Annotated in this window: 41 protein-coding genes and 1 pseudogene (1 of these 42 only partly in view); 21 read left to right on the forward strand and 21 right to left on the reverse strand. The window is 45.4% G+C overall.

Annotation, left to right across the window (positions count from 1 at the left end):
* The first annotated feature begins 154 nt into the window (after positions 1 to 154).
* Positions 155 to 412, forward strand: coding sequence for a hypothetical protein (locus AC6I8Y_RS24130; protein WP_498022038.1), 258 nt, complete (start codon positions 155 to 157; stop codon positions 410 to 412).
* Positions 413 to 484: 72 nt separating this feature from the next.
* On the opposite strand, the gene AC6I8Y_RS24135 is transcribed toward AC6I8Y_RS24130, so the two are convergent.
* A complete protein-coding gene (locus tag AC6I8Y_RS24135; protein WP_498022039.1) occupies positions 485 to 1,981 on the reverse strand; it encodes a BNR-4 repeat-containing protein in 1,497 nt (498 codons plus the stop codon).
* Positions 1,982 to 2,700: 719 nt separating this feature from the next.
* Between AC6I8Y_RS24135 and rhaB the strand changes: the two genes are divergently transcribed.
* From rhaB to tnpA, 6 genes are all read left to right on the forward strand, one after another.
* Complete coding sequence (gene rhaB, locus AC6I8Y_RS24140; RefSeq protein ID WP_498022041.1) at positions 2,701 to 4,074, forward strand: rhamnulokinase; 1,374 nt, start codon at positions 2,701 to 2,703, stop codon at positions 4,072 to 4,074.
* Positions 4,075 to 4,086: 12 nt separating this feature from the next.
* Positions 4,087 to 5,352: an L-rhamnose isomerase gene (locus AC6I8Y_RS24145; protein ID WP_498022043.1), complete on the forward strand. Its 1,266-nt coding sequence runs from the start codon at positions 4,087 to 4,089 to the stop codon at positions 5,350 to 5,352.
* A complete protein-coding gene (gene rhaD, locus AC6I8Y_RS24150) occupies positions 5,352 to 6,164 on the forward strand; it encodes a rhamnulose-1-phosphate aldolase (protein WP_277824254.1) in 813 nt (270 codons plus the stop codon). The genes AC6I8Y_RS24145 and rhaD overlap by 1 nt, the downstream gene beginning before the upstream one ends.
* Before the next feature lie 11 nt (positions 6,165 to 6,175).
* Entirely contained in the window at positions 6,176 to 6,490 is a 315-nt protein-coding gene (rhaM, locus tag AC6I8Y_RS24155; protein WP_277824256.1) for an L-rhamnose mutarotase, read from the forward strand.
* Between the two features lie 47 nt (positions 6,491 to 6,537).
* Entirely contained in the window at positions 6,538 to 7,911 is a 1,374-nt protein-coding gene (locus AC6I8Y_RS24160) for a sulfatase family protein (protein WP_498022044.1), read from the forward strand.
* A gap of 233 nt (positions 7,912 to 8,144) precedes the next feature.
* Entirely contained in the window at positions 8,145 to 8,591 is a 447-nt protein-coding gene (gene tnpA, locus AC6I8Y_RS24165) for an IS200/IS605 family transposase (protein WP_498022045.1), read from the forward strand.
* A 128-nt stretch (positions 8,592 to 8,719) separates the two neighbouring features.
* Here the strand turns inward: tnpA and AC6I8Y_RS24170 are convergent, their stop codons facing one another.
* The 4 genes from AC6I8Y_RS24170 to AC6I8Y_RS24185 all read right to left on the reverse strand — a co-directional run bounded on the left by AC6I8Y_RS24170 (position 8,720) and on the right by AC6I8Y_RS24185 (position 11,272).
* The gene (locus tag AC6I8Y_RS24170) at positions 8,720 to 10,006 is read right to left on the reverse strand and encodes an anaerobic sulfatase maturase (RefSeq protein ID WP_498022046.1); all 1,287 of its coding nucleotides are present in this window, start codon (positions 10,004 to 10,006) and stop codon (positions 8,720 to 8,722) included.
* On the reverse strand, positions 10,003 to 10,284 hold the full coding sequence (locus AC6I8Y_RS24175; RefSeq protein ID WP_498022047.1) for a DUF202 domain-containing protein: 282 nt from the start codon (positions 10,282 to 10,284) through the stop codon (positions 10,003 to 10,005). The genes AC6I8Y_RS24170 and AC6I8Y_RS24175 overlap by 4 nt, the downstream gene beginning before the upstream one ends.
* Complete coding sequence (locus AC6I8Y_RS24180) at positions 10,281 to 10,646, reverse strand: YidH family protein (protein WP_498022048.1); 366 nt, start codon at positions 10,644 to 10,646, stop codon at positions 10,281 to 10,283. Before AC6I8Y_RS24180 ends, AC6I8Y_RS24175 begins: the two co-directional genes overlap by 4 nt.
* Positions 10,647 to 10,834: 188 nt before the next feature.
* A complete protein-coding gene (locus AC6I8Y_RS24185) occupies positions 10,835 to 11,272 on the reverse strand; it encodes a Crp/Fnr family transcriptional regulator (protein WP_498022049.1) in 438 nt (145 codons plus the stop codon).
* A 150-nt stretch (positions 11,273 to 11,422) separates the two neighbouring features.
* Between AC6I8Y_RS24185 and AC6I8Y_RS24190 the strand changes: the two genes are divergently transcribed.
* The 4 genes from AC6I8Y_RS24190 (at position 11,423) to AC6I8Y_RS24205 (ending at position 17,218) form a co-directional block, all read left to right on the forward strand.
* Positions 11,423 to 12,241 carry a sulfite exporter TauE/SafE family protein gene (locus AC6I8Y_RS24190; protein WP_498022050.1) on the forward strand — a complete coding sequence of 273 codons (819 nt, stop codon included), beginning with the start codon at positions 11,423 to 11,425 and terminating at the stop codon, positions 12,239 to 12,241.
* A gap of 130 nt (positions 12,242 to 12,371) precedes the next feature.
* Positions 12,372 to 13,523 (forward strand): iron-containing alcohol dehydrogenase, encoded by a 1,152-nt coding sequence (locus AC6I8Y_RS24195; RefSeq protein WP_498012451.1) that lies wholly within the window; start codon positions 12,372 to 12,374, stop codon positions 13,521 to 13,523.
* A 435-nt stretch (positions 13,524 to 13,958) separates the two neighbouring features.
* Positions 13,959 to 15,743 carry a sodium:solute symporter family transporter gene (locus AC6I8Y_RS24200; protein WP_498022051.1) on the forward strand — a complete coding sequence of 595 codons (1,785 nt, stop codon included), beginning with the start codon at positions 13,959 to 13,961 and terminating at the stop codon, positions 15,741 to 15,743.
* Positions 15,744 to 16,003: 260 nt separating this feature from the next.
* Positions 16,004 to 17,218, forward strand: coding sequence for a right-handed parallel beta-helix repeat-containing protein (locus AC6I8Y_RS24205; protein ID WP_498022052.1), 1,215 nt, complete (start codon positions 16,004 to 16,006; stop codon positions 17,216 to 17,218).
* Positions 17,219 to 17,289: 71 nt separating this feature from the next.
* Here AC6I8Y_RS24205 and kdgR read toward each other — a convergent pair whose 3' ends face one another.
* From kdgR to AC6I8Y_RS24220, 3 genes are all read right to left on the reverse strand, one after another.
* A complete protein-coding gene (kdgR, locus tag AC6I8Y_RS24210; protein ID WP_498022053.1) occupies positions 17,290 to 18,072 on the reverse strand; it encodes a DNA-binding transcriptional regulator KdgR in 783 nt (260 codons plus the stop codon).
* A 444-nt stretch (positions 18,073 to 18,516) separates the two neighbouring features.
* Positions 18,517 to 19,398: a DMT family transporter gene (locus AC6I8Y_RS24215; protein WP_498022054.1), complete on the reverse strand. Its 882-nt coding sequence runs from the start codon at positions 19,396 to 19,398 to the stop codon at positions 18,517 to 18,519.
* A 194-nt stretch (positions 19,399 to 19,592) separates the two neighbouring features.
* Positions 19,593 to 20,333, reverse strand: a complete 741-nt coding sequence (locus tag AC6I8Y_RS24220) for a hypothetical protein (protein ID WP_498022055.1) — start codon at positions 20,331 to 20,333, stop codon at positions 19,593 to 19,595.
* Positions 20,334 to 21,059: 726 nt separating this feature from the next.
* On the opposite strand from AC6I8Y_RS24220, the pseudogene AC6I8Y_RS24225 reads away from it, so the two are divergent.
* The 3 genes and pseudogenes from AC6I8Y_RS24225 to AC6I8Y_RS24235 form a co-directional block, all read left to right on the forward strand.
* A pseudogene (locus AC6I8Y_RS24225) lies at positions 21,060 to 23,090 on the forward strand (VCBS domain-containing protein); the annotation flags it as partial.
* Between the two features lie 238 nt (positions 23,091 to 23,328).
* Positions 23,329 to 28,527 carry a VCBS domain-containing protein gene (locus AC6I8Y_RS24230; protein ID WP_498022056.1) on the forward strand — a complete coding sequence of 1,733 codons (5,199 nt, stop codon included), beginning with the start codon at positions 23,329 to 23,331 and terminating at the stop codon, positions 28,525 to 28,527.
* Positions 28,528 to 28,537: 10 nt separating this feature from the next.
* Complete coding sequence (locus AC6I8Y_RS24235) at positions 28,538 to 33,223, forward strand: cadherin-like domain-containing protein (protein WP_498022057.1); 4,686 nt, start codon at positions 28,538 to 28,540, stop codon at positions 33,221 to 33,223.
* A 62-nt stretch (positions 33,224 to 33,285) separates the two neighbouring features.
* Here AC6I8Y_RS24235 and AC6I8Y_RS24240 read toward each other — a convergent pair whose 3' ends face one another.
* From AC6I8Y_RS24240 to AC6I8Y_RS24250, 3 genes are read right to left on the reverse strand one after another with little or no spacing between them, the layout of a single operon-like run.
* Positions 33,286 to 34,581: an HlyD family type I secretion periplasmic adaptor subunit gene (locus AC6I8Y_RS24240; protein ID WP_498022058.1), complete on the reverse strand. Its 1,296-nt coding sequence runs from the start codon at positions 34,579 to 34,581 to the stop codon at positions 33,286 to 33,288.
* Positions 34,574 to 36,613: an ABC transporter transmembrane domain-containing protein gene (locus tag AC6I8Y_RS24245; protein WP_498022059.1), complete on the reverse strand. Its 2,040-nt coding sequence runs from the start codon at positions 36,611 to 36,613 to the stop codon at positions 34,574 to 34,576. Before AC6I8Y_RS24245 ends, AC6I8Y_RS24240 begins: the two co-directional genes overlap by 8 nt.
* A complete protein-coding gene (locus AC6I8Y_RS24250) occupies positions 36,606 to 38,228 on the reverse strand; it encodes an ABC transporter transmembrane domain-containing protein (protein WP_498022060.1) in 1,623 nt (540 codons plus the stop codon). The genes AC6I8Y_RS24245 and AC6I8Y_RS24250 overlap by 8 nt, the downstream gene beginning before the upstream one ends.
* Positions 38,229 to 38,428: 200 nt before the next feature.
* Between AC6I8Y_RS24250 and AC6I8Y_RS24255 the strand changes: the two genes are divergently transcribed.
* The 3 genes from AC6I8Y_RS24255 (at position 38,429) to AC6I8Y_RS24265 (ending at position 44,266) form a co-directional block, all read left to right on the forward strand.
* Positions 38,429 to 41,263, forward strand: coding sequence for an HD domain-containing phosphohydrolase (locus AC6I8Y_RS24255; protein ID WP_498022061.1), 2,835 nt, complete (start codon positions 38,429 to 38,431; stop codon positions 41,261 to 41,263).
* A 161-nt stretch (positions 41,264 to 41,424) separates the two neighbouring features.
* Positions 41,425 to 43,302 (forward strand): beta-N-acetylhexosaminidase, encoded by a 1,878-nt coding sequence (locus AC6I8Y_RS24260; RefSeq protein ID WP_498022062.1) that lies wholly within the window; start codon positions 41,425 to 41,427, stop codon positions 43,300 to 43,302.
* Between the two features lie 169 nt (positions 43,303 to 43,471).
* A complete protein-coding gene (locus AC6I8Y_RS24265; protein WP_498022063.1) occupies positions 43,472 to 44,266 on the forward strand; it encodes an oxalate:formate antiporter in 795 nt (264 codons plus the stop codon).
* Positions 44,267 to 44,322: 56 nt separating this feature from the next.
* Here the strand turns inward: AC6I8Y_RS24265 and AC6I8Y_RS24270 are convergent, their stop codons facing one another.
* Entirely contained in the window at positions 44,323 to 44,664 is a 342-nt protein-coding gene (locus AC6I8Y_RS24270; protein WP_498022064.1) for a DMT family transporter, read from the reverse strand.
* Between the two features lie 228 nt (positions 44,665 to 44,892).
* On the opposite strand from AC6I8Y_RS24270, the gene AC6I8Y_RS24275 reads away from it, so the two are divergent.
* Entirely contained in the window at positions 44,893 to 45,378 is a 486-nt protein-coding gene (locus AC6I8Y_RS24275; protein WP_042477932.1) for a VOC family protein, read from the forward strand.
* A gap of 326 nt (positions 45,379 to 45,704) precedes the next feature.
* Complete coding sequence (locus AC6I8Y_RS24280) at positions 45,705 to 45,995, forward strand: hypothetical protein (protein ID WP_498022065.1); 291 nt, start codon at positions 45,705 to 45,707, stop codon at positions 45,993 to 45,995.
* Between the two features lie 75 nt (positions 45,996 to 46,070).
* On the opposite strand, the gene AC6I8Y_RS24285 is transcribed toward AC6I8Y_RS24280, so the two are convergent.
* Both AC6I8Y_RS24285 and AC6I8Y_RS24290 read right to left on the reverse strand, forming a co-directional pair.
* Positions 46,071 to 46,649, reverse strand: a complete 579-nt coding sequence (locus tag AC6I8Y_RS24285) for a hypothetical protein (protein WP_394150063.1) — start codon at positions 46,647 to 46,649, stop codon at positions 46,071 to 46,073.
* 196 nt (positions 46,650 to 46,845) lie between these two features.
* Positions 46,846 to 48,444: an isocitrate lyase gene (locus AC6I8Y_RS24290; RefSeq protein WP_042470702.1), complete on the reverse strand. Its 1,599-nt coding sequence runs from the start codon at positions 48,442 to 48,444 to the stop codon at positions 46,846 to 46,848.
* 133 nt (positions 48,445 to 48,577) lie between these two features.
* On the opposite strand from AC6I8Y_RS24290, the gene AC6I8Y_RS24295 reads away from it, so the two are divergent.
* Both AC6I8Y_RS24295 and AC6I8Y_RS24300 read left to right on the forward strand, forming a co-directional pair.
* Positions 48,578 to 49,531 (forward strand): LysR family transcriptional regulator, encoded by a 954-nt coding sequence (locus AC6I8Y_RS24295; RefSeq protein WP_042494951.1) that lies wholly within the window; start codon positions 48,578 to 48,580, stop codon positions 49,529 to 49,531.
* A 127-nt stretch (positions 49,532 to 49,658) separates the two neighbouring features.
* Positions 49,659 to 51,845, forward strand: a complete 2,187-nt coding sequence (locus AC6I8Y_RS24300) for a malate synthase G (RefSeq protein ID WP_498022068.1) — start codon at positions 49,659 to 49,661, stop codon at positions 51,843 to 51,845.
* 243 nt (positions 51,846 to 52,088) lie between these two features.
* On the opposite strand, the gene AC6I8Y_RS24305 is transcribed toward AC6I8Y_RS24300, so the two are convergent.
* From AC6I8Y_RS24305 to AC6I8Y_RS24335, 7 genes are all read right to left on the reverse strand, one after another.
* Positions 52,089 to 52,655 (reverse strand): glucose-6-phosphate isomerase family protein, encoded by a 567-nt coding sequence (locus tag AC6I8Y_RS24305; protein ID WP_498022069.1) that lies wholly within the window; start codon positions 52,653 to 52,655, stop codon positions 52,089 to 52,091.
* Position 52,656: 1 nt separating this feature from the next.
* Positions 52,657 to 53,784: an AGE family epimerase/isomerase gene (locus AC6I8Y_RS24310; protein WP_498022071.1), complete on the reverse strand. Its 1,128-nt coding sequence runs from the start codon at positions 53,782 to 53,784 to the stop codon at positions 52,657 to 52,659.
* Positions 53,785 to 53,835: 51 nt separating this feature from the next.
* Positions 53,836 to 54,684, reverse strand: coding sequence for a PTS system mannose/fructose/sorbose family transporter subunit IID (locus AC6I8Y_RS24315; protein WP_498022072.1), 849 nt, complete (start codon positions 54,682 to 54,684; stop codon positions 53,836 to 53,838).
* The gene (locus tag AC6I8Y_RS24320; protein ID WP_498022074.1) at positions 54,684 to 55,487 is read right to left on the reverse strand and encodes a PTS mannose/fructose/sorbose/N-acetylgalactosamine transporter subunit IIC; all 804 of its coding nucleotides are present in this window, start codon (positions 55,485 to 55,487) and stop codon (positions 54,684 to 54,686) included. The genes AC6I8Y_RS24315 and AC6I8Y_RS24320 overlap by 1 nt, the downstream gene beginning before the upstream one ends.
* A gap of 79 nt (positions 55,488 to 55,566) precedes the next feature.
* On the reverse strand, positions 55,567 to 56,061 hold the full coding sequence (locus AC6I8Y_RS24325; protein ID WP_006069164.1) for a PTS sugar transporter subunit IIB: 495 nt from the start codon (positions 56,059 to 56,061) through the stop codon (positions 55,567 to 55,569).
* A gap of 11 nt (positions 56,062 to 56,072) precedes the next feature.
* Positions 56,073 to 56,501, reverse strand: a complete 429-nt coding sequence (locus AC6I8Y_RS24330) for a PTS sugar transporter subunit IIA (RefSeq protein ID WP_006069163.1) — start codon at positions 56,499 to 56,501, stop codon at positions 56,073 to 56,075.
* 2 nt (positions 56,502 to 56,503) lie between these two features.
* Positions 56,504 to 57,671 carry the 3' portion of a class I mannose-6-phosphate isomerase gene (locus tag AC6I8Y_RS24335; protein ID WP_498022077.1) on the reverse strand. 593 nt of this gene lie beyond the right edge of the window, so the window shows 1,168 of its 1,761 coding nt (coding positions 594–1,761); its start codon lies off the right edge, out of view; it ends in the stop codon at positions 56,504 to 56,506.

Below are 57,671 nucleotides of genomic sequence, written 5' to 3' on the forward strand. Positions count from 1 at the left end.
TATTTCCTAACATTTCTATAATGCTTAGTTATTATTAGTTCTATAAAGTGTTTATTTTTGCCATATTTGATGGAATCTAAAAATATCTTTTGCTTAAAGTGTGACTTGTTCTATGTTTATTTGTGAGACCAGTCATTGAAATGAGGAGAAAACCATGAAAGTTATTGTTGCAGTAGTTTCAGTTTGTATGTCATTAAGTGTCTATGCAATGACAGATCAAGATGTCTGTGAGGCATATGGTGTTGCTATAGCGTCGAATAGCACGCAAGACCAAGTACAGTTCCTTGATGAAATGCGAGCCAGAATAGAGAATAAATCTTGGAGCCTGAGTTCAGCAGAATGTAATAACCTGAGTTTAGAAGCAAAATATGACTACGATTTAGATTTGATCATAGATATGGGTACGGATTAATGTCTAGATTGCCAGGGGCAAAAAGACCTCAACTCTCCTTAGTTAAGGGAGTTGAGGTCTTATTTATCGCTTTTATTCAGTTCGGGTATTCGCTGCGTTCAGTGATCTTTTAACTGGACCGTTATCTCCAAGGAGGTACATTTTACGCCACTGTTTCTCTCCCTTGGCTTTTTCGGCGACAAACAGTCGAGCATCAGGGTGAGCATTGCTAATCATGGCGGACATTGCCCAACCAGACTTCGCTCTGCGCAATAGTTCTGTGCTCTTTTCAAATGTTTGGCCGCCATCTTCAGAAGTAAAGTAGGCAACGACACCATCTCCTTTCTCTTTATAGCCCAGCGCAAATGTTACTTTCTCTGGTGATGAAATAAAGAAATCACCGCGAGTATCAACGCCCCAGTTCACCGCAGCAGGGTTGACTGGATTGCCGCCTACCCATTCTTCACCCGTCCAGCGAATGTGAGACGTCTGTTTTGGTCCACCCGTCTTTTTAACACCTAAATCAACACCAATATTTGTTCCAATGTGTGGGTGGCCATCTTGGTCTAAATGAACAGAACCATTGAACGTCCATTTATCTTCGGTATCTAAAGCGAGTGTCTTTTCATCGGCGAGTTCACGAGTTACCGGCAGTTCAAATGTTTCACCTTTGACGTTGCGCCATGTCCCTTCTTTGGTATTGAAAACCATGTAGTAGGTATTGTGGCGTTCAGTCGTGTGTCCTCTGCCATTGTTGGCATGAGTTTTCCAACAAAGGTGATAGTCATAAGTAATAACGATATCATCTCCTTGTCCTTTTACTGCCCATGCATACCAACTATCAACAGCATCAACGTCTTCACGTTCCTTATGTTTGAGAAATGATATAGGTTCTTCAAATGTGCGACCGTGGTCTGTTGATTTTTGATATACCCAGTCACTCTCGTGGGCACCATGACGATAGAAGAGGTAAATATCACCATTGTCCATTTTCACTGCTTGGTTGTAGTTGCCAAATGGAGGAATATTGTCAAGCTCTACCCATTCAGAAATGTCGTGGGGTTTCTTAGAAACAATGTGCTTGTTTCTGCCATCATGAACATCACCCAGCGGGTTTTCACCATGTCGAGCACTGCCACCATGTCCCCCAAAGAAAATGTGGATGTAGCCAAGATCATCGATAATCATAGTTGGTTTACCGTGATTATCGATAGCGCGCCCAGATGGTGCCCAATAGTTATCCTTACCTAACTCACTGAACCCTGCTTTGATAGGGCCTTGCCACTCTTTGGTCTTGTGATTGTAAGACACCACATAGGGATCTTCGAGGTCGCCTTGGTAAGTGAGATAGGTGACATCGTTCTCATGTATGCCAGCAGGAGCTTGGACGATTGCCAGAGAATTACCGAACCCATTGTTTGCAAAGTAGTCGACCATCTCTCCGTTATTTGGCGTGTTGTCTGCGAAAACGCTGAATGACGTTGTACCGAGGGATAATATCATTGCAGACAATAGCATCGGTTTCTTAAACTTAGGTAACTTGGCTGTAATAAGCTGCTTGGGTAATGAGCTGTCATTAGTAGGTTTCATCTAAAGTCCTTATATTATAATTATTGCAAGGTTAGCTATTTCATAGTTAGTAATCTAAAAAAGAATTGAAAAGCGATATGTATTTATAGTGGCAGAATACTTGTTGAGCTTAGGCGCTACTACTAGAATTTTCTACGCCTATCTTTGAGTTTTAAAAAAGGCAAAAATTGCACAGGTATAGCGTATTTAAATGAAGTTGTTTTTACGTGCTTTGGCAAAAATCAACCTTGAGATTGGCAAAAATATCTTACATTATGGCTGAATTTTGAAATACAATGGACAAACCAAATGGATTAATGTGTTTATTATCTTAATTAGGTGTTGATTGAACTCCCTCGTTTACGTTGACTCTAGTACACCAGTTACCAATTTTGGTAGCTGGTTTTTTTTAATTTCCAATCTATCAATCACATTAACCTGCTTTTCTCTGAGTTCTCATTTCATTTTTCCATCGATATGCCTCTAAATCATGAGCGAAAACCAGCCCTTAACCATCAGGTTTTAATTGAAATTTTATGTATTTATTTCTGTCCAGATTCAAGATTTAAATCGCATAGTGAGTATTAAATACAAACGCACTGAAGTCATTGAAAGCTTCCTGACTGGTCAGCAACAATACCAACTAGAGAGTTGCAAAAAATGACACCATTAAGGGCAATTTAGCGCATTTTGCTGGCCGTTGTTTCTTGTATGATTAATTTAAACACTGGGAGATAGTTATGAATTACTTTTTGGCAATCGATATAGGTGCTTCTAGTGGAAGGCACTTATTAGGTCATATTGAAAATGAACAAATAGTGCTTGAAGAAATATACCGTTTTGAGAACAAACTTGCATCTGTCGACAATCAGTTATGTTGGGAAGTCGATAAGCTATTTAGCCATATTATTAAGGGGCTAAAGCAATGTGTTTTTTTGGGGAAAATACCTAAAAGCATCGGTATTGATACCTGGGGTGTCGATTTTGTTCTTCTTGATAGTGATGATAACGTTATAGGTAACACAGTTTCTTATCGAGACAGTCGTACTAAAGGTGTTATGAATGACGTCTGCGATCAAGTTGGACATCGCGAAATATATCGTAAAACAGGCATTCAGTTTATGGAGTTTAACACTCTGTATCAGATGAGCTCTGTGAATTCAAAAAATAAGCAAGCAGCACGTTCTTTTTTGATGATCCCTGATTATATTAATTATCTCCTAACTGGTGTGAAAGCCAATGAGTATACCAATGCAACCACAACTCAAATGTTGAACGTTGATAGTGATGATTGGGATAGAGACTTGTTGGAAGTATGCGGTATTAGTAGAGATATTTTTTCTAAGCCTCAATATCCAGGTCATCGTCTTGGCAATCTGAAGTCAACAATACAAGAAGCGGTCGGATTTGACTGTGAAGTCGTGTTGCCAGCAACACACGATACCGCGTCTGCATTTATCGCGAGTGTTCTCGATCTAGATGATGATGGGGTGATTCTGAGTTCTGGAACCTGGTCACTATTAGGTACCGAGCTTGATAAGCCGATAGTCTCCGATATATCTCGTGAAAGTAATTTCACCAATGAAGGTGGATATAACAAGCGATATCGATTTTTGAAGAACATCATGGGACTTTGGATAGTTCAAGAAGTCTCAAGGATGCTGGATTACAAGTACTCCTACGCGGAGCTAGCTGATCTTGCTCGAGAGGCGAGTCATTTTAAATCCGTCATCGATGTAAACAATGAACGCTTTTTTGTCAGCGAAAATATGATTGAAGAAATTAGCGATTATTGTAAAGAAACAGGGCAGGACACCCCCCAAACAACGGGTGAAGTCTGCATGTGTGTTTATCGAAGTCTGGCTAGATCTTATAACCAGTATATTGAAGAACTTGTCAGTGTTACCGGTAAAAAGGTAGATAAAATTAATGTTATTGGCGGAGGTTGCAAGAACCTGTTGTTGAACGAGCTTATTGAACAGGAAACCAATAAAGAAATTATTGTCGGTCCAGTGGAGGCGACTGGAGTGGGAAATATCATTGTACAAATGTTATCCATGGGTGAAATTGCCCATTTAAAACAAGCAAAAAACTATATTAGAAACAGCATTTAATTAGGAATTATCATGGAACAGAGTTTAAAAGATAGATACGAACTGAGTAAATCACTTTACGCTAAATGGGGCATTGATGTAGATGCTGCGCTTGAGAAATTGAAGGACGTTAAAGTCTCTATTCACTGTTGGCAGGGCGACGATGTTACGGGTTTCGAGGAAGCGGCTCATGAACTGTCTGGTGGTATCTCCGCCACTGGTAGTTACCCAGGTAAAGCGACGAATGCTCAAGAGCTACGTGCAGATTTAGACAAGGCACTGAGCCTTATCCCTGGTAAGCATAAAATTAACCTCCATGCCTTATATGCAGAGACACATGGTGTGGCAGTTGATCGCGATGAGTTAAAGCCAGAGCACTTTGCAGGCTGGGTTGAATGGGCGAAAGAGCGCGACCTCGGCTTGGACTTTAACCCAAGCTTGTTCTCTCACCCAAATGCAAGTGAAGGTTTGACGTTGTCTCACCCTGATAAAGAGATCCGTGATTTTTGGATTAAGCACTGTATTGCTTCTCGTAAGATTGGCGAATACTTCGGTAAGGAATTAGAGCAAACTTGCCTAACAAATATTTGGATTCCAGACGGTTATAAAGATACCCCAAGTAATCGCTTTGAACCGCGCCAGCGCCTAAAAGAGTCACTCGATGAGATCTTCGCGGTAGACGTTGATGAGCAGTTTAACAAGGATTCGGTAGAGTCAAAGGTATTCGGTATTGGTGTTGAATCCTACACGGTTGGTTCGCATGAGTTTTATATGGGGTACGCGATTGCGAACAATAAACTTTGCTTGTTAGACAATGGCCACTACCACCCGACGGAGTCAGTTGCTGACAAGATTTCATCTATGTTGATTTATCAAGATGAGCTTGCTTTGCATGTGACTCGCCCTGTTCGTTGGGACAGTGATCATGTCGTAACGCTAAACGATGAAGTTAGAGAAATTGCAAAAGAGCTGGTTCGTACTGATAGCTTGGATAACGTTTACCTTGGCCTAGATTTCTTTGATGCCAGTATCAACCGCGTAGCCGCTTGGGTATTGGGCACACGCAATATGCAAAAAGCACTGCTTGAAGCCATGCTTATGCCGCATGACAAGTTGACTGAGTTGCAAAATGAAGGTGATTTCACTCAGCGCCTAGTTCTAATGGAAGAGCTAAAAACCTACCCAATGGGTGATATTTGGAACTACTTCTGTGAGTCAAACGATGTACCAGCAAATGAAGATTGGTTTAGAGCGGTCGAACTATACGAACAAGACGTTTTGTTTAAGCGAGGCAAATAATGGATAAGTTAGCATTTATACAAGAGTTTAAAAAAACGACCCAGGATGCCTGGCTAAAAGGGTGGCATGAGCGTAATGGTGGCAACTTGTCCTACCGTTTGACTGAATCCGAAGTCGAACAAGCTCGTCCATTTTTTGATGAGGCATCGCAATGGGCGGACATCGGCGTGACGGTCGCTAATCTGGCCAATGAATTCTTTATCGTTACAGGTAGCGGTAAGTACTTTCGAAACGTAGAAGTGTGTATTGAAGAGAATGCGGGAATCATTCAAGTATCAGAAGATGGTACTCAGTACAGAACTCTCTGGGGGCTTATTAATAACGCGAAGCCGACGAGTGAGCTACCAGCGCACCTTATGAACCACTCAGTTAAGTTTGACGTTACGGATGGTGCGCATCGAGTCGTTATGCATTCTCACACGACAAACTTAATCGCGCTTACTTTTGTCTTGCCACTTGAAGCTGAGATATTTACCCGTGAATTGTGGGAAATGGCGACCGAGTGTCCGGTGGTATTTCCTGCCGGTGTGGGTATTGTTCCGTGGATGGTACCTGGTGGCCGCGCTATCGCAGAGCACACGAGTGAGTTGATGAAAACGTATGATGTCGCTATTTGGGCTCATCATGGCACATTCTGTTCTGCAGAAGACCTAAGCCTAGCGTTTGGCCTGATGGATACGGCAGAGAAGGCAGCTGAGATACTCGTTAAAGTTCTTGCAATGGGTGGCAAGCGACAGACTATTCAACCGCAAGAATTTAAAGAACTAGAGTCTGCATTCAACGTTACGTTGAATGAAAAAGCACTGGCTTGAGGGGGCGTTAGGTGATTAGAAAAGCGTTTAAACTCAAAGTTAACCCCGGTCAGTTTGAAGAATACAAAAAGCGTCATGACAACGTTTTTCCTGATTTAGTTACGGTGCTTAAAGAAGCAGGTGCAAACAACTATTCCATTTTTCTAGATCAGGAGACCGGTTGTCTGTTTGGCTATGTCGAGTTAGAATCTATAGATAAATGGAACGACGTTTCAAAAACTGAAGCTTGTCAGAGATGGTGGCGTCATATGGAAGATATCATGGAGACGAATCCTGATAGCAGTCCAAAATCGACAGAGTTAACAGAGATGTTTTATCTAGCGTAATGACGATCAGCTAATGCTACGAAACAAATAAGTATCAAGAGGTAAATATGAACAAGCCGAACATCATTGTAATTTTTAGCGATCAACAGCGTTGGGATACGTTAGGTTGTTACGGTCAGGAACTGCCCGTGACCCCAAATCTCGATGAGCTTGCACGCGATGGTGTCATGTTCGAGAACGCATTTACAGTTAACCCTGTATGCGGCCCTACACGTTCGACAATGCAAACGGGGCTATATCCAACCGAAACAGGTTGCTTCCGAAATGACATCATCCTCCCTCAAGGTCAAAAAACCGTGGCTCACTTTCTTTCTGACGAGGGGTATAGCGTCGGTTACGTAGGTAAGTGGCACCTAGCCTCAAACAACACAGCTCATGAGGGCTTTGTTGTAGCGGCACCAACAGAGAGTTCAGGTGAAACGATCGACAACTGTTTCACAGCAATACCAAAACAATATCGCGGTGGTTATAAAGACTTCTGGGTTGCATCAGATATCCTAGAGGGTACCTCACATGGCTACGGTGGGCACATGTTTGACATCGATGGCAACAAGGTAAGCTGGGATGAAGATGTGTATCGTGCAGACTTTTTGACTGACTTAACTACCGATTACATCGGTAATTACCAGGATGAGAAGCCGTTCTTCTTGTTCTTGTCTTACCTAGAGCCGCATCATCAGAATGATCGTAAAACTTACGAAGGCCCACATGGCTCGCAAGAGAAATGGAGTAACTTCAAGGTGCCTGGAGATCTAGAACCATTTGTTGATGGTGATTGGGCTGAGGAGTACCCAGACTATCTAGGGTGTTGTCACAACCTAGACCAAAACGTGGGTAAAATCCGCCAAGCAGTGAAAGATAAAGGATTAGATGACAACACGGTCATCATCTATCTGAGTGATCACGGTTCTCACTTCAAGACACGTAACAGCGAATACAAGCGCTCATGCCACGATTCTTCGATCCGAATTCCATTTGTGATTTACGATCCACGAGCGAAAGCGGGTCAGGTAATTGACGATCACGCGAGTATTATCGATGTTGTTCCGACTCTGCTTAAGGCTGCTGGAATCAACGTACCGAGCTACATGCAAGGTCAACCGCTCCAAGATTTGTACATTGATAATGCCAAGAAAGACAATGTGAGCTTCATTCAGATCAGTGAGTCACAAATTGGCCGTGCCATTCGTACTGATACATGGACATACTCAGTATCGGCTCCGGACCAAAGTGGCTTGATTGAGAAAGAAAGTGCAGTTTATCAAGAAGAGTTCTTATATAACCTTGTAGACGATCCTAATCAGTTAGAAAACCTAATTGCTAACGAGGATTTGAAACCGGTTAAAGAGAAACTAAGACAACTTCTTCTTGACGAGATCTATCGCATTGAAGGAACGAAACCCGAAATTCTAGAAGCCTAATTTTTAGAGGCATAGTTTTTCGAAGCCTAGTTTTTAGAAACATAGTCATCGCGTAAATTATCGCTAGTATGCTAAAAGATAAAGTCCATAGTGTCGCCACTATGGACTTTTTTGTTTTCTAACCCTAAACCACCTTCTAGGAAGGTGGTGATCGTTCATTAGGGCTTTGCCCGAAGGACGCTCATGTTCAAGATATCCAAGTTTGTAACCAGCAAATCAAGGAGAAAAAGAACATGAGCAGATACGAATCCGCTTCGCACGTATATTACAGGTGCCAGTACCACATAGTTTGGACGCCGAAGTACCGACTCAAAATACTCAAGGGTAACTTGGGCAAAGAGCTGTACCGAAGTGTCTACATTTACAGCAACATGAAAAACTGCAAGGTTGTAGAGTTGAACGTTCAAGTAGATCACATCCACTTGGTTGTGAGGATGCCACCAAGTTTGAGTATTTCAAAGTATATGGGATTTGTTAAAGGACGGACAGCGATAAGGCTGTTCAACAAATTTCCGTATTTAAGAAAGCAAAAGTTATGGGGCAATAAGTTTTGGCAGCGTGGCTATTTTGTTGATTCGGTAGGAATGAACGAAGAAATAATCCGAAGATATGTCAGGCATCAAGATCGTGTGGGAAAGGAAGAAGAAGAGCGTCAGATGCATCTAGGGTTGAATAACTAAAAGTTAGCCCCCTTCTAGGGGGCCATTCAAAGCCACCTGCTCAGCAGGTGGATTTTTACTACCGAGCTTTTTAGTCTATTCGCCCGGTTACTTTGTCTTCTCAATAATTAACTATCACCCGACGTCATTTAAGCGCAACAGCGCTTAAATTTCTTACCACTGCCACATGGGCAGGCGTCATTTCTACCCACCCTCTCCGTCGGTTTATTTGAAAACTGCTCCATAATCTTGGCTGGTGATTGGCCACTTTTGATCAGCTTTGCCATGTAAGCCATCGCATGCTGAGAATGGTCGAAGAAGCTAAAGTATCCTTGACACAAATAGTTATGGTCGAGTTCACCTGTTGGTCCAGGCAAAAAGCGGTGTTTCGGGCAACCACCATGGCAGGCGAATCGGTATCGGCATGACAGACACTTACTATTCAGTTGTTTAGACTTATTGAGTCCGAAATTAATCGCTTCGTCGCTATTGTTCATCGACTGGATTGTACGGTCGTGGATATTGCCAAGTTTATACTCTGGGTAGACGTAGTGGTCACATTGAAATAGGTCACCATTCGCCTCGATAGCAAAGGCATGTCCACACCTTGGTGAAAACACGCATATAGGACTCGGTTGCCCTAGCCAGGTCGTTAAAGTGGTATCAAATTGCTGAACAAATACTCGTCCTACATCTTTGGTGACCCAGTAATCGAAGATAGTATTTAGGAACTGGCCGTACTCATCGGGTTGGACCGACCAAGGGGTGACCTTGCCATCTTTCTGATCTGGGTTAACCAACCAGGTATCGTTTGTTAGCAGGTCGGATTCTTGTCGCTCTACCAAAGGAATGAACTGAATGAAGTTCGAACCAATGCTTTTTAAGTACTGATATACCTTAAGAGGGTGTTTGACGTTCTTATCGTTGACGACGGTAAGAGTATTAAATTCGACACCATGTTTTTTTAATAACTCGATCGCATCAATAACTTTGCTATGGGTACCTCTGCCGCTCGTGTTGGTGCGATAGGCATCATGAAGATCCTCTGGCCCATCAATGGAAACACCAATCAAAAAGTCGTTTTGTTTGAACAGCTCACACCATTCGTCGTTAATCAAAATTCCATTAGTCTGAAAGCCGTGTGAGATCTTTTTGTTGCCCCGATAACGTTCGCACAACTCCACTACGGTGCGATAAAAGTCTACGCCGAGTAGTGTTGGCTCTCCTCCTTGCCAAGCAAATTGAACGGTATCGCCCTGCTGCGCATCGATGTATTGCTGAATAAATACCTCAAGCGTTTCCTCATTCATACGCCAGTTCTTTTGTCTATCTGGATAGAGTTTCTCTTTCTCTAGATAAAAGCAGTAGTCACAGTCGATATTACATACCGAGCCGGATGGCTTAGCCATAACATGACAGTTGGTAATTTGGTTCATTGTAGTTTTCCTATGAAGACTTCAGATAGCATGGTTAAGGCGTAGGCTGCTGCTAACAGCATTATTATTATTGAAGTAAAAAACTTGATCACTTTCCCGTGGGAGAGAGAACACATGACGGCAACCAGCATTGCCGTTGCACCACATAGATAAATGAGAGTGGTATCTTGAGTGATCGACACCTTTATTAATACTACACCGATGGCAAATAGGACTAACTCTGTCCGTAGCCAAGACAAGGCGGTACGTTCTAACTGCAGACCATTTACCGTACTCATAGAGTGATGGCCAACGCGATGATGAAGGTAAGCAACAAAATGGTGCCACTAATAATCTTCATGTTCGATGTGTATTGGAGCTCTTGGTTTAATCTCATCGCTTGCTCGTTGCGAGACCATCGTCGGTAAGCATAGATCCCAACAGCGCCTGAGCAGAGACACAGGAAACAAGACAGCAACAGTCGCACTAATGGGTTTGCAAGCTCTGGAGTCAGTTGGTCAAGAGCAATGGCGCCGGCTAACAAGGCGAGCGATGTTCTAATCCACGCCAGATAGGTTCTTTCGTTGGCAAGTGAAAAGCGATAATCCGGAGCGCTCCCTTCTTCACGCCATGGTGATTTCTTTGATCTAAGCTTTTTCATTTAACGCATTCCTGGACATCCAATGAGTGCTCGTCAGTTTTGATAGATCGAGCGGGTGGGGGTTGCGATGGTGTTTGCAAAGCACACCGGCTTGTTTGAGTGATTTACAAAAACGAATCACAGTCGTGATGTCGGTAGCACTGTATTCGCTAATTTCGCGATAGGTCCAAGGGTAGTGGGGGTAGTGCTTAAAGAAGTGCTGTATCGCATCGATGATCCTGTTTTTTAGCGTTGAAAGCACTAAATTGAACGAGACGTCGCTCGGCTTCGCCCAACTCTTGACATACCTCGGTTGTGAGGGCTTTGGTTAGTGAGGGGGACAGGTGTTGCAAGTCTTCAAAAGAGTGGACATTCACCCGACTGACAACACTGTCTTCCATTGCCCTTGCCGTTGCGGGATAGCGCTGACAGGTAAATAGAGAGCGATACCCAAAATACGAGCCCTTCCCATACAATCTTAGTAACGATTCTTTTCCGGTTTCTGCTACCTGGTAAAGGCCTATAAATCCACTTTCAACACGATAGAACCCAGATGCTTTGCCGTGGCTAAAGTAGACGGCCTCTCGCTTTCCAACGGTAAGTCTACTGGTCATTTCTTTCAGCGATGTTGGTATCGGTATTGTCATAGTGCCGTCATTGCGTGCTACTGGAAGGGTTAGTGTACTGCAAAAAAAACACACGAAATATGATCAGCGCCATAAATCAAACACTAATTGGTACGTTAGATTGAATTTATTAAAAAGGTGTTTTGTTTTACTCGCTTAAGGAGATGGTTTATGCCATTTTATGAGTTGTTGACGAACGTGTGGTCTGCTGATGCAGTGGTATTGAAGCTGATTTTGGGAAGCATATTTGGTTTGTGTTTGGGACTAACGGGCGTTGGCGGAGGCGTGCTGTTAATACCCATGTTGCAGTTATTTTGTGGTATGTCTCCGGTGTTGGCGGTAGGCACCGCAAGCATGATTTCAGCGATGGTAAAAATCAACGCTTCCCTAGTACACATAAAAGCTCGTAACGTATCTTGGAACAAGATAGCGCTACTTTTTGTTGGGGCGGTTCCGGTTACCTTGATGGTTACTCAGTTAGTCGTTTATTTCAGCACACATCCGTTTTACTCACAAAAGACAGAGCAGATGGTCGCTTGGCTGGTGACTACTGTGATGGTTGGTTCCTTGATTTCCGTGTTCTCTAAATACAGAAGCTCGTCTAAGGTCAGGCAGGGCATGACTTGTGAACCTAAAACGAACACTAAAAAGGCGATTGTCTCTGGTATGTTTTGTGGTTCCGTTTTGGGCTCAACAGGCGTTGGTGGGGGCGTTTTGCTTCTCCCTGTCCTCAACAATGTGCTGCATGTGGATATTAAGAAAGCTGTTGGCTCTTCCGTAGTGTTGGCATTGTGCCTATCTGCCATTGCTGCGGCAGGTTATGCGAAAGGTGGGCAGTCAGATATTCATACTGCAATCCTGTTTTTCATCGGCTCATTTCTTGGTGTTCCTGTGGCTGCTCATTTGATGAAACGCATGTCCGAACGCCACGTTTATTCAGCGACCATGATCGTTATTTTGGTCAGTTTGATTGCGTATCTCACGCTTTAGATATCGAGCCTAGAATTTGCTTTAAGTCTCTATCGCTGATGAATCAGCGCTCTAAAAGTTTGTGGTCGAGTTTCAATAATCAACCTGTGATTATTTGTAAATATATAGTTGTTAATTACAAGGAATAAATATGGCTTTTACTTTGGCACTACCAAAAATCAATATTTCAGGGGAACATGCGATCAATGAATTAGTTGGTCATTTAGTCTCGAAAGAGGTTGGAGACGGCTTCATTATCGCGGACAATGCGTTGAAGGAACTGGGTTTACTTGAGCCGCTGATTACTGCTCTTAAAGAGTCCAACTTATCGTTCACTTGCTTCACCGATACCGTTCCAAACCCTACAGTCGAAGTGGTTGATAAAGCGTATCAAGCCTACAAAAAGTCCGGTGCCAACTACATTATTGGTTTTGGCGGTGGTAGCGCTATTGATACCGCAAAGGCAGTAAAAATCCTGACCGCAAATCCACAACCCATCACTCTCTATACAGGGGTGAACAATGTAAAGAATCAAGGCGTACCGCTATTTGCTATCAATACTACGGCAGGCACAGCTGCAGAGGTGACCAGTAATGCTGTCATTACCGATGAAAAGAGTAAAGTGAAGTGCGTAATTATCGATAGTAATATTATTCCGGATATTTCGGTTAATGACCCTAGCATTATGGTTGGTTTACCCGCGAACGTCACAGCAGCAACGGGTATGGATGCTCTGACGCATGCGATTGAAGCGTACGTTTCAGTGGGTGCGCACACCTTAACTGATCACTCTGCGTTAGAGTCTGTTCGCGTGATCAGTCAATACTTACCTCATGCTGTCGAAGATGGTTCAAATATCGAAGCGCGAGAGAAAATGGCCTTAGGCCAGTTCCTTGCGGGTATGGCATTTAATAGCGCTGGATTGGGTATGGTTCACGCCATGGCCCACCCAGCTGGTGCACATAAAAACCTACCGCACGGAGTCTGCAACGCGATTCTCTTACCATTAGTGTGTGAGTTTAACCGGCCACATAAAATAGAGAAGTTTGCTAAGCTGGCTGTTGCTCTAGGGTCTAACACTGATGGGATGTCTGAAGAGCAGGCGAGTATTGAAGCTGTAAAGGCTATACGTGAACTCAGCTCGCGTGTTGGAATTCCCGCTGGATTTGGCCAGTTAGGTGTCACAGAAGAAGACGTAAAAGCCTGGGTGGATAGTGCATTGGCAGATCCATGCGCTGGAGGAAATCCCGTCAGCATGACACCTGACGATGTGCTTGCTTTGTACATCAAATCACTTGGGTAACTTAACACCATTCAGTTGATTATTTGAGCTCGTCATTCAAGATGAGCTCATTTGTTTACAACGTTTGGTAAGATCCTAGAGGAAATCATGTTCGTGATAACCACTGTTGAAGCGATGCGTATCTGTCAATTAGAAAGGTGAACCGCGCTTAGTTATTTGAACTCATACTCTATGCAAAATTTGCCCTCAAAATTACCAAAAATTATCATTTCACTTAGCAAGTATAGATTGTAACTTTACTATGTTGGTTTTAATTGATTGTGAAATTAGCTCTCAAATGAAAAATTGGTGACTCATGAACTACATAGAATAAGTTGATTTTTCTATGTTTATATGTCGCCGATTTATTGATTTGAGACTTTATGAATAATGTTCGAAAAAACGGACAAGTTAGAATAAATTACGTTGAAATAAAATAGATGAAAGGGAAGAAACATGATTGATATAGCAATCGTACTGGTTTACTTTGGCTTCCTTGTGGCAATTGGGGTCTTATTCAAATCCTTTAGTAACTCCACAAGTGATTATTTTCGTGGGGGCGGCAAAATGCTGTGGTGGATGGTGGGTTCCACATCGTTCATGACGGCTGTTAGTGCTATGACGTTCACTGGTCACATGGGCAAAGCGCTAACTGGAGGATTTGCAGTTGCAACAACCGTTTTTTATGCAAACGCTCTAGGTTATTTATGTAATTACCTGTTTTTTGCGGCAAAAGCGCGTCAAATGCGAGTAGACACCCCACTAGAAGGTGTGCGTATGCGATTGGGACCCGTTAATGAGCAGGTTTTCACATGGGCTAACGTACCTTTAAGCGTTCTTCAGGCTGCGATTTGGATTAACGCACTTGCAGTGTTTTGCAGCGCAGTAATTGGCCTTCCCCTAGAGTTGACCATAGTCGTAGCAGGTTCGGTTGTGTTGTTTATGTCTCTTGTTGGTGGTAGCTGGGCTGTTATCGCATCCGATTTCATGCAAATGATTATTCTAACCACAATGACCCTGGTGACAGGTGCTGTGGCGATTTGGAAATCTGGTGGTTTAACACCGTTGCTTGAGGCAGGTCTGCCTGAGCAGCCATTCATAGGTGACGGATACAACCATGCGTACTTGTTTGTTGGTTGGTTTATCTTCATGTTCATTAAACAGTTCTTTAGTACCAACAATATGGTGGATTCGTATCGATATATCGCGGCAAAAGATACCAAAAATGCTCGTAAAGCGGCAATTCTAGCGGGTACGCTAATGCTTATTGGTCCACTTTTATGGTTTGTACCTGCTTGGTATGTGGCAGCACATTATCCGGATACAAGCACTTGGGGCTTAGCTGGTTTGGGTAACAAAGTAGCCGATGCGACCTATTTCATGTTTGTAAGTCGTGAAATGCCAGTGGGCATGGTTGGCTTGATGCTTGCTGCTATGTTTGCTGCAACCATGTCTTCTATGGATTCAGCGTTAAACCGAAATGCAGGTATTATTCTCAAGAGTGTATATCAACCATACTTTTGCAAAAATCACTCAGAGTCGCACCTCATTTTTGTGAGTAAATTACTCACGGCTCTATTTGGTATCATCATCATTGTTTCAGCACTGTTCCTAACGTCATTGAAAGAGTTTGGTCTGTTTGACTTAACGATGTTAGTGAGCACACTAATTGGCTTCCCAATCCTTATTCCATCTATTATGTGCTTCTTTGTGAGAAAGACGCCAGACTGGGCAGGATGGGGTACAGTTATCGTGGGTATGTGTGTTTCAGGGTTTATTGCCTTTGTTCTTACACCCGAAGCTTTGCAATCGATTCTTGGTTTAGACCAACCACTTACGTCTCGTGAATACACAGAAATGAAGTCAGTAACGTTAGGTCTGATTGGACACATGTCGATTACATTACCGTTCTTTATTTGTTCTCAGTTCTTCTACAAGGGCTTACCCGCGAAACGAGAGGCTGAAGTTAAGCAATTCTTTACTAATGTGGATACCGAAGTTGTCGTTGAAGACACTATTGAAAGTGTTGCAATGGATAACAAACAGAACAATGTGCTAGGTAAGATGGTGCTTATTGCATCTGTGTTTATTGTATCTTTAGCATTAGTTCCCAACCCACTGTGGGGAAGAATGTTGTTTGTCATAATCGCAGCGATTCTAGCTCTAATTGGTACTTTGTTAGTTAAGTCTGAACGTAAACTAGATAGTACAAAAGTAACTAAAGCGTCAGCAATCGCCTAGATATAAAAGAATACTAAAACCCTTAATGAGCTAACTCTCGTTAAGGGTTTTTTAGTTTATGGTGAACCATAAATGACTTATAAATTATGAACTAAAATATCATAGGCAAATGATGACACTACTAGAGGCAATAAATAACCTTGTCGAATTACTATTTACTTCAAATGATTAATTAACTAGGAAAGGTGGACGCCTTCCTTTTTATAGCACCAATAGAAATATTCATATAAATAGTAACTGAAATAAGATGAGAGAAATTCATGAACCTCAATCATTTATCAAAAAAACTACCCTTTCTGATCCTTTCCTTAGTCTCTAGCGCCGCAATCGCCGAAGACTGTATTTCTGCTCCGATAAACCCCAAGGGTGATTCAAGCAAACTCCAAGCTGCGCTCCAACAAGCGACCAATACAGGCTCTGAACTGGTGCTTACGGGCACGTATTACATCAGTCAGGATACAAAAGTTTATTTGAGGAACGATCTTAAAGTAGATGCTAGTGAGGCTAGTTTTATTGCTACGGAGCAGTTGGATGGGGATATGTTTAGCTTCGATACGCATTCGTCAAAATCGGATGAGTGTGGCGGTGTGAGCGTACTAGCGAACTTCGATTGGACTGGTGGTACGTTCAATATGTCAAAAGCCAAGGTTTCTACTGTTGTTCCTCTTCGTCATAAGACCCCGGAAGGAAGAGAAGGAACAAAGCAGACAGCAGATGCGCTCTCAATTCGTGGTGCGACAAGCTCAGGTAAGAGCAAACTAAATGAACTACTCATAGAGAATATTGTTTTCATAGGCACTCAAAATGATACGGATCCTTACTACTTAGCGGGTGGAGATAGTGGAATTCTCATGACGGGAGCACTAAAGGCAATCATTAGAAACAACAGCTTCTTTGGCGTTCGTGATGCAGCAATCTATGTCTCTGCTGGGGGCGAGTCCGGAGAGTATGGAGACCACTTCACGCTCGTCAATAACTACGTAGAAAGAGCCTATGATGGCATAACTAGTAAACGAGGCGCTGATAATATCAAAATGCAAAACAATGTTATGAACGATGTCGTTGTAGGTCTGAGTATCAAAAGAGTGTATGACGGTTGGACTGCAACTAACGTGAATATCTCTGAAAATAGTGTGTCAAACTCAGTAAGACCCATCAGTGTCGAGCGTGCTAACGATGTGGTGATAGACAGTAATCGCATCGATAACCTTGGTTCGATTGTTGCCGACTCTCCTACGCCGACAAACAAGTATGGAAAACAATACGAAGGTATTGCGCTCAATGGGGTTCAGGGCAGTAATCGTGTGACAAAAAATATAATAAACGGAATCACGCAAGACGGTTCACGGGAGAAAGACACAACGACATGGGGTATCGTCCTTCGTCCGGAGGATGGTAGAGAAACGACGAATGTTGTTATCGAGGATAATAGCTATTCTAGACTCGATAAGTGGGTGAATAGAATATCGCTTTAGTTAGCATTTAGGAGAGCCTCTCTTTTTCGGAGTGGCTCTTCAAAATGTGTGATCATTATAAAGCTCAAACGCTATACAGGGTAATGATGATACCCGAGGTTCTTGGAAATGTTACGAGCAGCATGTTGTAATGAGTTGAGGTAATCGTGTTTTCTTTTTTCATCAAATCGATTAGTCGGAAAAGAGATTGAAATCGCTGCGACAGCTTCTCCAAATCGGTCAAACACAGGCACAGCGACGCATCGTAACCCCGGTTCTTGCTCCTCAATATCTTCCGCATAATGTTGATGCTTGACCCAATCTAGCTCAGCCAGGAGTTGCTCAACATTTTTAAGTGTTTTGTCTGTGTGAGCTTTGAATTCCACAGTAGCGAGAAGCCTCCTGATCTCGGGCTCAGATTGGTAGCTCATGAGAACCTTGCCAATTGCGGTGCTGTAGAGAGGGTTTCGTCGACCAATTCTTGAATGCATTCGAAAGCGATATTCTGAATCTATTTTGTGAAGGTAAATAATTGCGTCTTCATCAATGGCTCCCAAGTGAACAGTTTCATTAAAGGCACTGCATACAACTGTCATTTCCTTATTTGCAGCGTCGATTAAATCAACATGCTCAAGCGCTTTTGAACCAAGCTCAAATAGCTTCGATGTTAATAGGTACTTATCTTCCCCTCTTTTTTGATGCACAAATCCTAAACTTCTCATTGTTTGTAAAAAACGCAAGGTCGTCGCTTTCGACATTCTCAATTGTTTTGAGAGGTCAGTTAGACAGGTCTCTTTTTGGTCAGCCAAGGCAGAGACGATAGTGAACACCTTTAGTACTGAAGAGACAGCTCCAGGTTGGGTTGTTTTGTCCATTTCATGCCCTCTGTATTGGTTAACTCATAGAATAATCAAATATTGTCTTTCGAACTCTATAGTCTAATTTTGATGAACAATAGTTTTGAATTTAAGGCTGAGTTTTGCAGTCTTGACGGGCATATTTAGTACTGGTCTTTATGCGTTTGACCTAACTGGTGAATGCTCATAGGGGCGTTACGTTTGGATGTGTCTCTATGTGATCACTAAGCGACTTGGGTATAAATTTTTGATCAAACTTTATTGTCAAGCTATGACCTGTAGTTCGTGCAGTCTAATACAAAAATGATCAATCTATAGATATTAGTATCGTCATTGAAAGGCTAAAAGCTTAGTTTTTTGATCAGACTTTATTGTCCCCCGACAGAAAGGCAGCATAGAGAAATCTATGCTGCCTTTTTTGCTTGGAAGGCTATTTATGAGCTAGGTAAGCTAATATTTGGCTTACTGCCACATCACCAAAATCGCCGCAATAGACAGTAAAATCAGTGCGGTAATGTCCTTGCGAGCGACGCTTTGCCCCAGCCAAAAATAAGAAATCAAGATCATAAAAATGACTTCAACTTGTCCTAGGGTCTTTACGTAAGGAACTGCCTGCAATGACATTGCACTGAACCAACCGAGAGACCCAATAACGCTAGCGAGGCTTGTCAATATTACTAGCTTGGGCTTCTTGAACATCTGCACTAAGGTGTGACGCTCTCGCAGCAATAAGAAGCTGGTAATGATGATTGTCTGGAGCGAGATGACCAAAAACAGTACCCATGCAGCACTGTGGGGAAAGGGAAGTCCGATGCTCAAGCTTGCTTCTCGAACCCATAGTGACGTCAGTGCAAATGCGGTACTGCAGGACATACCCAAAAAGAAAATTTTTGGTGACAGGCTTCGCCAGCCCGATGAGCTACTCATAAGCAGAACACCCAGAGTGCCAATCAAAACGCCAATCCAACCGGTGACCGATAATACCGTTCCAAAAAAGAGGACACCGAGCACTGCCGATACAGGCGCCTCACACTTGGCCAATCCAGCCCCGACAGCATAGTTCTCCAACTTAAAAAGCAGCACCATTAATCCGGTGGCGAGTATTTGCATTAGTGCTGCAGCAATAATGTAAAACACGAACTCTCCCGAGAAAGTGGGAATAGCGACAGGCTGCCATTGATAAAGCGCAAAAAGATAAAGCAACGCGATTGGTCCTGCCCACAGAAAACGAGCAAGAGTCACACCAGCGACACTCATAGTGCCGCTGAGTTTGCTTTGAAAGGCGTTACGCCAAGACTGGCTAAATGCAGCAAGGAGAGTAAAGGCTATCCAACTGAAAGACATTATGGTTCCGGTGAATGTTTAAGCAGATGATTATGTTAGCAAATGCCAATGAGTTAAAGAACCAGTGAAAGACGGGGTATCAAAAGGATATGCTCCAGAGCTAGCGGAACATCAGTAATAGTGCTCTCCACGTTTAAGTGAAAAGCACTATTATCTTTAAGTCTCGGGACATTCAAATTAGCGCATGATATTCGTCATTTTTTGTAGATCTTGCCGTCATTGATTTCAGCGCGCTTTGCGTTGGCTCTCGTTCTCACCTCATAAAGCATGAAGGTGTTCCTATCGCGAGTCCATGGTTGTCCTGAATTCGCATCGTAATCGGAGGGCATTTCATAGCCAGCCGGAGCAAACGCCTCTAGCCCTGCCTCTCTTGCGGTATTGACCGCTCTCAAGTTGTGTTCGTAAAACGCTAGGACAATGGTTTTACCCATTTTTTCAAAACCGCCTGCTTGTTTAACTGCGTCAAGCGCTACTCCGGTTGTGTTCAAATAAATGAGCTCACCACCTTCGTTTACGGTGGGGTAGATTGGAAATAGTTTATCCTTTGCAACTCTATCTCCTATCTGCTGGGCGATTTCCCACTGTGCATAAACAGGCTTTCCTGTCTCCTTATGAAGCTCTACAGCAAGATCGGCCAATTGACCATTCATAGGCCCCGGAATCTGGTTGCCATTCTGGGCGTGTCGATTACCAAAAGCGAAAGCTAGAATGCTATCCGCTTCTTTTATATCGAGAGTTTCTGCGCGCCAAGTGAGCACATCCTCAATCAAAAATTCAGACAGCAATTTCGCAGCTTGTGGATCTTTGAGCTGCTCAACCAATCTAGCCTCCATCGCCATTTGTAATTGTTCATCGGTAAGTTGTGGTTCTGCTGCATTCGCGATAACAGATGCTGCCATTAGGCCTGCGAATAAGGTCGTTTTTATCATCTTCATAGAACTGCCTCCGATTTTTCGTGTTAGATATTTATGGTTCGGCTTAAGTGTAGATTCGTGAATCTGTGAGAACAAAAAAACACCAACTAAAAACCAAGATTAGTTAGCAAAACACCCTTCTATATCCTTAACTTTAAAAGAGGTTTGTGATTAAAGGCTGAGAGTATGACTGAGAAAAAGCGAAGCAGTGGAAATGAAACCAAAACTGAGTTATCGAAAAATGTATCAAAGCGTCCGAATGAAGCTAAGCCCAAGAAGAAGCAACGGGCAAAGCGTCGACTTTTTAATACGTTAAGATATCAGGTAGGCGTTCCGCCGACATTGGCTCTTATATTACCTTCTCTTGCTAAAGCCAGTGACGACATTGGAGATAACGGCGAGATTGTTGAAAATAGCGCTCTCACGCAAAAAAACACAGGGCCTCAAGAAGATACTAAGAACTCTGAGTCAGTTTTTAAGGCTACGTCTTCTCATGAGCATGAAGACATCGTCGCGGAAAGTCATAATAAAACAGATCAAACCCATCACGCTTTACCAAGTCGCCATCTAGCATTACACCACTACCCAATGCATGCATATACATCGCATCATATTTTGAATCAGTCAGGCATAAAGTCACAAGATAATACTCATCCTATCGGCGCAGCCCCATTTGTTGTCTCTAGCGAAAAAGTAGAACACTCTCATAAAACTAATAAACCGGATCACATTCATTCCGCACCCCAAATGTCAGGGCAATCGCAAAACGTAAAAGAGGATGGTGCTGTCTATCATGGGCATATGAAAGCGACCGATGTTGACCGCGATGCTTTAACTTATTCTATCTCCAATTCAATCGACGGCTTGTCGTTCAATTCCGATGGCAGTTATACCTTTGACCCGAGTCATGCCTCTTATCAGCATTTAGCAAAAGGGCAGACTGAGGTGGTTCAAACCACAGTGACTGTCACTGACAGTGCTCGGGGAACGCATAGTGAAACATTGCAGTTTCAAATCACGGGTACGAATGATGTAGCCAAAATAACTGGGCAATTCAGTGGCACCTTAACAGAAGATCACAATGTTGACAGTTCTGGTCTAATGCACGTCCATGGAAAGGTGGATGTGGTCGATGTCGATCAGGGAGAGTCTCATACAGTGCCTGAGGTCCTTCAGGGTAAATTTGGTGTACTAGATATAGATTCAGACGGGCATTGGCACTATCAAGTAGACAATTCTCTGCCTGCTATTCAACAGCTTGCTTCCGGCAATAGCATCACAGAGCAAATCGCAATCCACACGGTAGATGGAACCAGTCAGCTTATAGAGATTGTTATTGGAGGCACGTCAGATTCCGCGATCATTTCTGGTATAGACTCTGGTTCGGTGAAAGAAGACCTGAATGTCGTAAACGGGAGTGTTAAAACGTCTGGCGATTTATCTATATCAGATAGTGATCAAGGTCAGAATCATTTCCTATCACAAGCTTTGATAGGAAAATTTGGCACCTTGGCTATCGATGCCAATGGTCATTGGCAATATGAAGCCAATAATCAACAAACGGCACTGCAAGAATTAGCTAAAGGCTCTCGTCTACGTGAATCCTTTACTGTCTCTTCGGTAGATGGTACTCAGCATAATGTAGACATTCAGATAGATGGCACAAACGATTTGCCGGTGATGGCTGGCCAATCACAGTCAGTGAAAGAAGATGGCGCTGTCTTCCATGGTCAAATGGTGGGCACCGATGTTGACCATGACTTACTGACTTATTCTATCTCTAATCCAGTCGATGGCCTGACTTTTAATCCGGATGGCAGCTATTCGTTCGATCCAAGCCATGCGTCGTATCAGCATTTGGCAAAAGGTGACACCCAGGTTGTCACTACTATGGTTACCGTGACCGACACCGCTGGTGGTTCGCATCAAGAAGAACTCAAGTTCACCATTACAGGCACCAATGATTTGCCGGTGATGGCAGGCCAATTTCAGTCGGTGAAAGAAGATGGTGCGGTGTTCCAAGGTCAAATGGTGGGTACCGATGTTGACCAAGATTTACTGACATACTCGATCTCACATCCAGTTGATGGGCTGACGTTCAATCCAGATGGCAGCTATACATTCGATCCAAGTCACGCGTCGTATCAGCACTTGGCAAAAGGTGACACTCAAGCCGTGACTACAACGGTCACGGTAACCGATACAGCAGGTGGCACTCATAGTGAGGAGCTGAAGTTTACGATCGCAGGCACCAATGACTTGCCGGTGATGGCAGGCCAATCACAGTCAGTGAAAGAAGAGGGAGCCGTGTTCCACGGTCAAATGGTGGGCACCGATGTTGACCAAGACTTACTGACTTATTCTATCTCTAATCTAGTCGATGGCCTGACTTTTAATCCAGATGGCAGCTATTCGTTCGATCCAAGTCATGCGTCTTACCAGCAGTTGGCAAAAGGTGACACTCAAGTCGTGACCACCATGGTTACTGTGACCGACACCGCTGGCGGTTCGCACCGAGAAGAACTCAAGTTCACCATTACAGGCACCAATGATTTGCCGGTGATGGCAGGCCAATCGCAGTCGGTGAAAGAAGATGGCGCAGTCTTCCATGGCCAGATGGTAGCAACCGATGTTGACCAAGATTTACTGACGTACTCAGTCTCACATCCAATTGATGGCCTGACTTTCAATTCAGATGGCAGCTATACGTTTGACCCAAAACATTCGTCGTATCAGCATTTGGCAAAAGGTGATACTCAAGTCGTGACTACGACGGTGACGGTGACCGATACAGCCGGTGGTACTCACAGTGAGGAGCTGAAGTTTACGATTACAGGCACAAATGACATGCCTGTAATGGCAGGACAGTCTCAGTCTGTAAAAGAAGACGGAGCCGTGTTCCATGGTCAAATGGTGGGCACCGATGTTGACCATGATTTGCTCACCTACACCACTTCAAATCCAATTGATGGCCTGACGTTCAACCCAGATGGCAGCTATACGTTCGACCTAAGTCATGCGTCGTATCAGCATTTGGCAAAAAGGGAATACCCAAGTTGTCACCACCATGGTAACCGTAACCGATACGGCTGGTGGATCGCATCGAGAGCAGCTCAAATTCACCATCACAGGTACGAACGACTTGCCCGTGATGGCAGGTCAATCGCAGGCCGTGAAAGAGGATGGTGCGGTCTTCCACGGTCAAATGGTGGGTACCGATGTTGACCAAGACTTACTGACGTACTCTATCTCCAATCCAGTCGATGGCCTGTCATTCAACCCTGATGGCAGCTATACGTTCGATCCAAGTCATGCGTCGTATCAGCATTTGGCAAAAGGTGACACTCAAGTTGTGAGAACGACGGTTACGGTGACCGACACCGCTGGCGGTTCGCATCAAGAAGAGCTCAAAATCACCATCACAGGCACCAATGATTTGCCAAAGATGGCAGGCCAATCACAATCAGTCAAAGAAGATGGCGCAGTCTTCCACGGCCAGATGGTAGCAACCGATGTTGATCATGACTTACTGACGTACTCGATCTCAAATCCGATTGATGGCCTGACGTTCAATCCAGATGGCAGCTATACGTTCGATCCAAGTCATGCCTCCTACCAGCATTTGGCAAAAGATGACACCCAAGTTGTGACAACCATGGTGACGGTGACCGACAGCGCTGGTGGTTCGCACCGAGAAGAACTCAAGTTTACCATCACAGGCACCAATGATTTACCGGTGATGGCAGGCCAATCGCAGCCGGTGAAAGAAGATGGCGCAGTCTTCCATGGCCAAATGGTCTCAACTGATGTTGACCATGACTTACTGACGTACTCAATTTCTCATCCGATTGATGGTCTGACGTTCAATCCAGATGGAAGCTATACGTTCGATCCAAGCCATGCGTCTTATCAACATATTGGCTCTGGCGATAGTGAGGTGGTTAAGACTGTTGTGACAGTAACGGATTCTGCTGGAGGGCAAAGCCAGCAAGAGTTGTCATTTACAGTGCATGGAACCAATGATGCTCCGCATGTTTCCTCTAGTGTGACCCTACCAACGGGCGATGAAGATAAGCCGTATCTTATCCAAGCATCGAGTCTTCTTTCAAACGTTACGGATGTAGATACAAATGACTTAGCCAAATTGACGGTCGCTAATCTCGAAGCTCTTAAGCCTGACAGCACCCCTGCGGGAACCATTACAGATAATCACGACGGTACGTTTACCTTTACACCAGAGGCTAACTACAACGGCTCCGTTCACTTTTATTATCAAGTTAAAGACGCTCATGGTGGCGTGATGCTCGATCATGCGAGCACGTCTTTAAATGCGGTAGCGGATAATGCACAGATTAGCTACGCCGCGACCGATCAGCATAACTCTGGTGTAACTGAAGATAGAGGTTACATCGATACGCACGACAAGCTGCATTTTGAGGGCAAGCTGGATATTGTCGACCCAGATAAAGGTGAAGCAGAATTCGATATTAACTACGGACCGCAGACGTATACCGGTATTGGCTATGACACCAAGTTAGGCGGGCATATCTTACTGATGCGTGATGGGCGCTATGTTTACACTATTCGAGATCACCAGCCTCAGGTACAGTCTCTAAATGAAGGCGAGGTGCTCACTGATCAGTGCGTGGTTCGAGCAAAAGACGGTACCACGTTCACCATAGAAGTGAGCATACATGGTACCAATGATGCACCAACGCTAAGTGCTCAAACCCAGTCTGTAGTTGAAGACGGTAGCCGTCTGACTGGACAGATGCAGGGGCAGGATATCGACCACGGTGCGACGCTCAAATATTCCATAGCTCATGCTGTGGATGGACTGACATTCAATACCGATGGCAGTTATTCCTTTGAACCTTCTCATACTAGCTATCAACAGCTCAAAGACGGTGAGCATAAAGTCATTACCATTCCTGTCACTGTAACCGATGAACATGGCGCAAGCTCGACGCAAAACTTGACCATAAATCTCCAAGGCAAAGGAGACGCAGCAGTTATTAGCGGTGTGGATACGGGTGATGTTTACGAAAATCAAGCGGGACAAGACAAATCTCCTGATTATGCCCAGCCTGGTATCGGAGTCATTGGCCAAGATGCATTAACAGTAACGGGCAAGCTCACTATTTCTGATCCTGATACGGGTGAAAGCGTCTTTGATCCAAATGGAGGCACTTTTTCCTATAGCGGTAAATATGGACATCTGATGCTACTTTCGGATGGGCGTTGGAGCTATGGTGTTGCTGCTGGTACTCACGACTGGTACCGAGGAAACGCGAAAACGAATGTGGGTTCAGCGATAGACCAACTCGGCCTAGGAGAAACGCTCACCGATACGATCACTGTACATTCAAAAGACGGCACCACGCACGATATAGTGATCACTATACACGGGGATAACGACGCTCCTTACGTGTCTTCCGAAGTGGCTCTTCATTCAGGTAAAGAAGACGTTAGCCAAACTTTCACTAAAGCTGAACTGCTGGCCAATGCTGTCGATGTCGACCACAACGATTCTGGGTTGATGACAGTCGCCAACCTACTTGCTGATCATGGCTCTATCCGCGATAACCATGACGGAACCTACACTTACACGCCAGAACTGAATTATCACGGCAAAGTGCACTTTAGTTATGACATCAATGATGCGCACGGCGGGTCAACGCCTACTGGCGCGTCATTCGATCTTGCATCAGCCAATGACGCTAGTTTACTGGCAGCGGGGCAGGAGTCAGGAACGGTGACGGAAGATCACCTTCGATCTGGCACTTCAGGGCAGCTCTGGTCGGGCTGGACAAACCTGGATGTAACCGATGTGGATAGTGCTTCAGAGGCTGAGATCGCGTTTATCGAAGTCAATGGCGTCCAACATGCGGTACCGGCAGATTTTGCAATGAGTCTGACGGCAAATCATGGTTATTTCTCCACAACTCATAGTACCGACGGGCACAATAAATGGAGCTACACTGCCGATAATACGAGTTCTGAAATACAAGGACTGAAGACTGGACAGCAGCTTCAGGACACTATGGTTCTCATCACAAAAGATGGCACTCGAATACCGGTAACAGCGACGATCCAAGGGCAAGACGATCATGTCATTATTGATACCCCAGATGCGCTAACAGCAGCAATTGGAACAGCGGTCGAAGATATCAAAACGACGGTTGTAGGTATGCTGCAAGCACACGATCTCGATACGGGCGATCAAGTTACCTTTGAATTAGCTGGATCTGCTTCATCTCAAGCAGGTAGTTACGGCACCTTTTATGTGGATCGGGCTGGGCATTGGCATTACGACTTGGATGCTTCAAAAGTTGACTCACTTAGAAGTGGTGATGGCAAGGCTGAGGCGTTTGAAATAGTCGCAATCTCTAGTGATGGTTCCCGAGCGACACAAAAAGTAGAAATACTCGTAAAAGGCACGGATGATGCCGCAATCATTACTGGTCAAAGCACTGGCTCGGTGACAGAAGATGTTCATGTACAAGGTGATGCAAGACACACAGTCTTTACGGGTGGTGTTCTAAATGTAAAAGATCCAGATGTCGGTCAGCGTGGCTTTCACCATACCTTAAATGCTCATGCTATTAGCGACCCTTATGGTGGCAGCCTCTCAATAGACAAAGCAGGCGGGTGGATTTACAGCGTCCCGAATGGAAATTTACAGCATTTAGCGCAAGGTGAAACGGAGCACGTTCAATATCAGGTACAAACACTTGGCGGTGACACTCATGTGATTACCGTCGATATCGTGGGTACCAATGATAAACCGACTCTGACGGCGCAAACCAAAACGGTGAATGAAGATGGTTCGCTGCTTAATGGTCAGATGCAGGGAAGCGATACCGACCACGGCGCGACATTAACTTACTCAATAGCTCAATCAGTGGATGGGTTAATTTTCAATGCTGACGGCAGCTATACGTTTGATCCAACTCATGCAAGCTACAACCACCTAATTCAAAATCAAACTCAGACGCTCACCATCCCTGTTACCGTTACAGACGAACATGGTACGAGCACGACGCAAAACCTTGAGATTGTGATAATAGGTTCGAATGATGCGGCTAAAGTATCTGGCGTGGACACAGGTGACGTCCGTGAAAACCAAGCTGGTCAGGATATGTCTCCTGATTATGCACAACCCGGTATGTCGAAAATTAGTCATGATGCGCTGTATGCTAGCGGTCAACTGTCCATTGTCGACCCAGATACAGATGAATCGAAATTTGATACCAAAGGTGGCATCTATTCCTATCACGGTCAGTATGGTCACCTCTTACTTCGAGAAGATGGCCATTGGGACTACAAAGTCGCGGCAGGTCAGACTGATTGGCTAAGACAGGGTGCAAGCACCACTGTGGGGACGACTATAGATAAGCTAGGTATTGGCGAAACTCTGACTGACACCATTACCATTCAGACCAAAGATGGCACCACTCACGACATCGTCATAACCATTCATGGTGACAATGATGCGCCTTATGTCTCTGGCGAGGTGCAGCTCCATTCGGGTAAAGAAGACCTTCCACAGGTTATTACCCAAGCGGAACTGCTCGCTAACAGTGTTGATGTTGATCACAATGACCAAGGTCAACTGAGCATCGCCAATCTCGTTGCCGATCATGGCTCAATTCTAGACAACCAAGATGGCACTTATACCTTCACACCTGACAAAGATTATAACGGTCAAGTACACTTCAACTATGACGTTAAAGATGCTCATTCTGGTGTGACGCATACGGGTGCAAGGATGACCTTGGCACCGCAAGATGATGCAGCAACCATCGGCGGAAAAGATACGGGAGATGTCACCGAAGACCATAATTTGGCTTCGAGCGTCTCAGGATTAGCTGGACAGTTGGACACGTATGGCACACTCACGGTAACGGATCCAGACGCGGGCCAGTCGGAGTTTGATGCCAAGCTTTTAGCTAACGCTTATCACACCCCGCTCGGTGGGCGTTTGTACATTAATGACAGAGGCGACTGGGGTTACTCAATTGACAACAGTAAACCAGCTATCCAACAACTTGGGCAAAACGAAACCCTCACTGACACCATCACCGTTCACTCCAAAGATGGCACCACACACGATATCGTTATCACCATTCATGGTGATAACGACGCGCCAACAGTGTCCGCAGAAGTGCAACTCAACTCGGGCAAAAGAAGACTTAGTTCAAACCATTACTAAGGCTGAGCTGTTGTCCAATGCGATCGATGTTGATAAAAACGATCAAGGTCAGTTGAGCATCGCTAATCTTATCGCTGACCATGGTTCAGTCATAGATAATCAAGACGGTACTTATACCTTTACCCCAGATAAAGACTACAACGGACAAGTACACTTCACCTACGACGTGAAAGACGCGCATTCAGGTGTCACCCATACGGGGGCGACCATGATCTTAGCTCCGCAAGATGATGCAGCAACCATCGGCGGAAAAGATACGGGAGATGTCACCGAAGACCATAATTTGGCTTCGAGCGTTTCAGGGTTAGCCGGACAGTTGGATACGTATGGCACACTCACGGTAACAGATCCAGACGCGGGCCAGTCGGAGTTTGATGCCAAGCTTTTAGCTAACGCTTATCACACCCCGCTCGGTGGGCGTTTGTACATCAATGACAGAGGCGATTGGGGTTACTCAATTGACAACAGTAAACCAGCTATCCAACAACTTGGGCAAAACGAAACCCTCACTGACACCATCACCGTTCACTCCAAAGATGGCACCACACACGATATCGTTATCACCATTCATGGTGATAACGATGCGCCAACAGTGTCCGCAGAAGTGCAACTCAACTCGGGCAAAGAGGACTTAGTTCAAACCATTACTAAGGCTGAGCTGTTGTCCAATGCGATCGATGTTGATAAAAACGATCAAGGTCAGTTGAGCATCGCTAATCTTATCGCTGACCATGGTTCAGTCATAGATAATCAAGACGGTACTTATACCTTTACCCCAGATAAAGACTACAACGGACAAGTACACTTCACCTACGACGTGAAAGACGCGCATTCAGGTGTCACCCATACGGGGGCGACCATGATCTTAGCTCCGCAAGATGATGCAGCAACCATCGGCGGAAAAGATACGGGAGATGTCACCGAAGACCATAATTTGGCTTCGAGCGTTTCAGGGTTAGCCGGACAGTTGGATACGTATGGCACACTCACGGTAACAGATCCAGACGCGGGCCAGTCGGAGTTTGATGCCAAGCTTTTAGCTAACGCTTATCACACCCCGCTCGGTGGGCGTTTGTACATCAATGACAGAGGCGATTGGGGTTACTCAATTGACAACAGTAAACCAGCTATCCAACAACTTGGGCAAAATGAAACCCTCACTGACACCATCACGGTTCACTCCAAAGATGGCACCACACACGATATCGTTATCACCATTCACGGTGATAACGACGCGCCAACAGTATCCGCAGAAGTGCAGCTCAACTCGGGCAAAGAAGACTTAGTTCAAACCATTACTAAGGCTGATTTGTTGTCCAATGCGATCGATGTTGATCACAATGACCAAGGGCAGCTGACCATCGCTAACCTTGTTGCCGATCATGGCTCAATTCTAGACAACCAAGATGGCACTTATACTTTCACACCAGATAAAGATTACAACGGTCAGGTTCACTTTACATACGATGTTGTGGATGCTCACGGCGGCACAACACATACGGGAGCAAATACAACTCTAGCCTCAGTCGACGACAAAACCACGATCTCAGGCGTTGATCATGGGACTGCCATAGAAGATATCGGCACACATATGTCGACCAATGTTAACATCATGGATGCCGTTGATTGGCAAGCGTTACAAATCACGGATGTGGACAGCCCTAATACACAAGTAAAGGTTGAGTTTGCCGGGCAACAATATACGTGGGACTTGGGCAGCGACCTGGACGTAACCACTCCGTATGGTAAGTTTCAATTTCATACTTTGGTGAGTGGGCCACATGCGGGTGAACATTCATGGAGTTATATCGGTGACAACTCTAACGTTCATGTTCAAGAGTTAAAACATGGTGAATCACTCACTGAATCGATCAAGCTAATCGCCGCTGACGGCACTGAGTTCCCAATAACAGTAAAAGTCAGTGGTACCGAGGATGGGGTCGTCATTGATTCTAAATCCGAGCTTGGTCATGTAGTAGAAAACGCGCAAACAGGTGCGTCTGTTGCAGGTAGTGTGATGGCTCATGATACCGACCTTCATGACTCTGTGCGCTGGACACCAACACCTGTGGGTGGTGTTAGTGGTCAGTATGGCTCGTTCCATCTAAGTGCCGATGGCCAATGGCACTATAATGTTGACCAGAGTAAAGCAACTAAACTTGGGGAAGGGCGTGAATACTGGGAACATTTTACCATTGAGGCGGTATCTACTGACGGTAGCAAGGTTTCACAAAATGTGTCAGTTGTTGTTCATGGTAATAATGACGCACCAGTGGTGAGTGGCGAGGTAACTTTACCCTCCGGTAAAGAAGACTCGTCAATACATATTACGCAGGCACAACTTATCGCCAACGCGACGGATGTCGATTCAAACGATAGAGGTTGGTTGCACGTTCAAAACCTAACGGCAGACCACGGTAGTATTACCGCTAATTCGGATGGCAGTTTTACTTTCAACCCAGATCCTAATTACAACGGTTCCGTTCATTTTACTTATGAAGTAGCTGACAAACATGGTGGTCAAAGTACTGCCCATGCTTCTTTAACGCTTCAATCTGTCAATGATGCACCAGTGCTTCATATAACACCACTAACACCAGTTACAGGAGTGCTGACAAACACTGATCCAGATATCGGCGATACACACCACTATTCCGTTTCATCCTCGACGGGTCGTTTTGGTAATTTAACTCTGGACCCAGATACGGGTGATTATAAATACGTACCTAGCGGCAAGGTTTTAGGTATGAATTATCATCCGGCTGGTAATCAGTATAGTGCGACAGATACGTTTGAAGTGACCGTAACGGACAAAGCGGGTAGTACATCTACCTTGTTTATGACATTTGACCTGAACGGAAACGTTACTGCGCCAGCGGCCCATGGCCAGTCTCCTGCGGTAAGTGTCCATGTAAACGGTCAGCCGATGGTAACGAGCGTTATGCCAAATCAAGGTAGTACGGTGGCTGGAGTGACAAATAGTGTCTCAATAGATTTGATCGCTGCCAGTGATTCCGGGCAGTCTCATACGGACAATATTACCAACCAAGCGACCCCAACCATTGCAGGGCATACCAACATCCCGTTTTCACTGGTGAAGTTATATGACGGTAACCAAGTTGTTGGCTCTGGATTCTCTGATGCTCAGGGTAACTATCAGATTGCGGTTAATGCATTGACGAACGGCGCTCATAACCTATCCGCTAAAGCTCTAGATCCTTCAAGCGTGATACCCGCGGTTTCAAATTTACTGCCTGTGACCATTGATACACAGCCGCCAAGGCCATCGGTGACGGTAGATAGTATATCTACCGATAACGTTATAAATGCGTCTGAATCTCAAGGGGTTGTAACTATCACAGGCAGTGTATCGGGCGATGCGGAGCAAGGGGATGTGGTGACATTGACGGTAGGAGGTCATTTGTATTCTGGTGTCGTTGGCAGCTCTCTTCGATATCATATTGATGTACCGGGGGCAGAACTTGCTCAGACGACAACGGTTAGGGCAAGCATTACCAGTTCAGATGTCGCTGGGAACTCTGGCACTGCATCGGTTGATCACCATTTTGATGTTGATACGACGGTAGCAAGCCCCTCTATCAGTTTCGAGAGCCCCGGCCCAGATAAGTTATACAGTAAAGCTGAGATAGCAAGAGGAGCGGCAGGGACCGTGACGGCAACCGTCCACGCGGCGGCCGATGCTAAGGTTGGCGAGCATTTGAACATCAATGGTGTGGACCATGTTTTGGATGCGAATGCCATTCAACATGGAATTCAATTAGAGGTTGCACCAAATACCCTTGTCAAAGCGGTGATGACCGATGAGCATGGAAATGTGAGTTCTGCTCTTAATGTATCGGCGGGAGCAAAACCTGAACCTATCGTCGTGACGGCCCCAAGTGGCAGCCACCATATCAGCGCGAACCTCGGTGTTCCAACCCTGATGCCGTCACAAACGCCAATTCCAACCTCACAGCACGGCTGGAAAATATTGGTTGGCGGGCATTATCAAACATCTTACACAAGCCAGTGGGGGACACTTAGTATTGATCCCCAAACAGGGCACTTGAGTTATCAAGAACATGCGAATGTTCATACAGGGCCTCACGGTTCTGCACAGAATGTTGGGGTTCATGAAGATCATTTTCAGATTGCTCTACAAGGTTCTCACCATGATGATGTTGTATTGCATGTGCAAGTCAGCATTTTGAGTCACGGTCCTGGAAATAGCGGAAAGTTAACACTAGGTAGCGAGGTTCTTGATATGAAGGTCACACCTGTGCTTCCCCACACATCACCACCGCCTCCACCGCCACCACCGAAAGATGCTTATGATGAACCAGAGCCGGATCTCCTAAACGAGAACCCTCATGAGCTAACAATCATGGCGGAGCTGGGGATTGAGCATCATAAATATGGCGATGATTCGCCGATTGAGAAACATACAGCCGCAAGTACCTACATGGAGCAATTGGGGATCGGAAAACAGGATGCTCACACAGATAATTCCAGCGCAAACTTGCCTGATGATATCGATATTGTGTTCAATGATGCGGACCAACACGATACGAAGTTTGATCATCACGAAGATGCGAGTCATCATGGCGATCATAGTGGTCTTGAGCATCTGCAGGATACGGGCAGCGAACACCATGATGTGGATGATCCAACGCTACCGGATGATCCGACCCGCTAATCTTTAGCTGCAAACAAAAACGCCCTTGTCATGCAAGGGCGTTTTCCTATTCGAAGCGTAGGCTACCGCTCCCCGAAAGCTCGGCTTACATTGGTATAGATTGGCTTCCACAGGTATTGAAAAACAGTCTTTTCGCCTGTTGTGATGTCCACCTCACCCGTCATGCCCGGTAGAATCGCAAAACGCTCTGGGTCATCTCTGAAATACGGCTTATCAACCGAGACGGTCACTTCATAAAAGATGTTGCCTTTCTCATCCTTTGTGGTGGTCGGAGATATCGACTCAACCACTCCGCGTAAGGCGCCAAAGCGGCTGTAGTCAAACGCATCGACCTTGACCCTTGCTGGTTGTCCCTCATTAACAAAACCGATATCGCGAGGGGATAGTTTAGCTTTAAAGTCAGCCTTACCACCAATAGGGACGATCTCTACCACGGTGCCGCCTGGTTGGATTACGGCGCCTGCTTTAGTACTTGGAATGCTTTGAACCAACCCTTGTACTGGCGATATTAATACCGTGTTAGACAGCTTTGCCTCGCCTGAGCGAACTCTCGCTTCAAGCGCTGAAAGCTCGGAAGCGGCTTTTGAACGCTGATCGGCAACTTCCACCTTGGCTTCTGCTAAAAGCTGAGAGATCTTCTCATCGTTAGAATCTGCTTGTTTCAACAGGAGTGCTTTCTTACCACGAGTTTCTTCAATTTGCTGTTCAATAGAGGCGACTTTTTGCTGCATCTCGAGCACGCGTAATCGAGAAATATTGCCACTCTTTTGCCCACGTTGGAGGATTGCCAATTCTTGTTTTGATGCCTGCAATTCGCGTTCATAGGCAGGGATCGCGTTATCGGTGCTTCTTAGTTGTTCCGCTATCTGCTCTGCCTCTTTTTCAAGCACAATTCGCTTTTGATAGTAGAGGGCTACCTGAGCGCTGCGCTGTGCTTTTTGCTGGGCAACCAATTCAGGAAACTGCGCTTCATACTCAGAGAAGTCTGGTTCTCGCTCGTCAATCAGCGAGTTTAAGCGCTCGATTGTTAAGTTGAGAGAGGCTTGCTGAGCCTTGAGCTCCTCTAAGGCAGTGGTTTGAAAGGTCGCGTCAAACTCGACCAGGACTTGTCCTTCTTCAACTAAGTCCCCCTCAGATACCGAAATCGTTTTGAGTTTGCCACCTATATCGCTTTGAATAATCTGCCTTTCTCCTTCTGGGATCACGGTACCTTGAGCTTTGGCAATTTCATCGACTTTGGTAAAGGCAGACCACGAGATAAATGCTACCACCGATAAGGCTATCGCTGACGTTGTTACAGAAAGAAGTCGTCGAGTCTGCTTGGATTCAATAGCTTCGGCGTAATAATCCTTACTCATTAGCAACGATCTCCATAGGTTGTGGTTGATTGTCCGAGTCTTGGCTGTCTAAAGCGCCAAAGTAGGCCACTGCGCCTTGGTTAAGTACCAGAACTTTGTCGGCAAGCTTAATCAACTCGGTATCTTGTGTGCTGAAAATGACCGTGGACTTACCGCGTTTTTCATTTAGAAACTCGCTAAATAGTTCTACCGAGCTAGGCGCTGAGTCTTGCAAAGGGCTATCAAGCAAGTACAAGGGGTAGTGGGTGGCGAGTGCTTTGGCGGTTATAAGCATCCGCGCCTCAAATCGAGAGAGCAAGTCGTACATACTGTCTGGCCATAAGTCGGCTAAATTGCTATCAAGCTCTTTATCTAATGAAGCGAGCCACTCTTTTCCACCGGCTCTTTCGATAGCGGATATGATACGTTGATCGTCGATATCTTGTTTGTCAGAGAACCAGTCTCTGATACTGGTGAGTAAAACTTGTGGGTGAGCGGCTTGATAGAACAGCCAGTGTCGAAATAGGTGCGGTGCATATTGATTTAAGTTGATACCGTTTATGTTGACGACACCATTTTGCACGGGTTGAAAGCTAGCGATGGTGTCAATTAAGCTCGTTTTCCCGCTATTTGAGGGACCCGTTATTGCAATGATTTCCCCTGGCTCAATAATGGCTGAAACGCCACTTAGCGCTGGCTTGGCTTGTTTGGCGTAACGAAGCGTGACTTGATCAAGCTCGATACGTGGTGGCGACTGCTCGAGAGTATGATGATGATAGCGGTAACTTTCCTCTGAGTTCATGCTTAAGGTGCGATTAATCTGCACCTCAGTTTGCTTCAGTTGTCGCAGACGGGATGCATTATTTGCAAGCGTTTGCGCGGGCCCAGTGATCCTTGAAATCAGCATCATGGTAGCAATCAAACCACCTGCTGACATGACGTTTGTGAAGATAAGCTCGATCCCCAGCCCAATCACGGCGATGGTTGATAGGATTCCGATCGCGTAGTAGAGCGAAGTATATTTTGCCTGATGTAGGGATTGCTTGAAGCTGTTGGTGGATGCTAGATGGTTTGCTTTATCAAACTTCGAAAGCCATCCATCGATCATTTGGCTACTGCGCATGAAGCCTAGTTGTCCTGAGAGCTCGGCGATAAGCGTTTGACGGTTAGCCCCGGCAACAGTGGATTGGTTAGCTCTTACCGCAGAGTGCTTGATAGAACGCTTCGCAACAAGATAGTAGAGGCAGAGTGAGATTATCGGCACCAGAACTAACCAGCCGCCTAGAGCACCGATTGCAATTAGAAAAACCAGTACAAATGGGATATCGAATAGGGTATTCCCCAGTGGACCAGAAAGCACGCCAGCAATGCGTTGTGAAAAGCTGAGTTGGTTGACGTGAGTCTGTTGAGGTGTGTTCTTGCTCACCTGGTAGCTTTCAGTAAGGACTTTTTTAACCAAAGCATCGGCTATTTCTCGACTAATCCTACTCGCTACTGTCGCTAAGGTTTGACTTCGTATAACACGTAATAGCCACAGCAGAGCAAACAGCAGCGTTGCACCAATGGCAATCCCAGTCAGTTCATGCGCTGCGTCTCCTCCAATCACGTGGTCGTAAATAGACATGGTGATAAACGGGATGGCTAGTGCGAACAAGTTTGCTACCAAGCTGGCGAGCGCAACTTTCGGGATAATATCTCGAAATGCATCGAGGCGACTGCCAAGCCAATTGGGGTCCGGCTTATCTGGTGGAGAGTCTTCCAAGAGGACAATATATTCACACTCTGTTGAGGCTGCTTCCATTGCTTCTTTGCGCAGATAGGCGACAAGGCCTTTTTCTGACACATGAACAGAGACCTTATACTCATACTTAGTCAATGCCGCATCGCTGCTTAGTATTCTATAAGGGACGTTTAGGCGGTCGAGCATGCTCAAGTAGTCTTGCAGATCTGACAGACCATTTTCTTCCACCCATTGATTGGCGAATACGTCAATGTTGCTGTTTACGTCTAGTAGTCTCAGAGATTTTAGCGAGGCGGTTTCAAAACTATTCATCTGATGCACCTCGTTGATTTTCTCCGGTTTCATCTACGGTAATAGTCTGACTTGCCAATTGCTTGAAGACCGTATTGTGAGTGACTAAAGCGAGAGTCCTACCGTTACTAGACTCGTTCTCTAGGACCGCCGCAAGCTTTGGCCAAGTATCTATGTCGAGATCAATCTCTGGTTTATCTATCAATAGAAGTGGCGTGGGTTTAGCTAGTTGGAAGCACAGGTTTATTAAACGGATACTGCTGTGGCTGAGCGGTATCGTGGGCATGTCTGCCAGTTTTGTTTCAAGACCATCGGGTAACTGAGTCAACACATCATAAAGACCAAGCTGTTTACTGTACGACAAGGCACGCTCGGAAAGCTCTGGATTGAATCCACACAGGTTATCCAAGATTGAACCTTGTAAAATCGAACCACGAGAGCTCAAATAAGAGGTGATAGCTGCCATGGAGTTGGGGTCCGTAACCACTTGGTCAACGCTCGCCTCACCGTCAACGACCGTATTGACTCCAGCCATCACCGCGAGCGTCTGCCCTGCGATTTCACCATTGGGATGTTCTACAAGGTAAATTTTTCCGCTGTTGAGTTCGGTGTTAAGAGTGATATTTTTCCCGTACCGCTCGAATATGACATTCTGATAAGCCACGCGATTAAAAGAAGTCAAATCGCTATTCAACCCTTCTTTGTGTGGCGTCAGTTTTAGTAACTCTTGCACGCTTTGAATCGAGGTTTGCATATTGGCGTAGCGGATATTGAGATTTGTGAGTGCTGTTAATGGGGCGACAGCTCTGCCAGCGAGAATAGAGCAAGCGGCTAAACCACCCGTGGTTAGCTCTCCTGAAAGCACATGTGAAGCACCGGCGATAACGAGGACTACTGATGTCCCCAGAGACGCCAGGTAAATACACTCTTGAGCAAACGCGTTTTTTCTCTCATCGTCAGCGGTGATGAGTCGATATTTTTGGTTGATTTTCTTAAACGTAGAGAAGGTACGATACTCGGTTGCCTGACGTTTAATTCCAAGTAGATTTCGAGAAAGTCCAATGAGAAATCCAGCTCTAAGATCGTCGAGTTGAGCGTGCTTCTCACTTCGGCGCTTGGCTCTTTTTCCCGAAAACCAAACGATTGAGAAGGTAATCGCCCAGACAGTCAACGGTACGAGCACTAAAGCTCCGCCTACGTAGTAGATTAAGAAAAGAAACAGTAGTGCGAATGGAACATCAATCAAACCAGATAGTAACCCGCCCGAATATATATCCTTGATCTTAGATATTGACTCCAACCCATTCTGAACCCCTCCAACCTTCAGCTTTTTAATCTCAGCGGTTGGTGAGCTCGCGAGGACGCGCACAGCTGAGGCATAGCGAGCCTTTTCCATATTCGAGGATTCTGCCGCCAGTATCCAACTTCGTGCAAAACGCAAGAAAGCATCGAGAATAACGGCAACCGTAGCGCCAAACAGCAAAAGCGTCGCAGTTCCATAACTTTGGTTGGGAATAATGCGATCATAGATTTGTAGAACGGTTAATGGAACCGCTAGGGAAAGAATGTTGATCAGTATCGAGGGTATAAGGACTTTCCTTATACCTGATAGGCCTGCTGAAAGTGTCGTCTCCATACGTAATCCACTTATGAACCATATGAATTAAGATTCGGACAGAAATAGCGAACTTTCAAATAGTAACCAAGGAAAATGTTATCTAAAGGAATTGTATTTTTGAAGTTGAAGATTTGAGTCTTATATCGAGGAATAATTTGAACGTGCGGATGAGAAAAGTTCTATTTTTAAACAAGAGCGCTCAATTTACAGGGAATGTAATGAAAATCTCGAAAAGGTCGTTTCCAATCCATGTTCATATCGTCACTATCATTATATTCGTTGTTGTTATTGCGTCTGGAACGCAGATGGCACTTAGTAATACAGCGATGTCAGAGGTGATTTTTAAGGCCAATAGTAAGATATTTGAACGAATAGCTGAGCAAACTAAGTACCAATTAAATAGTCACTATGGCACAGCGTTCTCTGTACTGGGTAGTTTCTCTAACAGCCACAGCCTCAATGCCTCTGTTGGGTTTGAGCGGTTACGGGTTGTACCCGAAGTGATTCATTTGCTCTCACGGTTTGATCATGTGCAGACCTACACCTTTTCTTTCAAAGATGGTGATAGCGTTATCGTAAAGCGAGTATCAGAAGACTTGACTCCTGATATCGTGATTAACAATCAGCAATCGCGATATATCGTGGCGCATGAGATTGGTGGCGTTGTCGAGGTTTACACATACGATCGCAGCCTCAACTTTGTTGAGAGGCTAGAGGTCAATGAGGAAGAGTTTCACCTCGCCTATCAAGATAACTCGTCAGTCACCCCAGGGCGTAATACGATTTCCAAACCGACTAAGCTCGCTAACTCGACTGCAATGGGGGTTGTAATATCACAGGTAAATCAGCACGGGCTGAGAGTTTCTGTTCATGTCATGCTCAAAGATCTACACCAAAGTTTGCAAGATACACTGACCAACGAATCCTCTATCAGAGTGCTGTATAACGACGATGGCGCTGTGTACGCGTTTTCTAGCGGTCTTAGTAGTGAAAACAATGGTGACATTTTGCAGATCGCTGATATTAATCGAGACATTGTCCCACATGCGATAGACCGAAAAAAAGGAGGTGTTGAGCTCGGGCGCTTTGAATTTCAGAAAGAAAATTGGTTTGGGCGCATCGTTACCATCAAACCGCTCAACAGTGAGCACATCCATTTGTTAATGGCGACAAAGGCGTCGTCAATATTTGATGAAGGACTATTGATAAAGCAGCAAACCTTGTATGCGTCATTGATAGTGTTACTGCTGATGCTCCCCTGTATCTACTTGGTCTCAAGGCTTATCTCAAAGCCTATTGTGAGAGCGACCGAAAAAGCGAAAGCCATTGAGAACTTCTCGTTCGATACTTCACCACTCCCGCATAGTTATATCAAAGAGATACAAGAGTTGAATCATGCCCAAATGTCGACTCAAGCGACGATATCTCGATTTATTACGCTGACGGATGGGATCGCACGTCAGCAAAACCTCGACAGCATGCTTGAGCTGGTGTGTGGTAACACAGCTGACTCAGTCTCTGCTGATGGGGTATTGCTGTACTTACTTGATGGGAAAAGTGATGAGTTGGTTCCTCATGTTGTCCAGTTTAATAGCGCGCAAAATGTTCACGCTAAAAGTATTTCCACGCAAGATGCGACTCGGTTTATCGAACATGTTTTTGTTGGCAAGAAGATTCAGGCTTTCCCGTTACACGATCTCAACCACCTGCAAGTTGAAGCAAGTCTTCCCGAAAAAAGTGAAGTGATATACATACCGCTGAAAAATAGAGAAGAGGTCGTTATTGGTGCACTTGGCCTGATGTTTGAGAAGGGAGGTGCAGAATCGATTTATCGAGAGTATTCCGACTATTTGCAGACGCTACTTGGTTACGTATCTATTGCAATTGAAACTCAGCAAATGCTGGAGTCTCAGCGGGCTCTTTTGGACTCCTTCATTCAAGTGTTTGCTGGCTCACTTGATAAAAAATCGCCGTATACAGGTAATCACTGTCAGCGAGTCCCTGTCTTAACCGAGTGGCTAACACAGGCGGCGCACGAATCCACATTAGAGCCGTTTAATGACTTCCACCTTAATGATAAAGAGTGGCAAGAGCTAAAAATGGCAGCGTGGTTACATGACTGTGGCAAGATCACTACGCCTGAACATGTGGTTGATAAATCCACGAAGCTCGAAACCATCTATGACCGAATACATGAAATCAGAACTCGTTTTGAAGTGATTAAGCGAGATAAAGAAATTATGCTGTTGAAGGAAAGTTTTGGCGAATTGAGTCAAGAAGCAAAGCGTGATCTGAAGGAACTGCATACACAAATTGATGATGATTTTGACTTTATCGCGTCGCTTAATATTGGAGGTGAATTTGTCAGCGATGAAGACCTTAAGCGGTTGGAGCGAATAGCAGAAACTCGGTGGATACGCACCTTAAGTAAACGCAAGGGCATTTCTTGGGGTGAGAGGCAGCGTCATCAAACAGAAGAGCAACTCCCCCAACAAGAAACGCTGTTGGCTAATATGCCTGAGCACCTTATATCTTGGGATGCCCCTCACCAAAGCGATTCACGTTTCACGATGAAGCCAACTCAATACAAAGCAAACCAGGGAGAGGTTTATAACCTGTCGACACGCAGGGGGACGCTCACTGAAGAGGAACGCTTCATCATTAATGATCACATCATTCAAACGATTCAAATTCTAGAATCTTTGCCGTTCCCTGCACATATGCAAAATGTCGCGACTATTGCTGGTGGACACCATGAAAAAATGGATGGCACTGGCTATCCGATGGGACTCAAAGGAGAGGAGATGCCGTTAGCAGCGAGAGTTATGGCAATTGCGGATGTGTTTGAAGCTCTAACCAGTGCCGATCGTCCTTATAAAAAAGCCAAAACACTGTCAGAGTCACTTAAGATCATGAGTTATATGGTTAAAGATAACCACCTAGATGAATCTTTGTTCAGACTGTTTCTGACGTCTGGTGTTTATCTCAGGTTTGCCAAGGAGTACATGTTAGAAGAGCAACTGGATGAGGTGAACATAGCACAGCTTCTTTAAGTCGAGAATTTCAACGATGCCTCGCATTTTTAACTTAATCCTTATGCTTTTGCCGACACATAAAGCGGCTATTGGTAATCTGAACCACGTTTGTCGAAACTTGCTTTCATAGGCTTCAGATCTTAGCGCCTCTCATCTGAGCCCAGTAATAAGGAAACATCGTGAGTAAACCAATGCTGCACTTCGAAGTGGTCAATAGCGAAACCCAATCACTTAAGCTCCACATTGTTCTAGAAAACAGCACGGAGTCTCAGCTCCATGATTTTGTATTGTGTTTTGATATGCCGCGATTTCTAGATAAAAGTAAAGTGGTCAATGGTGTAGTGAAAAGCCAAGTTGGCTCTCATATTGAACTGGCTCCACTTGAAGGAATGAGCGTTGCTGCTGGAGAAAGTTGGACAGTAACGATTGAGAGCAATACCAGCGGGCTGTTTAATCTGTCAGAAAGACCTAACGGACCTTACTTGAAAGTCGGTAAGGAGTTCATCGAGGTTGCTGTTGGTAGCCATAGCATGCCACAGCCTGAACCGCTTGAACTGAACGCTCAACCAATGCCAGCACCAAAAGCCGGTGTGATTCCTCAGCCCAACAAAGTAGTGGCAAAGCAAGGCGTGTTCATTTGGCAAAACTCGGTGTCGGTCAATGTGGCGAATGAAGTCTCTCACAATGCGATCGCTTGGCTAACACTGCAGTTTAGTGATACCCAGTTTGAACAGACTGACACTAATCCTATTGTTTCTTTTGTAGAGGTGCAGCAACTCGCAGAAGAGGCTTATCAATTAACTATTAGTGAGGAAACGGTAAAGATAGAGGCTTCAAGCTCTAGCGGGTTTCTTTATGGTGCTGTAACACTCGCTCAGTTAGTGGTAACAGGACGAGATATAGTTGATTGTGTGGTGATTACAGATACGCCTCAATACTCTTACCGAGGTCAATTTCTTGATTGTGCTCGCTCATTTCACGACATTGTTACGGTCAAATCTGTCATTGACCAGATGGTTTGGCTCAAGCTCAACACCTTTCATTGGCATCTAACCGATGATGAAGCATGGAGAATGGAAATTGACGCTTATCCGATGCTTACCAGGTTAGGTGCATGGCGCGGGGAGGGAGAGGTTCAGCCTCCGCAGTTTGGGTCTGGTTCGAATCGTTATGGCGGCTTTTTTACTAAAGCACAAATTGCAGAAGTGGTTGAGTATGCGAAGGCGCGAGAGATCACTGTCATTCCTGAGGTCGATATACCAGGACATGCGCGTGCTCTCATTATGGCGCTTCCTCATTTGCTGATTGAGAAAGAAGACACTTCTGACTATGTTTCGATTCAGCAATATCAAGATAACGTTCTCAACCCGGGCCTGCCAGCGACTTACGACGTACTCGAAACTATCCTTGATGAGGTGTGTGAGATGTTCCCTTCGGAGGTGATTCATTTGGGTGGGGATGAGGTACCTGCTCATGTCTGGGAGAAATCTCCAGCCTGTATTCAGAAAGCCAAGGAGCTAGAGTTTGAAGATGTTAGACAACTTGAAGGACACCTGATTTCGCATCTAGAGCAATACCTAGCAGACAAAGGCAGACGAATTGCAGTTTGGGAGGAGGCGAGTCACGGCAACAAAATTACCAACAATGCGACGGTTTGTGCATGGTCAAATAGTGCAGAGGGACAAAAAGCCGCAAAAGCGGGGTACCCCGTTATTATGTGCCCTGCTCAAGCGACTTACCTAGACATGGCCTGGAACAAAGACATCAATGAAACGGGTGTATTGTGGGCGGGCACGATTGATCTCAAAACCGCCTATCAGTTTGAACCATCTAATATTGAGAGCAGCCAACAAGTGATAGGGACGCAAGCGTTAGTTTGGACTGAGTTTGTGAAAGATAAACAAACACTAGAGTTTTTGTTATATCCAAGATTGTTTGCTGTCGCTGAAGTTGCCTGGACATCGACACAAAATAAAGATTGGCCGCATTTCTTGCCTAGGGTTTCCGCCCAGCTCTCTTATCTAGAGAGTAAAGGAATCAACTATCGTAGGGGTTAATTTGTTGATTTAAAGCCAGCTTTATATCAGTTGGCTTTCATTTTCCGCTATATGTCGATCTACAAAAGATCGGCATTGCAAGAAACTCATTCTTAAAATACTCTATAATGCTGCGTTAATTTTACCGCACTAGCTACGTCCGTAGTTTCCACAAGTTACAAGGTAAAATATGAACTATCCAACGACACTTCCAGGAACACACAAAGCCGTACTCAATACAATTATTGAAGTTCTATCCGTTGATTCTCGCCTTTGCGGTATTGCAGCAAGCGGCTCGTATGGCTCGAACAAAATGGATGAGTACAGCGACCTCGATTTGGTTATCGCGATTCACCCAAATGATTATCAAGAAGTCTTCGAACAGCGTTTTGAGATTGTGAGTCAGATAGAAGGCTATACGGCAGGCTTCTCTGGTGAACATGTGGGCGAACCAAGATTGATCGTTTCTATCTTCGCACCGGATGCAATCCACGTTGATTTCAAATTCGTCTCACTGCCAGATGCCGCTAATCGAGTAGACGACTGTGCGGTGCTTTGGGAGAAAGGGACACTGCTAACCGATGTATTTGCGACAGCTGTACCCGCCTATCCGCGACCAGACCCGCAATGGATTGAAGACCGTTTTTGGATTTGGACTCACTATGCCGCAACAAAAATTGCTCGTGGTGAGTATTTTGAAACTCTTGAGCTTCTCTCATTCTTGCGTCAAAACGTTTTATCGCCCCTAGCGCTGAAGCAGGCGGGGCTTACCCCATCTGGTGTGCGTACGATTGAAAAGCGACTTCCTGAGTTTGCCGAAAAACTGGCTAAAACGGTCGCAACAGTAGATAAGCAGTCTTTGATCTTAGCGTTTAAGCAATGTGTCTCTCTTTACTTAGAGTTACGAGACAACGAATTCGTCGAGCGTAACGACAGAGCTCAAGAACTTTGTTATCAGTATTTTCAAGATAAGTTTGGCCACTAAAAAGTAATAATCCGCCTTCTAAGAAGGCGGATTATTACTGGCGCATGAATGCGTGTTTAGTGGTTAACCGAAGATGAGAAAATATTGATGATCATCGTCCCAAGAAGGATAAAACCAATCCCCACAATCGCATATATGTCGAGTTTCTGACCATAAGCCAGCCATGAAATACCCGCCACCAAAACAACGCCAGCACCACACCAGATCGCATACGCAATTCCTAGTGAAAGGGTTTGCACTGCTACGGCGAGTAAATAAAAAGCGAGACCATAACCCACCAAGACCGCAATTGTTGGTACGATAGCAGTAAACTGTTGAGTTTTAGGAAGCCAAGATGTGGCAAATACCTCAAGCCCGATAGCGATGGCAAGGGCGAGGTAGGGAGGAATTGATAGCATGTGTGGCGCCTGGAGTATGAATATTGGTCGGCAAGATAACACACCTTTGTTTCAACTTGGTGGCTTTGATGCGGCTAACTAGTAAAGACATTTCAAAACGAGCTGTTTGATAACAAAATATTATTGAATAAATAATTAATGATAATTTAACCTAATTTATGTTTGTCCATATACTCTCCTCATCGACACAAGGTCTGACACAAACAACACAAATTGGGGTAACAAGTTATGAAAATGAATCACGTAGGCATCATGGTTGGTGACATGGACAAAGCGGTAGAGTTTTACACTAAAGCGCTTGGTCTAAAAATCGTTATGAACAACACAAAAGTCATCGAAGAGCGTGAAACAGCGATTGGCAGAATGTGTATCGCAGTATTCGGTGAAGGCTTTAAAGGCTTCAACATCGCTCACCTAGTCACGACAGATGGCATCGGTGTCGAACTGTTCGAAATGAAAGAGCGTCAAGAGCGCCATGAAGTGGATTTCTCTCGCCTAGGTATCTTCCACTTCTGTCTACAAACAGACGATTTTGCAGGTGCGATTGCACGCACTGAAGAGTTCGGCGGTAAAGTACGCATGGATATCATGCGCTACCACCCAGAAGATGATAGCAAACCAGCGAAAATGGTGTACCTAGAAGACCCGTTTGGTAACTTGTTTGAACTCTACTCGCACACTTACGAAGAAACTTACGCGTCTGATTACGAGTAATCAAAAGCGGAAGAGTTAGAAAAGGTTGGCATTGAGCCAACCTTTTTTCGTTTTGGACATATCGACTGAAGAGCTCTCAATAGAAGGTTTCTTAAGTTGATTATGCGAGGTGGGCTCGGATTGCAGCGATCTATTAGATTACCGTATAGATAGGCATCTTTAATTCATCGCCTTAGCTCAAGAAACAACAAGTTACCTATATGTATCAGTCACCCTGATGGTATCTGTTTTTGCAGGTCGGCCTTCATTCGATATATTCAGCAACAACAGGCGGGGTGATGGAGTATTCGGCTATTCACTACAGATATAAAGGTGAGGTGGTTACGATGAAAAAATTAACTCAATGTGTACTGGCTGCGTGCTTGATTTCGATGTCCTCATTCTCGTTTGCGAACAGCGATGATGTGACTTATGGGGCTTATGTTGGTGAAAAAGAGGTAGTTATACGTGATTATGTCAGTACAAAGGTGAAAACCTGCCTCTATAAAGGCAGTACTGAAATGCCGCTTGAACTAAAGTGGGGTAAAGCGCTGGAGTGTCCGGAGCACATCAAAATCGACGGCAAAATTATTCATGAAGGCGATGGCCTAAATACGTCGGGATATATCCGTATCTAGTATCAACTTCACTGAGAGTAAAACACCGAGCCTAGCGCTCGGTGTTTGAGAATTTGTCGTGTAGAGTAGATTGCGTTACGCAGTTGCAGGCTCTTGGAGCACTTCGATACTCGCACGGCTAACATCTTGGTCGATGTATGCCATGCCAAGCGTGTCCAAAAAGGCCATTCGATCTGCATTTCGTAAGTCGATCTCTGGAATTGCCAAATGGTTGTCTTGGTATAACTTAGCGATGTGCGCCATATAAGCCTCGCCGTCACGCATCATCAATAAACTCATAGCACCCACGTCAGGTTTTACGCTTGTCTGCTGTTTTTCGTTGAGGTTGACCTGCAATACAACCGGTTCTTCGACCCCTTCAAATCTCACACTACGTTCACGAACGGTCTGCAGTGCCCAATAATAAGCTAGCTCTTTACTTTGGGTTAGGAATACAGGCTCAACGATTTCTGTGTATTGGTTACCTATTGTAGCCATGGTGGATTTAGCAACTTCATTGAGCGCCTTATCACCTGAGCGTTTGAGCCCTTGTGCTTGAATTGACGCGACGAGAGCAGAAGAGGTGCCGTGGTACCACGTGTTGCTGGTGGCAAATCCCTTGTCTGATAGAAGGTTTTTTGCGTCTTGTAGATGTGGGGGAGTTTGAGTGGTCATAGGGCTGCCTCTGTGGTTATTTTTGTGGAGGGTGGGGGTTGGGAGCACGCTGTGGTTACCCCCTCTAGCTCCCCCTATATAGGGGGAGAACTTCGGGCTTGTTCCTAACGTCACGTAGCTCTTTAAGAAATGGCAATGCGTTAGCGAGCCAGCTGTTCCTCCCCTTGCTAACGGGAGGCTAGGAGGGGTCAGCTCTTTAGTCAAACTGGTTCGACGTATTCAGTTCACCAGCTGCTTTTAGCGCATTTTCGCCTGCAAAGTACTCTTTGTGGTCATCACCGATATCTGAACCAGACATGTTTTGGTGTTTAACACACGCGATACCTTGACGGATTTCTTGACGCTGAACGTTCTTAACGTAGCCAAGCATACCTTCATCACCGAAATACTCTTTCGCTAGGTTATCTGTTGATAGCGCAGCGGTGTGGTACGTTGGTAGCGTGATTAGGTGGTGGAAGATACCTGCTTCACGTGACGCATCTGCTTGGAACGTGCGGATCTTGTCGTCAGCGCGTTTCGATAGCTCGGTTTCGTCGTATTCAGCGCTCATTAGGTTTGCACGGTCGTATGCTGATACATCTTCACCTGCTTCAACCATTGCGTCGTACGCTTGTTGGCGGAAGTTTAGCGTCCAGTTGAATGACGGCGAGTTGTTGTAAACCAGCTTCGCGTTAGGGTGTACTGCACGTACGCCGTCCATCATCTCTTTGATTTGACCGATGTGTGGCTTCTCAGTTTCAATCCACAGTAGGTCAGCACCTGCGTTGATAGCTTCGATACAGTCAAACACACAGCGGTCTTCACCGGTACCTGAGCGGAACTGATATAGGCCAGAAGGTAGACGCTTAGGACGAACTAGCTTGCCATCACGGTTAAAGCAAACGTCGCCTTGCTTCATGTCTGCTACATCGATTTCTTCAACGTCTAGGTAAGAGTTGTAGATGTCGCCTTGGTCGCCCGGCTCTTTCACTACTGCAATTTCTTTAGTTAGGCCTGCGCCTTGTGAGTCAGTACGTGCAACGATGATGCCGTTGTCAATGCCAAGCTCAAGGAATGCGTAACGTAGCGCGCGCAGTTTGGCATGGAAGTCAGCGTGAGGTACGGTTACTTTACCGTCTTGGTGACCACATTGCTTCTCATCGGCTACTTGGTTTTCAATCTGTAGACAACAAGCACCCGCTTCAATCATTTTCTTAGCCAGTAGGTAAGTCGCTTCAGCGTTACCAAAACCTGCATCGATATCCGCAACGATTGGCACAACGTGAGTTTGGTGGTTGTCGATTTTGTCTTGGATTTGGTCTTGAAGGGCTACATCGCCAGCTTCACGTGCTGCGTCTAGTTCACGGAATAAGCCGCCTAGTTCACGTGCATCCGCTTGACGAAGGAAAGTGTATAGCTCTTCGATAAGTGCAGGAACAGATGTCTTCTCATGCATTGACTGGTCTGGAAGTGGACCGAAATCAGAGCGCAGCGCTGCAACCATCCAACCAGAAAGATATAGGTAACGCTTATCAGTCTTGCCGCCAAAATGCTTCTTAATAGAAATCATTTTTTGTTGGCCAATGAAACCGTGCCAGCAACCCAAAGACTGAGTGTACTGAGACTTGTCTGCGTCATACGCTTCCATGTCTGCACGCATAATATCCGCCGTGTATTGCGCGATATCTAGGCCAGTTTTGAATTTGTTTTGAGCACGCATGCGAGCAGCAGATTCAGCATCGATTGCATCCCATGGCGTACCTGCAGCGCGTTTTGCAACTTCGATCATTTCGATATCTTGATTAATTTGCGACATAACTATTCCTTAGTTTCACGTTGGATATAGGGTGGCCAGTGGCCTGTAGTATTAACTTGTTGTTATGGACAAATCCTAGCCGCTTGTGTGATAATTTTGTTAATTTATAGTTGTTATACTCGGTATTTTTGTTATGAATATTGCTCGTATTGACCTTAATTTACTTGTGTATTTAGACATGCTGCTGCGAGAGCGCAATGTGACCCGCGCAGCGAATCAGTTGGGCATCACTCAGCCAGCGATGAGTAATGGATTGCGTCGACTGCGCGACTTGTTTGAAGATCCACTTTTGGTGCGAACCAGTGAGGGGATGATCCCGACCGAGCGTGCCCAGAAGCTTCAGCCGCAGATCCGAAATATTCTTGCTAATGTAGAAAAGACGGTGCAAACCACGACTGAGTTTAATGCTGAGGACAGCGAGCGCGTGTTTCGTATCATGGCCAGTGACTATGCCGAGTCCACTATCATTCAACCCTTACTGGAAAAGCTCAGCGAAATTGCACCAAAGATACGTTTAGACATCATGACGCCAAGTGATGTCAGCTATCAGGATGTTGAGCAAGGTACTGTTGATATCGTCATCAACCGCTTTGATGATATTCCTCAGTCCTTCCACCAAATGAGCCTGTGGCACGATGGCTTTTCTTGTCTATTCAGTCGCGATAACCCTATCGCAGACAACTTTGATTTGTTCTCTTATCTAAAGGCACAGCATATCTGGGTCAGTAAAACTGGCATGGGAACTGGGCACGGCGTCAACCCCAGTCAAGCGCAGAAACTGGGCTGGATAGATGAAGCCTTAATGAAGATAGGTAAAACCCGAAACATCACGGTGTTTACCCGTCACTACCTATCCGCGATTCTTTTTGCACAGCAGAAGAATCTGATTTTGACCATTCCGAGCAAGGCAGCGCAATCACAACGCAACAATCCCAAACTGCTTATCAAGCCAGCGCCATTTGCAATTGAGCCGTTTGAGGTCAAGATGGCCTGGAGTCCACTGTTGCAAAGTAACCCCGATCACCAATGGATGCGCCGCCTAATAAAAAGCGTCGCCAATGAGCTAGAAAGTGGCGTAACGGAGTAACTGAGAACGTCAATAATAGGGGTATTTTTTCTATGAATGTTAACTATAAGTGGCATAAATTAGTCAAATTCTCCTCAGTTACGTAGATTTTTAAGCAGTGGTCATCGACTAATTCGAGAGAAATTTTATGAGCAATCGTATTCAACAGGGAAGCTTGAACATTGATAGCACCCTCTACAATTTGGTTAATGAGCAAATCATTCCCGGTACTGGTATTGAAGCCGACGCATTTTGGCAATCGTTCGAGTCGATCTTATCTGACCTAGCACCAAAAAATCGCGCGCTGCTCGTTAAGCGTGACGACCTACAACATCAAATCGATGTCTGGCATCAAGAGCGTACGGGACAGGCCATTGACCCGACTGAGTACAAAACTTTCTTACAGCAGATTGGTTACCTAGTCCCTGAAGTTGAAGATTTTGAAATCACCACAGAAAACGTAGAACCAGAAATTGCGACACAAGCAGGTCCACAGCTAGTGGTGCCTATCATGAATGCCCGTTTTGCACTTAACGCAGCAAATGCGCGTTGGGGCAGTTTATATGACGCGCTTTACGGTACGGATGTGATCGGCGAAGAAGACGGTGCGGAGCGTGGTGGCAGCTTTAACCCAGTACGTGGTGAAAAAGTGGTTGCTTATGCTCGTGAGTTTCTTGACTCAGCAGCACCACTTAACGGTGTATCACACCGAGAAGTCGCTCAGTACAGCATCAGCAATGTCAGTGTCGGTAACACGCTTACTGCCACCCTTACCAATGGCGAGGAAGTGACCTTGATGGATAGCACACAGTTTATCGGCTATCAGGGAGAGGCGAGTTCACCGTCATGCATTCTACTTAAACACAATAACCTTCATATCGAAATTCAAATCGATCCGAACACACCTATCGGTCGTGTAGATGCAGCGGGCATCAAAGATGTGGTTGTTGAAGCGGCGCTTACCACCATTATGGATTGTGAAGACTCGGTAGCAGCGGTAGATGGTGAAGATAAAGCGTTGGCCTATCGTAACTGGTTAGGTCTGATGAAGGGCGATCTGCAAGAGAGCCTAGAAAAGAATGGCAAAACCATTGTTCGCAGTCTGAATCCAGATCGTCAATATACCAGCGTGACCGGCGGAGAGATCCACCTTAAAGGCCGTAGTATGTTGTTTATTCGCAACGTCGGCCACTTAATGACGAACCCTGCGATCCTTGATAGTGCAGGATGTGAAGTGCCTGAGGGTATTATGGATGCCATGATCACCTCGCTGATAGCTATCCATGATCTTAAAGGTAATAGCCAGTACCAAAACTCGACATCTGGCAGCATCAATATCGTTAAACCAAAGATGCACGGCCCTGAGGAAGTGGCGTTTACCAACGAACTATTTACTCGTGTGGAAGATGCGCTGGGTTTGGAGCGAAACACCATCAAAGTTGGCATTATGGATGAGGAGCGCCGCACCTCGGTTAACCTCAAAGCGTGTATTCACGCTGCGAAAGAGCGTGTCGTGTTCATCAACACTGGTTTCTTGGATAGAACGGGTGATGAGATCCACACCAGCATGGAAGCGGGCGCATTTGCTCCTAAAGCGCAATTGAAAACCATGACTTGGATTGGCGCTTACGAAGATCAAAACGTGGATCTCGGTTTAGCGTGCGGCCTACAAGGCAAAGCGCAAATCGGTAAAGGCATGTGGCCTGAGCCAGATAATATGGCAAAAATGATGGATGCCAAGATTGGTCACCCACAGTCAGGCGCCAACACAGCATGGGTACCGTCACCGACCGCAGCGACATTGCATGCGCTTCACTACCATCAAGTGAGCGTACCAAGCCGTCAAAAAGAGCTTCGTGAGCGCGTGATGGCGAGTGTGGATGATATCTTAACGATTCCACTATTAGGCTCGCAAAAGCTGACAGCAAAACAAATTCAAAGCGAGTTAGACAACAACGCACAAGGCATTCTTGGCTATGTAGTACGCTGGATTGACCAAGGTGTTGGCTGTTCCAAAGTGCCAGATATCAATGATGTTGGTCTAATGGAAGATCGCGCTACGCTGCGTATCTCAAGCCAGCACATTGCCAACTGGTTACGTCATGGTATTTGCACTGAATCTCAAGTGATGAAAACCATGCAGCGTATGGCACAAGTTGTTGACCAACAAAACGCCGATGACCCAAATTACAACAATATGGCCCCCAATTTTGATAGCAGCATAGCGTTCTCTGCTGCGTGTCAGTTGGTGTTCGAAGGCTGCGCACAGCCCAATGGCTATACCGAGCCCGTATTGCACGCAATGCGACTCAAATTAAAATCACAACAACGATAAAACACTGTAATTACCAAGCCCAAGGTAACACCGCGCTTTCGAGCGCGGTTTTTTTTCGAGCTGCGGCTGATGAAGCGGGAACTTGACGATAATATTGATGGAGTACTAGCGAGTATTTTAACATTATCGGGGAGAAGCAAGCAGAGCCTAAGGTTATGTCGTGATTTTCTTAGAAAGTCTGCCTACTCACTAGATTGAAGGCTCCATACTGCAATAGTAAGGATGTATCATCAAAAGCTTGAGTTATTCGCCAGCTTTATCCATATAAACAACCTCATAACCTGTCAATGATTTGAATACTCGAACGTTAAACCCTACCTCTTCTAGGAAGTCATAGTTGTGACCTGCAATGGCAGGCCAAACTGCAAGTGCAGACAGTCGAGAGTTGCCCGTATTGATCAATCGGTGGGCGACAAAGCCGGGAATATGATGCACGCTACCGGGGAAGACTTTTTCAATGGACACTTCCCCTTGCTCTGTTTGCATGAGTAATAAACCTTCACCTTGCGAGCCAAAATAGAACTCCGCTTGCTCTTTGCGTTGGTGAATGTGCCCTCTGGTCATGTGGAATTCATTACCTACAGAACCGGGCTCAATATGTGAGACACCAAAGTTTAGTTCTCCTTCTGCATGCTGGGCAGGTAGCATTTCCACTTGGTAGATAATTTGGTCCTGTGCACTTGCGGCACGTTGGGTTTCGTCAGCAAATACACCTTCAAGTGCGCCAAGTGTCGTTTCTTTGCAGACGACGTTTTCTGCATCAATCTGACCAGTTAAGTAATTGATGCTAGGAGGAATAGATAAATGCATGTTAATCCTTATTGGCGATTCTGAGTAATTCAGAAAAGGCTAGAAATAGATGATAAAAACTGCTTGCTGGTGAGTGTTCATTTAATGGCTCACCCCTACTATCTACTTGATCAACCCACAACCCCGGTAGTGCTGGATTCAAGTAATAAACGAAGATGTGTTCCATCGCCTGACTGAGCGCGGCTCGGCGGGCTTCACTAGGATCACGCTCCCAAAGCGCAATACAGGCTTTCAAGTACTCTGTTTGGCACCAAAGACGTGACGTTGAGCGCAGTGGCGTTCCGTTGGCGTATATCTCATCTCTAACAAGGCCATTATCGTTGTGTCCACATTGCTGTGCAAAGTGGTACAACACGTCGATGGTCTTTTGGACGTCAATGCCAGTGAGTTTTTGATAATGGCTAAGTAACCAGATCCACTCGTAATGATGACCAGGATCGATGTGTATGCCTATTTCCGGATCAAGAGAGAAATCGGCCTGAAAGAACTCTGCTAAATGGTCACTTTGCATAAATTGAGTTTGGAATAACTGATAGATTTGTGTTGCTCGCTCTAGCCAAATGGGGTTGTCGGTATGTTCGTAGCTGACCATTAACGCTTCGAACAAATGCATGTGAGGGTTTTGCCCTTTGCTGACATTATTGCCTTCAGTCAGAAAAAAACCACCTTGTTCTGTGTCCCAAAGATGCGCTGCGATGTGTTGGTAAATGGCTTCCATGGAATGTAGAGAATGTTCATCAGTAGCCAGTTTGTAATGCCAAGCAAACCCAAGAAGCGCGAAGGCTTGTTCGTATAGGTGAATCGCCTTACTTTTATTGTCGTTACTTGCGCACAGCGAAAAACGATAACCGGATGATGGTGAGCCAAAGTGTGTAAATCCTTGTTCAATGGCAGCCAAAACTTGATTGCGACCGTCGATTAGGTTGAGCTCAGTGGCGTGAGCGAAGACGTAAACCTGACGTGGTTGCACGCGAAATCTAATTAAATCGTCACTAAACTCTTGTCCGTCGGAAAGTAAGCCTTCGGCAAAAATCCCGTTTTGATTGGATTGTGCTTTTTGCCACCGAGGTAATGCGTGTTGAGTGAGCCAGTGTTGGCATCGAGCGATTTGAAAGGTTAGGGAGTCCATAGCTTGCTCCATAAAGTAAGGCACTCATTGAGTGCCCTAAGTATTGAACTATTAGAAGAGACCGATGGCGACACCGATGAAGGAGATAACTACGAGCGAAAGCATCGCTTTTACTGGGCTAAGACCTTTTTTCGCCATTGCAAACCAAGTACCCAATACGACCACTAATGGCAGTAGTTTAGGGAAGATACCGTCGAGCATCATTTGCACGTTGATGTCGACGCCGTCTTTGGTTGCGAACTCAAGGCCTGTGCCTAGGTTGACGTAACTGGCTGCAACACCGCCCATGACAAAGACACCTAACAGTGACAACGCCTCACGAATCTTTGTTGAACGGTGGCTGACAAGCATTTCAACGGAGCCTGCACCCATTTTGTAGCCTTTCATAAACAGCTGGTAAGAGCCGATGATAGCGATGGCGTTGAATGCCACGATGTAGAAGATAGGGCCTAACATGCTGCCGCCTGCGGCTAGTGCCATACCAATACTAAGTAAGATAGGGACTAACATACCCGGAATCATGGAATCGCCAATACCAGCGACGGGGCCCATCAAACCGACTTTGAGTGTATTGATGGTTTCGCCATCAATAGGTTCGCCATTGGCTTTCTTCTCTTCCATACCCACAGCCATCCCGTTGATGATAGCGCCCAGCTGTGGCTCGGTGTTGTAGAAGGATGCATGACGTTTCATCGCTTCTTGTCGGTCTTCTTGATTCGGGTAGAGCTTTTTCAAAGCAGGCATCATACCGAGACAGAAGCCAAATGATTCCAAGCGTTCAAAACTCATCGATGATAGGTTGTACATCATCCATGCACGCCAGCATTTCGTTAGATCTTTTTTGTCGAGTGTGACTTTGGCTTCGATCTCAGTACCAATTTTGTCGTGTTGTGCAGTCATTAGAATTCATCCTCGTCATCATCAGCCTGTTGAACTGGTGCAGCGTTAGCTGTTTGTGGTTCGGGTTTGTAGTTGTAATGAAGTAGAGCGAATAGTGCGCCAATCATGACCAAACCCACCATGTTGAGGTTTAGGAATACGATGCCAACGAAACCGACTAAGAAATAAATCAGCATCGTTGACTCTTTGATAATCTGCTTTAACAGAATAGCGATACCAACAGCAGGTAAGATGCCACCTAGAACCGTCATGGTGTCGATCACCATTTCCGGTAGGCTTGCCATAAATCCTTCGATGTATTGGTTACCGAAGTAAACGGCAATAAAGGTCGGAACAAAGCGCATCAGGAAGTTGGTGACCTGCGGATAAATGGCGGAGTTCATATACACGCCTTTCTCATCACCGGCTTCAATGGCTAAATCTGCTTTATGGTTCCAGTAGGAGTTAATGACCATCATAAAGTTGAAAATGATGGTGCCAGCGATACCGATAGTCGCAGCAATAGCAACAGCGACTTCTACGCCCTGTCCAGACATGATGCCGAGCGCGACAGCAGGGTAGGCGACGAAGTTTAGGTCGGCTGGCATGGAGCCGCCAGGTGTTACCATTGCGATGTAAACGGCTTGTACCGCCACGCCAACCATGATGCCAGTTTGAATATCACCTAAGATGATACCCACCAACATACCGGATACGAGTGGCCGAGTGATAGTGTACCAACCACCGGTTAGTCCAAGTAACCAGGGGGTGGAAAGGGCACCGAGATAGCAGAGTATCCCGATAAATACTGCTTCTATAAACATAATGTCATCCTTTAGCTCACGTATTGGTCACCCCACTTTTGAAGCGAAAATCGTATCAAAAGTGGAGTTTGTTTTGTTGTTATTTCAGTTTTTGTAGTGCATCTTGCCAGGTGTAGGAACTGGCATCAGGAACCAATCTGAAGTCGATGTGATGACCGTCTTCTGAGAGGTAGTTAAATGCAGAGATTTCTTCTTGGTTGACGCATTGGTTGCCGCCAATTGTCGTTGTGCCTTCTCTAGCGCTCATTGGGCCAACGTTGATTTTGTTATTGAGATTTTCAAGGCTAATACCCGCTTCGCGAATGCGGCGCAGCGTGACTGGAGATTTCGCGATGACGAAATACTTCTTGTCGCTGGCGATCACCTTCGGTAGCTTGCTGACGGCGGTCGCAGTGTCAAATAGCCAAACTTTAACGTCGGTTACAGCACCTTTCATGACTTGTGATAGCAATGGGTCAGCTGCAACAGCATCGTCAATGGCTACGATGCCATCACAAGGAAGTTCTTTCGCCCAACGAGTCATTAACTGTCCATGAATAACGCGGTCGTCGATACGCACAAATGAAATAGCCATAGTGTTTCTCCTTAAAAATCGTCTTCTTGTGCCAGCTCTACTGGCTTGGCAACGACAACCGTTTTTAGCGCTTCTTGCTGCAAGGTCGTTGCAACGTATGAAGCGTCCATCTCTTCAACAAAGTCTGCCGTCATTAAAAGTGTTGGGAAATTCACCCCTGTAACAACTTCAACCTTTGGATTGAAATCTGGGTTGAATGCGTAAGTGCAAGCAACGTTGTAAGGCGTGCCGCATTCCAAATCGCATAGCACGACAATGCCGTCGACATTGGGCGCTATTGCAGTGATTTCACGATGGAAATCTCGTTTAAATTGCTCGATGCCTCCCTCTTCGGTGAGGCAGATCGCAGTCGTGTTACTGAGTTCGCCAAATACCATGTTGGCACTACTAATAAGTGCAGTGGCTAATGGACCGTGACTGGCTACGATAAAATGGAGCATGATTAACCTCTTACGAACGCTTTAATAGTGGCAATTTCTTGTCCTTCGCTTTCGCCATATGGTTGGATGACATAAGCGTCTACGTGAGCTGGGATAACGAAGGTTTCGGCATAATGAACAACAAATGGCTCAAATTTATTGTCTGGACTCAAGATAATTGCCTCTTTACCTTCCACTAAGTTCAGAACATTGACGGTCCCCTCAGTTTTATGAAGAACGGGTTTGCTGAACCAGTGGCGTCTGGTCTCGATAAACTCACGCTCATGCAGGCCCGTTTTCTCTTCTTTCCAGCCTTCGCCTTCTGCGATTGGTGTGATGGCGTTAACTAAATGCTCCTGACACCATTCCGTGTTGCGTTCCCATTGAATGACTTCTTTACCGTGATCTAAGTGCACTGGTCGTGGTAGACCATCAAGCCCTAGACGATCCCAATCCCACAGTTTGAACGTAAAAATATAGGGGGTCGCACTGATTTCAAGCACCATTGAATCGGATCCCGAGCAGTGAATAGTGCCGGCAGGGATCAAGAAATGGTCATGCTTTTTCGCTGGGAATTGATTGATGAAGCGCTCATCATCGAATGACTTTTCGCCGCGCTGCGCTGCATACAAATCATCCATCATTTCATCTGGGTTGATGCCAGACTTAGTGCCAAGGTACACACTGGCTTTTTCTCCAGCGTCTAACATGTAATAGCTCTCGTCTTGGGTATAGTGCATCCCAAACTCGTTCTGAATGTATTCGGTCAGAGGGTGTACCTGCAGACTTAGATGCTGGCCTTGCATGGTATCGAGGAAGTCGAATCGAATTGGGAACTCGGCGCCAAAGCGAGCATGGACACTGTCGCCTAATAGAGCGCGCGGTTGGGTTAATACCAAGTCTTGCGATGGAATTTCGACAACAACGTCGCCGTACTTAAGCAGTAGGCTGTTTTCTTCAGGAACGCAGTCAAAACACCATGCATAGTTGGGCTTGTCTTGGTCGAGGTCGCAGACTTCTTTCATCCATTGACCGCCCCAGACTCCAGGGTCAAAGAAAGGTACCAGTCTAAATGGTTGAGTTGTCGCTTGCTGTAAGCCTGCGTTGAACGCCGCGCCCGAGACCATTTTAGGGTCAAAAGCGGTGTTGGTGTCTAAGAGAAAATCAACATCTGACAACAGCTTGGTTTTA

The organism is Vibrio sp. KUL78, from assembly GCF_059725505.1.

Excerpts from the sequence above, each read along its gene's own strand:
- AC6I8Y_RS24130 (WP_498022038.1), top strand. The coding sequence starts at position 155 with ATGAAAGTTATTGTTGCAGTAGTTTCAGTTTGTATGTCATTAAGTGTC.
- AC6I8Y_RS24135 (WP_498022039.1), bottom strand. The coding sequence starts at position 1,981 with ATGAAACCTACTAATGACAGCTCATTACCCAAGCAGCTTATTACAGCC.
- rhaB (WP_498022041.1), top strand. The coding sequence starts at position 2,701 with ATGAATTACTTTTTGGCAATCGATATAGGTGCTTCTAGTGGAAGGCAC.
- AC6I8Y_RS24145 (WP_498022043.1), top strand. The coding sequence starts at position 4,087 with ATGGAACAGAGTTTAAAAGATAGATACGAACTGAGTAAATCACTTTAC.
- rhaD (WP_277824254.1), top strand. The coding sequence starts at position 5,352 with ATGGATAAGTTAGCATTTATACAAGAGTTTAAAAAAACGACCCAGGAT.
- AC6I8Y_RS24160 (WP_498022044.1), top strand. The coding sequence starts at position 6,538 with ATGAACAAGCCGAACATCATTGTAATTTTTAGCGATCAACAGCGTTGG.
- tnpA (WP_498022045.1), top strand. The coding sequence starts at position 8,145 with ATGAGCAGATACGAATCCGCTTCGCACGTATATTACAGGTGCCAGTAC.
- AC6I8Y_RS24170 (WP_498022046.1), bottom strand. The coding sequence starts at position 10,006 with ATGAACCAAATTACCAACTGTCATGTTATGGCTAAGCCATCCGGCTCG.
- AC6I8Y_RS24175 (WP_498022047.1), bottom strand. The coding sequence starts at position 10,284 with ATGAGTACGGTAAATGGTCTGCAGTTAGAACGTACCGCCTTGTCTTGG.
- AC6I8Y_RS24180 (WP_498022048.1), bottom strand. The coding sequence starts at position 10,646 with ATGAAAAAGCTTAGATCAAAGAAATCACCATGGCGTGAAGAAGGGAGC.
- AC6I8Y_RS24185 (WP_498022049.1), bottom strand. The coding sequence starts at position 11,272 with ATGACAATACCGATACCAACATCGCTGAAAGAAATGACCAGTAGACTT.
- AC6I8Y_RS24190 (WP_498022050.1), top strand. The coding sequence starts at position 11,423 with ATGCCATTTTATGAGTTGTTGACGAACGTGTGGTCTGCTGATGCAGTG.
- AC6I8Y_RS24195 (WP_498012451.1), top strand. The coding sequence starts at position 12,372 with ATGGCTTTTACTTTGGCACTACCAAAAATCAATATTTCAGGGGAACAT.
- AC6I8Y_RS24200 (WP_498022051.1), top strand. The coding sequence starts at position 13,959 with ATGATTGATATAGCAATCGTACTGGTTTACTTTGGCTTCCTTGTGGCA.
- AC6I8Y_RS24205 (WP_498022052.1), top strand. The coding sequence starts at position 16,004 with ATGAACCTCAATCATTTATCAAAAAAACTACCCTTTCTGATCCTTTCC.
- kdgR (WP_498022053.1), bottom strand. The coding sequence starts at position 18,072 with ATGGACAAAACAACCCAACCTGGAGCTGTCTCTTCAGTACTAAAGGTG.
- AC6I8Y_RS24215 (WP_498022054.1), bottom strand. The coding sequence starts at position 19,398 with ATGTCTTTCAGTTGGATAGCCTTTACTCTCCTTGCTGCATTTAGCCAG.
- AC6I8Y_RS24220 (WP_498022055.1), bottom strand. The coding sequence starts at position 20,333 with ATGAAGATGATAAAAACGACCTTATTCGCAGGCCTAATGGCAGCATCT.
- AC6I8Y_RS24230 (WP_498022056.1), top strand. The coding sequence starts at position 23,329 with ATGCGTCGTATCAGCATTTGGCAAAAAGGGAATACCCAAGTTGTCACC.
- AC6I8Y_RS24240 (WP_498022058.1), bottom strand. The coding sequence starts at position 34,581 with ATGAGTAAGGATTATTACGCCGAAGCTATTGAATCCAAGCAGACTCGA.
- AC6I8Y_RS24245 (WP_498022059.1), bottom strand. The coding sequence starts at position 36,613 with ATGAATAGTTTTGAAACCGCCTCGCTAAAATCTCTGAGACTACTAGAC.
- AC6I8Y_RS24250 (WP_498022060.1), bottom strand. The coding sequence starts at position 38,228 with ATGGAGACGACACTTTCAGCAGGCCTATCAGGTATAAGGAAAGTCCTT.
- AC6I8Y_RS24255 (WP_498022061.1), top strand. The coding sequence starts at position 38,429 with ATGAAAATCTCGAAAAGGTCGTTTCCAATCCATGTTCATATCGTCACT.
- AC6I8Y_RS24265 (WP_498022063.1), top strand. The coding sequence starts at position 43,472 with ATGAACTATCCAACGACACTTCCAGGAACACACAAAGCCGTACTCAAT.
- AC6I8Y_RS24270 (WP_498022064.1), bottom strand. The coding sequence starts at position 44,664 with ATGCTATCAATTCCTCCCTACCTCGCCCTTGCCATCGCTATCGGGCTT.
- AC6I8Y_RS24275 (WP_042477932.1), top strand. The coding sequence starts at position 44,893 with ATGAAAATGAATCACGTAGGCATCATGGTTGGTGACATGGACAAAGCG.
- AC6I8Y_RS24280 (WP_498022065.1), top strand. The coding sequence starts at position 45,705 with ATGAAAAAATTAACTCAATGTGTACTGGCTGCGTGCTTGATTTCGATG.
- AC6I8Y_RS24285 (WP_394150063.1), bottom strand. The coding sequence starts at position 46,649 with ATGACCACTCAAACTCCCCCACATCTACAAGACGCAAAAAACCTTCTA.
- AC6I8Y_RS24290 (WP_042470702.1), bottom strand. The coding sequence starts at position 48,444 with ATGTCGCAAATTAATCAAGATATCGAAATGATCGAAGTTGCAAAACGC.
- AC6I8Y_RS24295 (WP_042494951.1), top strand. The coding sequence starts at position 48,578 with ATGAATATTGCTCGTATTGACCTTAATTTACTTGTGTATTTAGACATG.
- AC6I8Y_RS24300 (WP_498022068.1), top strand. The coding sequence starts at position 49,659 with ATGAGCAATCGTATTCAACAGGGAAGCTTGAACATTGATAGCACCCTC.
- AC6I8Y_RS24305 (WP_498022069.1), bottom strand. The coding sequence starts at position 52,655 with ATGCATTTATCTATTCCTCCTAGCATCAATTACTTAACTGGTCAGATT.
- AC6I8Y_RS24310 (WP_498022071.1), bottom strand. The coding sequence starts at position 53,784 with ATGGACTCCCTAACCTTTCAAATCGCTCGATGCCAACACTGGCTCACT.
- AC6I8Y_RS24315 (WP_498022072.1), bottom strand. The coding sequence starts at position 54,684 with ATGACTGCACAACACGACAAAATTGGTACTGAGATCGAAGCCAAAGTC.
- AC6I8Y_RS24320 (WP_498022074.1), bottom strand. The coding sequence starts at position 55,487 with ATGTTTATAGAAGCAGTATTTATCGGGATACTCTGCTATCTCGGTGCC.
- AC6I8Y_RS24325 (WP_006069164.1), bottom strand. The coding sequence starts at position 56,061 with ATGGCTATTTCATTTGTGCGTATCGACGACCGCGTTATTCATGGACAG.
- AC6I8Y_RS24330 (WP_006069163.1), bottom strand. The coding sequence starts at position 56,501 with ATGCTCCATTTTATCGTAGCCAGTCACGGTCCATTAGCCACTGCACTT.